This window comes from Bradyrhizobium tropiciagri (assembly GCF_018130545.1).
GTDB lineage: Bacteria > Pseudomonadota > Alphaproteobacteria > Rhizobiales > Xanthobacteraceae > Bradyrhizobium > Bradyrhizobium tropiciagri_A.
Genome location: NZ_JAFCKF010000005.1, coordinates 288,358 through 345,757, shown reverse-complemented (window position 1 = coordinate 345,757; position 57,400 = coordinate 288,358). Strand labels below are relative to the sequence as shown.

General features: G+C 65.2%; 52 protein-coding genes (2 of these 52 running past the window's edge). 21 read left to right on the top strand and 31 right to left on the bottom strand.

The window, feature by feature from the left end; genetic code table 11:
- From JQ616_RS23230 to JQ616_RS23215, 4 genes are all read left to right on the top strand, one after another.
- Positions 1–1,134: the 3' portion of an arabinose transporter gene (locus JQ616_RS23230; RefSeq protein WP_212018394.1), read on the top strand. It extends 75 nt beyond the left edge of the window; the window shows 1,134 of its 1,209 coding nt (coding positions 76–1,209); its start codon lies off the left edge, out of view; the stop codon is at positions 1,132–1,134.
- Positions 1,131–1,913 (top strand): carboxymuconolactone decarboxylase family protein, encoded by a 783-nt coding sequence (locus tag JQ616_RS23225; RefSeq protein WP_212018392.1) that lies wholly within the window; start codon positions 1,131–1,133, stop codon positions 1,911–1,913. The genes JQ616_RS23230 and JQ616_RS23225 overlap by 4 nt, the downstream gene beginning before the upstream one ends.
- 98 nt (positions 1,914–2,011) lie before the next feature.
- Positions 2,012–2,407, top strand: coding sequence for a (R)-mandelonitrile lyase (locus tag JQ616_RS23220; RefSeq protein WP_212019138.1), 396 nt, complete (start codon positions 2,012–2,014; stop codon positions 2,405–2,407).
- A gap of 5 nt (positions 2,408–2,412) precedes the next feature.
- Positions 2,413–2,757 (top strand): putative quinol monooxygenase, encoded by a 345-nt coding sequence (locus JQ616_RS23215; RefSeq protein WP_249137151.1) that lies wholly within the window; start codon positions 2,413–2,415, stop codon positions 2,755–2,757.
- On the opposite strand, the gene JQ616_RS23210 is transcribed toward JQ616_RS23215, so the two are convergent.
- Entirely contained in the window at positions 2,699–3,664 is a 966-nt protein-coding gene (locus JQ616_RS23210; RefSeq protein WP_212018389.1) for a LysR substrate-binding domain-containing protein, read from the bottom strand. The two genes, JQ616_RS23215 and JQ616_RS23210, sit on opposite strands and share 59 nt — an antisense overlap.
- Before the next feature lie 151 nt (positions 3,665–3,815).
- Between JQ616_RS23210 and JQ616_RS23205 the strand changes: the two genes are divergently transcribed.
- On the top strand, positions 3,816–4,601 hold the full coding sequence (locus JQ616_RS23205) for a 2-keto-4-pentenoate hydratase (protein ID WP_212018387.1): 786 nt from the start codon (positions 3,816–3,818) through the stop codon (positions 4,599–4,601).
- A 104-nt stretch (positions 4,602–4,705) separates the two neighbouring features.
- Here JQ616_RS23205 and JQ616_RS23200 read toward each other — a convergent pair whose 3' ends face one another.
- Positions 4,706–5,878, bottom strand: coding sequence for a fumarylacetoacetate hydrolase family protein (locus JQ616_RS23200; protein ID WP_212018385.1), 1,173 nt, complete (start codon positions 5,876–5,878; stop codon positions 4,706–4,708).
- Positions 5,879–6,025: 147 nt separating this feature from the next.
- Between JQ616_RS23200 and ppk2 the strand changes: the two genes are divergently transcribed.
- Together ppk2 and JQ616_RS23190 are read left to right on the top strand one after the other, a co-directional pair.
- Positions 6,026–6,973: a polyphosphate kinase 2 gene (gene ppk2 / locus JQ616_RS23195; protein WP_212018383.1), complete on the top strand. Its 948-nt coding sequence runs from the start codon at positions 6,026–6,028 to the stop codon at positions 6,971–6,973.
- Positions 6,974–7,345: 372 nt separating this feature from the next.
- Positions 7,346–8,224, top strand: coding sequence for a transporter substrate-binding domain-containing protein (locus tag JQ616_RS23190; RefSeq protein WP_212018381.1), 879 nt, complete (start codon positions 7,346–7,348; stop codon positions 8,222–8,224).
- A 57-nt stretch (positions 8,225–8,281) separates the two neighbouring features.
- Here the strand turns inward: JQ616_RS23190 and JQ616_RS23185 are convergent, their stop codons facing one another.
- From JQ616_RS23185 to JQ616_RS23150, 8 genes are all read right to left on the bottom strand, one after another.
- The gene (locus tag JQ616_RS23185) at positions 8,282–8,950 is read right to left on the bottom strand and encodes an amino acid ABC transporter permease (RefSeq protein WP_212018379.1); all 669 of its coding nucleotides are present in this window, start codon (positions 8,948–8,950) and stop codon (positions 8,282–8,284) included.
- Positions 8,951–9,014: 64 nt separating this feature from the next.
- Positions 9,015–10,274, bottom strand: coding sequence for an FAD-dependent oxidoreductase (locus JQ616_RS23180; protein WP_212018377.1), 1,260 nt, complete (start codon positions 10,272–10,274; stop codon positions 9,015–9,017).
- 4 nt (positions 10,275–10,278) lie between these two features.
- Complete coding sequence (locus tag JQ616_RS23175; protein WP_212018375.1) at positions 10,279–11,037, bottom strand: SDR family NAD(P)-dependent oxidoreductase; 759 nt, start codon at positions 11,035–11,037, stop codon at positions 10,279–10,281.
- Between the two features lie 173 nt (positions 11,038–11,210).
- On the bottom strand, positions 11,211–12,293 hold the full coding sequence (locus JQ616_RS23170) for a zinc-binding dehydrogenase (protein ID WP_212018373.1): 1,083 nt from the start codon (positions 12,291–12,293) through the stop codon (positions 11,211–11,213).
- A 117-nt stretch (positions 12,294–12,410) separates the two neighbouring features.
- On the bottom strand, positions 12,411–16,211 hold the full coding sequence (locus tag JQ616_RS23165) for an autotransporter domain-containing protein (protein WP_349630040.1): 3,801 nt from the start codon (positions 16,209–16,211) through the stop codon (positions 12,411–12,413).
- A 244-nt stretch (positions 16,212–16,455) separates the two neighbouring features.
- Positions 16,456–17,412 carry a DMT family transporter gene (locus tag JQ616_RS23160; RefSeq protein ID WP_212019132.1) on the bottom strand — a complete coding sequence of 319 codons (957 nt, stop codon included), beginning with the start codon at positions 17,410–17,412 and terminating at the stop codon, positions 16,456–16,458.
- Positions 17,413–17,694: 282 nt separating this feature from the next.
- On the bottom strand, positions 17,695–18,534 hold the full coding sequence (locus tag JQ616_RS23155) for an aldo/keto reductase (RefSeq protein WP_212019130.1): 840 nt from the start codon (positions 18,532–18,534) through the stop codon (positions 17,695–17,697).
- 131 nt (positions 18,535–18,665) lie between these two features.
- Positions 18,666–20,147 (bottom strand): aldehyde dehydrogenase family protein, encoded by a 1,482-nt coding sequence (locus tag JQ616_RS23150; RefSeq protein WP_212019128.1) that lies wholly within the window; start codon positions 20,145–20,147, stop codon positions 18,666–18,668.
- Positions 20,148–20,264: 117 nt separating this feature from the next.
- Between JQ616_RS23150 and JQ616_RS23145 the strand changes: the two genes are divergently transcribed.
- Both JQ616_RS23145 and JQ616_RS23140 read left to right on the top strand, forming a co-directional pair.
- On the top strand, positions 20,265–21,350 hold the full coding sequence (locus tag JQ616_RS23145; RefSeq protein ID WP_212018371.1) for a substrate-binding domain-containing protein: 1,086 nt from the start codon (positions 20,265–20,267) through the stop codon (positions 21,348–21,350).
- An 84-nt stretch (positions 21,351–21,434) separates the two neighbouring features.
- On the top strand, positions 21,435–22,172 hold the full coding sequence (locus tag JQ616_RS23140) for a glutamine amidotransferase (protein WP_212018369.1): 738 nt from the start codon (positions 21,435–21,437) through the stop codon (positions 22,170–22,172).
- A gap of 22 nt (positions 22,173–22,194) precedes the next feature.
- On the opposite strand, the gene JQ616_RS23135 is transcribed toward JQ616_RS23140, so the two are convergent.
- From JQ616_RS23135 to JQ616_RS23115, 5 genes are read right to left on the bottom strand one after another with little or no spacing between them, the layout of a single operon-like run.
- Positions 22,195–22,638, bottom strand: coding sequence for a DoxX family protein (locus JQ616_RS23135; protein WP_212018367.1), 444 nt, complete (start codon positions 22,636–22,638; stop codon positions 22,195–22,197).
- Entirely contained in the window at positions 22,638–23,495 is an 858-nt protein-coding gene (locus JQ616_RS23130; protein ID WP_212018365.1) for an intradiol ring-cleavage dioxygenase, read from the bottom strand. The genes JQ616_RS23135 and JQ616_RS23130 overlap by 1 nt, the downstream gene beginning before the upstream one ends.
- Complete coding sequence (locus JQ616_RS23125; protein WP_212018363.1) at positions 23,488–24,582, bottom strand: maleylacetate reductase; 1,095 nt, start codon at positions 24,580–24,582, stop codon at positions 23,488–23,490. The genes JQ616_RS23130 and JQ616_RS23125 overlap by 8 nt, the downstream gene beginning before the upstream one ends.
- Positions 24,582–25,940 carry an MFS transporter gene (locus JQ616_RS23120; RefSeq protein ID WP_212018361.1) on the bottom strand — a complete coding sequence of 453 codons (1,359 nt, stop codon included), beginning with the start codon at positions 25,938–25,940 and terminating at the stop codon, positions 24,582–24,584. Before JQ616_RS23120 ends, JQ616_RS23125 begins: the two co-directional genes overlap by 1 nt.
- Before the next feature lie 56 nt (positions 25,941–25,996).
- A complete protein-coding gene (locus JQ616_RS23115; RefSeq protein ID WP_212018359.1) occupies positions 25,997–26,971 on the bottom strand; it encodes an amidohydrolase family protein in 975 nt (324 codons plus the stop codon).
- A gap of 183 nt (positions 26,972–27,154) precedes the next feature.
- Between JQ616_RS23115 and JQ616_RS23110 the strand changes: the two genes are divergently transcribed.
- Positions 27,155–27,718: a MarR family winged helix-turn-helix transcriptional regulator gene (locus JQ616_RS23110; protein WP_212018357.1), complete on the top strand. Its 564-nt coding sequence runs from the start codon at positions 27,155–27,157 to the stop codon at positions 27,716–27,718.
- A gap of 22 nt (positions 27,719–27,740) precedes the next feature.
- Positions 27,741–28,940, top strand: coding sequence for a 3-hydroxybenzoate 6-monooxygenase (locus JQ616_RS23105; RefSeq protein ID WP_212018355.1), 1,200 nt, complete (start codon positions 27,741–27,743; stop codon positions 28,938–28,940).
- On the opposite strand, the gene JQ616_RS23100 is transcribed toward JQ616_RS23105, so the two are convergent.
- The 6 genes from JQ616_RS23100 to JQ616_RS23075 all read right to left on the bottom strand — a co-directional run bounded on the left by JQ616_RS23100 (position 28,937) and on the right by JQ616_RS23075 (position 34,911).
- Complete coding sequence (locus tag JQ616_RS23100; protein ID WP_212018353.1) at positions 28,937–29,836, bottom strand: SMP-30/gluconolactonase/LRE family protein; 900 nt, start codon at positions 29,834–29,836, stop codon at positions 28,937–28,939. The genes JQ616_RS23105 and JQ616_RS23100 overlap by 4 nt on opposite strands.
- Positions 29,837–29,980: 144 nt before the next feature.
- Positions 29,981–30,406 (bottom strand): globin family protein, encoded by a 426-nt coding sequence (locus JQ616_RS23095; protein WP_212018351.1) that lies wholly within the window; start codon positions 30,404–30,406, stop codon positions 29,981–29,983.
- Between the two features lie 161 nt (positions 30,407–30,567).
- Positions 30,568–31,362 carry an ABC transporter ATP-binding protein gene (locus JQ616_RS23090; RefSeq protein ID WP_212018349.1) on the bottom strand — a complete coding sequence of 265 codons (795 nt, stop codon included), beginning with the start codon at positions 31,360–31,362 and terminating at the stop codon, positions 30,568–30,570.
- A 10-nt stretch (positions 31,363–31,372) separates the two neighbouring features.
- The gene (ntrB, locus tag JQ616_RS23085) at positions 31,373–32,275 is read right to left on the bottom strand and encodes a nitrate ABC transporter permease (protein ID WP_212018347.1); all 903 of its coding nucleotides are present in this window, start codon (positions 32,273–32,275) and stop codon (positions 31,373–31,375) included.
- A gap of 67 nt (positions 32,276–32,342) precedes the next feature.
- Entirely contained in the window at positions 32,343–33,653 is a 1,311-nt protein-coding gene (locus JQ616_RS23080) for a CmpA/NrtA family ABC transporter substrate-binding protein (protein WP_212018345.1), read from the bottom strand.
- Positions 33,654–33,996: 343 nt separating this feature from the next.
- A complete protein-coding gene (locus JQ616_RS23075; protein ID WP_212018344.1) occupies positions 33,997–34,911 on the bottom strand; it encodes an intradiol ring-cleavage dioxygenase in 915 nt (304 codons plus the stop codon).
- Positions 34,912–35,057: 146 nt separating this feature from the next.
- On the opposite strand from JQ616_RS23075, the gene JQ616_RS23070 reads away from it, so the two are divergent.
- From JQ616_RS23070 to JQ616_RS23060, 3 genes are all read left to right on the top strand, one after another.
- On the top strand, positions 35,058–36,332 hold the full coding sequence (locus JQ616_RS23070; protein ID WP_212018342.1) for a serine hydrolase domain-containing protein: 1,275 nt from the start codon (positions 35,058–35,060) through the stop codon (positions 36,330–36,332).
- A gap of 156 nt (positions 36,333–36,488) precedes the next feature.
- Positions 36,489–37,997: a sensor histidine kinase gene (locus JQ616_RS23065; RefSeq protein WP_212018340.1), complete on the top strand. Its 1,509-nt coding sequence runs from the start codon at positions 36,489–36,491 to the stop codon at positions 37,995–37,997.
- 101 nt (positions 37,998–38,098) lie between these two features.
- Positions 38,099–39,418 carry a dicarboxylate/amino acid:cation symporter gene (locus JQ616_RS23060; RefSeq protein ID WP_212018338.1) on the top strand — a complete coding sequence of 440 codons (1,320 nt, stop codon included), beginning with the start codon at positions 38,099–38,101 and terminating at the stop codon, positions 39,416–39,418.
- Between the two features lie 50 nt (positions 39,419–39,468).
- Here the strand turns inward: JQ616_RS23060 and JQ616_RS23055 are convergent, their stop codons facing one another.
- Positions 39,469–39,780 carry a hypothetical protein gene (locus tag JQ616_RS23055; RefSeq protein ID WP_212018336.1) on the bottom strand — a complete coding sequence of 104 codons (312 nt, stop codon included), beginning with the start codon at positions 39,778–39,780 and terminating at the stop codon, positions 39,469–39,471.
- Positions 39,781–40,347: 567 nt separating this feature from the next.
- On the opposite strand from JQ616_RS23055, the gene JQ616_RS23050 reads away from it, so the two are divergent.
- Entirely contained in the window at positions 40,348–40,743 is a 396-nt protein-coding gene (locus JQ616_RS23050; protein ID WP_016844123.1) for a helix-turn-helix domain-containing protein, read from the top strand.
- Between the two features lie 543 nt (positions 40,744–41,286).
- Positions 41,287–41,616, top strand: a complete 330-nt coding sequence (locus tag JQ616_RS23045; protein ID WP_212018334.1) for a hypothetical protein — start codon at positions 41,287–41,289, stop codon at positions 41,614–41,616.
- A 121-nt stretch (positions 41,617–41,737) separates the two neighbouring features.
- On the opposite strand, the gene JQ616_RS23040 is transcribed toward JQ616_RS23045, so the two are convergent.
- Positions 41,738–43,504 (bottom strand): carbamoyltransferase family protein, encoded by a 1,767-nt coding sequence (locus JQ616_RS23040; protein WP_212018332.1) that lies wholly within the window; start codon positions 43,502–43,504, stop codon positions 41,738–41,740.
- A gap of 253 nt (positions 43,505–43,757) precedes the next feature.
- Between JQ616_RS23040 and JQ616_RS23035 the strand changes: the two genes are divergently transcribed.
- From JQ616_RS23035 to JQ616_RS23015, 5 genes are read left to right on the top strand one after another with little or no spacing between them, the layout of a single operon-like run.
- Positions 43,758–44,825, top strand: a complete 1,068-nt coding sequence (locus JQ616_RS23035) for an LLM class flavin-dependent oxidoreductase (RefSeq protein WP_212018330.1) — start codon at positions 43,758–43,760, stop codon at positions 44,823–44,825.
- 14 nt (positions 44,826–44,839) lie between these two features.
- Positions 44,840–46,441 (top strand): amino acid adenylation domain-containing protein, encoded by a 1,602-nt coding sequence (locus JQ616_RS23030; RefSeq protein ID WP_212018328.1) that lies wholly within the window; start codon positions 44,840–44,842, stop codon positions 46,439–46,441.
- Positions 46,438–46,719 (top strand): acyl carrier protein, encoded by a 282-nt coding sequence (locus JQ616_RS23025; RefSeq protein ID WP_212018326.1) that lies wholly within the window; start codon positions 46,438–46,440, stop codon positions 46,717–46,719. Before JQ616_RS23030 ends, JQ616_RS23025 begins: the two co-directional genes overlap by 4 nt.
- The gene (locus JQ616_RS23020; RefSeq protein WP_212018324.1) at positions 46,716–47,951 is read left to right on the top strand and encodes a hypothetical protein; all 1,236 of its coding nucleotides are present in this window, start codon (positions 46,716–46,718) and stop codon (positions 47,949–47,951) included. The genes JQ616_RS23025 and JQ616_RS23020 overlap by 4 nt, the downstream gene beginning before the upstream one ends.
- A 31-nt stretch (positions 47,952–47,982) precedes the next feature.
- Positions 47,983–48,954 carry a class I SAM-dependent methyltransferase gene (locus JQ616_RS23015; protein ID WP_212018322.1) on the top strand — a complete coding sequence of 324 codons (972 nt, stop codon included), beginning with the start codon at positions 47,983–47,985 and terminating at the stop codon, positions 48,952–48,954.
- Positions 48,955–48,972: 18 nt separating this feature from the next.
- Here JQ616_RS23015 and JQ616_RS23010 read toward each other — a convergent pair whose 3' ends face one another.
- The 8 genes from JQ616_RS23010 to JQ616_RS22975 all read right to left on the bottom strand — a co-directional run.
- Entirely contained in the window at positions 48,973–50,055 is a 1,083-nt protein-coding gene (locus tag JQ616_RS23010; RefSeq protein ID WP_212018320.1) for an isocitrate/isopropylmalate dehydrogenase family protein, read from the bottom strand.
- A gap of 132 nt (positions 50,056–50,187) precedes the next feature.
- A complete protein-coding gene (locus JQ616_RS23005; protein ID WP_212018318.1) occupies positions 50,188–51,258 on the bottom strand; it encodes an alcohol dehydrogenase in 1,071 nt (356 codons plus the stop codon).
- A 120-nt stretch (positions 51,259–51,378) separates the two neighbouring features.
- On the bottom strand, positions 51,379–52,347 hold the full coding sequence (locus JQ616_RS23000; protein ID WP_212018317.1) for an ABC transporter ATP-binding protein: 969 nt from the start codon (positions 52,345–52,347) through the stop codon (positions 51,379–51,381).
- Positions 52,344–53,330, bottom strand: coding sequence for an ABC transporter ATP-binding protein (locus tag JQ616_RS22995; protein WP_212018315.1), 987 nt, complete (start codon positions 53,328–53,330; stop codon positions 52,344–52,346). Before JQ616_RS22995 ends, JQ616_RS23000 begins: the two co-directional genes overlap by 4 nt.
- Complete coding sequence (locus tag JQ616_RS22990; protein ID WP_212018313.1) at positions 53,327–54,193, bottom strand: ABC transporter permease; 867 nt, start codon at positions 54,191–54,193, stop codon at positions 53,327–53,329. The genes JQ616_RS22995 and JQ616_RS22990 overlap by 4 nt, the downstream gene beginning before the upstream one ends.
- Entirely contained in the window at positions 54,180–55,130 is a 951-nt protein-coding gene (locus JQ616_RS22985) for an ABC transporter permease (protein WP_212018311.1), read from the bottom strand. Before JQ616_RS22985 ends, JQ616_RS22990 begins: the two co-directional genes overlap by 14 nt.
- A 6-nt stretch (positions 55,131–55,136) precedes the next feature.
- Positions 55,137–56,678, bottom strand: coding sequence for an ABC transporter substrate-binding protein (locus JQ616_RS22980; protein WP_212018309.1), 1,542 nt, complete (start codon positions 56,676–56,678; stop codon positions 55,137–55,139).
- Positions 56,679–56,796: 118 nt separating this feature from the next.
- Positions 56,797–57,400: the end of a CaiB/BaiF CoA transferase family protein gene (locus JQ616_RS22975; protein WP_212018307.1), read on the bottom strand. Its footprint extends 629 nt past the window's final position; only the last 604 of its 1,233 coding nucleotides appear in the window; its start codon lies off the right edge, out of view; it ends in the stop codon at positions 56,797–56,799.

Genomic DNA, 57,400 nt, shown 5'->3' with positions numbered 1-57,400 from the left:
ATCTTCTCCGGCTTTCTGGTGATCGGTCTCGCGATGCCGGCGCTGCCGCTGCATGTTCACCAAGGCCTCGGCTTCGATACCTTCGTGGTCGGCCTCGTCGCCGGCAGTCAGTTCGCGGCATCGCTGATCTCGCGCTTCACCGCGGGGCATCTTGCCGACACCAGAGGCGTCAAGCGCGTGGTGATTGCCGGCCTGATCGCGGCCTCGGTCGCGGGGCTGCTTTATGGCCTGTCGCTGGAATTCGTCGACATGCCTGCGTTCTCGCTGGCGATCCTGCTGCTCGGGCGGGCCATCCTCGGCGGCGCCGAGAGCTTCATGGTCGCGGGGGCGTTGAACTGGGGGCTGGCGCTGGCCGGCCCCGCCAACACCGGCCGCGTGATGTCGTGGGTCGGCACCGCGATCTATGTCGCCTACGCGGCCGGCGCGCCGGCGGGCAGCGCGCTCTATGCGCGTCACGGCTTCACGGCGATTGCGTTTGCGACCATGCTGATCCCGCTGCTGACGCTATTCGTTGTCGCACCGCTGCGCGGCATCGCGCCGTCACGCCATGCGCGCCCGGCCCTGACCAAGGTGCTCGGCGCAATCTGGCTGCCGGGTCTCGGCATGGCGCTCTCCAGCGTCGGCTTCGGCGCGATCACCACCTTCGTCGTGCTGCTGTTCGCGCGCAACGGCTGGAACGCGGCATGGCTGGCGCTCTCGCTGGTCAGCCTCGGCTTCGTCATCGGGCGGCTGATCTTCGGCCACCTGCCCGACCGCATCGGCGGGCCGCTGGTGGCGCTGGTCTGCATCCTGATCGAGGCGGCCGGACAGGCGCTGATCTGGCTTGCCACGATGCCGGTGCTGGTGTTCGCAGGCGCCGCGCTCGCCGGTCTCGGCTATTCGCTGGTCTATCCCGGCTTCGGCGTCGAGGCCGTGCGCCGCGCACCACCCGAGAGCCGCGGGCTGGCGATGGGGGCCTACACCGCCTGCCTCGATCTCACGCTCGGCGTCACCACGCCGCTGCTCGGTCTGATCGCGGGCGTCGCGGGCCTCAATGCGGTGTTCCTCGCGAGCACGCTGGTCGTGCTGAGCGGGGCGGTCATCGCGCTGTGGCTGATCCGGACAGCCGGCCTGTCGCACAGGAGCCTGCCATGAAATTGATGACAACAATCGCCGGCGCGATTTGCCTGGTCGCATCTGGACCGTCCGCGGCCGAGCTGACAACACAGGGAGCAAGACCAATGACCTCGATCGAAGACGTCCGTGCCGTCGCACCGGCGCTGGAAGATTATCGCAAGACCGTCGTGCTCGGCGATCTCTGGAAGCGTGAGGGCCTGTCGCCGCGCGACCGCAGCATCGTCACGCTCGCAGCGCTGATCGCGCGCAGCCAGACCGTCGAGCTCGCCGACTATCTGAACCTCGCGCTCGACAATGGCGTGACGCCCGCTGAGATCTCCGAGATCGTTACCCACCTCGCCTTCTATACCGGCTGGGCCAATGCAATGTCGGCGGTCGCCATCGCAAGCGGCGTCTTCAAGACCCGTAACATCGGCGTCGACCAGCTTCCCGCCGCGTCGGGCCCGCCGCTTGCGCTGGACGAGGCGGCCGAGGCGCAGCGCGCGACCCGCGTCGGCGAGCAATTCGGCAAATTGGCACCCGGCCTCGTGCAATACACCACCGACGTCCTGTTCCGCGATCTCTGGCTGCGGCCTGGGCTGGCGCCGCGCGACCGCAGCCTGGTCACGGTCAGCGCGCTGGTCGCGACCGGACAGGTGGCGCAGATCACCTATCACCTCAACCGCGCGATGGATAACGGCCTGACCCCAGCGGAAGCCGGCGAGACGATCACGCAGCTCGCCTTCTATGCCGGATGGCCCAACGCATTTTCGGCGCTGCCGGTCGTCAAGGACGTGATCGAGAAGCGGCCGCGATGACGACGATGTCGCGACGCGGCCTGCTCACGGGCGCCGCCGCCGGCTTCACCGCACTGACGAACATCGGTGCGACATCAGCAAAGGAAAGGATCGACACAATGCAGATCACCCGCAACGGCTCACGTCCCTCTGGCAAAGGTCCCGAGGCCTGGTTCACCGGCACGGTGCGCGTCGACCCGCTGTTCCAGGTCGGCGACCCGGCACGCCTCAGCGGCGGCCAGGTGACCTTCGAGCCCGGCGCCCGCACCAGATGGCACACCCATCCGCTCGGCCAGACGCTCGTCGTCACCTCCGGCCTCGGCCGGGTACAATGCGAGGGCGGTCCGGTCGAGGAAATCCGTCCCGGTGACATCGTCTGGTTTCCGCCCGGCGAGAAGCACTGGCACGGCGCGTCCGCAACGACCGCGATGACGCATATCGCGATCACGGAATCCCGCGACGGCAGCAACGTCGACTGGCTGGAAGAGGTCAGCGAGGCGCAGTACCGGGCATGATTCCGATGCCCCAGGCACCGGCGATGCCGCATGCGCCCGGCATTCCCTGCGTCCACATTGCCGAGATCGAGATCGACCCGACGTACCGCCAGGCCTACATGGCCGCGCTCAACGACGAGATCGCGACCGCATTGCGTGTCGAACCCCGCGTCCTCGTCCTGCACGCGGTACCGGACCAGGTTAATCCGGCCCGTTTCATCGTCTTCGAGATGTACGCCGATGTCGCTGCGTACCAGGCGCATCTCACGACGCCGCACTTCATGCGCTACAAGTCGGCGACGGCGCACATGGTCAAGTCGCTGAAGCTGACCGAGGCCTTCCCCGGCGCACCGGAGCCGAAGGCGTTGTGAACCGGCGGCCGGGATGGCCACCCGGGGCGATGCCGGGTGCCAATCGTCCGACGATCCAGTCGCGGAATGCCGACAGCGCGGGCTCGTCGGCGAGCCGTGCCTCGTATTGCAGCACGAAGTGACGGCGGGTCTGGCGCACCCTGGAATGCGCGAACACGACCTTGCGGCGTGCGAGGTCGGGCGCCAGCAGCGCCTCGATCGCCATCGCAACGCCCATGCCGGCCGCGGCCGCCTCGATCGCAAGGCCGACGCTTTCAAAGCTGCTGCCGCCCTGCGCGGACACGCCGCCGAGCCCGGCGTGATCGAGCCAGCGGCGCCAGTCGTCGGGCCGCGGCCGCGCATGCAGCAGCGGCACGGCGGCGAAATCGAGCGGACCGCGCTTCAGCCAGCGCGGCGCACAGACCGGCACGGTCGCGATCGGGACCAGCGGATGTGTCACCAGACCGGGCCGCGGTGCGCCGTCGGACACCGCGATGACGGCATCATAGCGGCCAGGCAACAGATCGAGCGGATTGGGCGAGGTGTGCAAATCGATCGCGAGATCGGGATGCGTCGCTCGGAGCTCCGGCCAGATCGGCAACAGCAGCCGCGAGGCGACGAAGCCGTAGACGCCGATCGAGAGCGGCCGCAGCCGCGTCAGCTTCACGCCGCTGACACCGTCGGCGATGCGATCGAGACCCTCGCGCGTCGCCTGCGCCAGCGCCTCGCCGGCGCTGGTCAGGATGAGGCCGCCCGGCTGCCGCAGGAACAGCGGCTTCTGCAACTGTTCCTCCAGCGCGCGGATGTGCCGGCTCACCGCGCCAGGCGTAACGCCGAGCTCTTCGGCGGCCCGGGTCATCGACAGATGCCGCGCCACGGCTTCGAAGGCACGGATCGCATGCAGCGGGGGTAGGCGGCGCCAGGACATCGATCGACGACGGCTCCTTGTTGATTGCGGCTCCGATTGAGTATGACTCAATCCATGCTGCAGATAAATCGTTTGCTGTGCGCCAAACACAATCCTATCCGCTGCGCATCGCCGGCAACGCCATGCCTGCCAACGCGTCTCGAGGCCCTCGATGGATATCGCCCGCCAGCACGAACTTGCGCGCCTGCTCGCTGCCCTTCGCCGTGACGGACGCCAGCAGAGCGGGCTCGATCCGGATCTCGTGCCGCCGGACAAGGCGACCGCCTACCGCGTCGCGCAGATGGTCGCCGACGCGCTCGACCGGCCGGTTGGAGGCTGGAAGATCGCCGCGATGAAAGCCGGCCTGCAAGCGCAGCTCCGCACGGACTCGCCGATCTACGGCCGCGTGTTCGCAGCTGACATCCGCGAGGCGCCGCTCAGTGTCGCGCACGCCGCGCAATGCAGTCCGATCCCGGAGGTCGAGTATCAGGCGCGGCTCGGCGCCGATCTGCCGCCCCGCGACAGGCCGTACACGATCGACGAGGTGACCGACGCGGTGGCCTCGCTGCATCCCGGCATCGAGCTCGCCGAATGCCGCTTCATTCACGATGCGGCATTCCCTGCCCTGCCCGCGATCCTCGCCGACGGCGCCGGCGCCGGCAGCATCGCCTATGGCCCTGCGATCGCGGACTGGCGGACGCGCGACATCGCCGGACAGGAGGTGACGCTGTCCTGCAACGGCGCGCTGCGGCGCAAGGGCTCCGCGGCCGACGCGCTCGATCATCCGATGGTGCCGCTCACGTGGCTCGCCAACGAATTGTCGCGCACCGGGATCGGGCTGCAAGCCGGCCAGATGATCTCGACCGGCACGCTGACCGGCATGCTGCGGCCAAAGCCGGGCGACACTTATGTCGCCGATTTCGGCCCGTTCGGCCGCGTGACGGCGAGCTATGTGTGAGCCACCAACTTCGTAGGGTGGATTAGCCGAAGGCGTAATCCACCATCTTTTCCGCGGCACGAAGTCGGTGGGTTACGCTTCGCTAACCCACCCTACGGTTCTCCTCACAGCACCTTGCGCTGCGCGAGGTTCTTCATCAGCGCGCCAACGCCGAAGGTCCAGGGCTCGCACTCGTCGCTGCTGCGCATGCGGTTGACAAGCTTGCCGAGCTGCGGGGCTGCGATGGTGACGATATCGTCGCGCTTGTGGGTGAAGCCTTCGCCCTTGGCATCGCGGTCCTTGACCGGCGCGAACATCGTGCCGAGGAACAGCGCGAAGCCGTCGGGATATTGATGCACCGGGCCGATGGTCTGCGCGACCAGATCGGTCGGGTCGCGGCTGATCTTGGAGATCGAGGAATGGCCCTCGAGCACGAAGCCGTCGGCGCCCTTCACGGTGAGGCCGACATCCATCTTCCTGACGTCGTCGAGCGAGAACGTCGCGTCGAACAGCCGGAGCAGCGGGCCGATCGCACAGGAGGCGTTGTTGTCCTTGGCCTTCGACAGCAGCAGCGCCGAGCGGCCCTCGAAGTCGCGCAGATTGACGTCGTTGCCGAGCGCGGCGCCAACGATCTTGCCGGCGCCGGAGACGACAAGCACGACCTCCGGCTCCGGATTGTTCCAGGTCGATTTCGGATGCAGCCCGGCATCCATGCCTGACCCGACCGACGACAGCGTCGGCGCCTTGGTGAAGACTTCGGCGTCGGGGCCGATGCCGACCTCCAGATACTGGCTCCAGGCATTCTGCTCGATCAGCACCTGCTTCAGCCGCATTGCCTGCTCGGAGCCGGGCTTGAGCTTGGAGAGATCGTCGCCGACCAGCCGCACCACTTCCTTGCGGATTGCCTCCGCCGAGGACGGGTTGCCGCGCGCCCGCTCCTCGATCACGCGCTCCAGCATCGAGATTGCGAAGGTGACGCCGGCGGCCTTCAGCACCTGCAAATCCACCGGCGCCAGCAGATGCGGCTTCGCCTTGTCACGACCGTCGGGCGGCGTATTAGCCAGGATCGCCGCGAAATCGCCGATCCGCTCGCCTTTCGTCGCACGCAGCGCACCTGCCGGATCGCTCTCCTCGCACAGCGCGCTCACCGTGGGGAAGCGCGCGGTGACGTCGAACACGCCGTCCGCCCGCACCGCGACCACGACCGGCCCGCCGGCCTGCGGCAGCCAGACCCGTCCGACCAGCGTGCCGGCGGTGCCGTCCTCCGGCAGGACGTCTTTTGGCGTGAGCGAAATCATCGGCGTCTCCTTTTTTGATCTTGTGATCGCTTGTTAGCACAGTCCCGCTGGCGGCGTGAAACAGCGGTCATGCCATTGTCATAGAGGGGTAACATCGCCCGTCAATGCTCCCGGCGATCCATCTAACACACTGAAAGACGGACCTTCATGACCGCCTCCGACCTCACCGACGAAGCCGCCCGGGACGAAGCCTTGCGCGACGAAGCTTTGCGCGCCCGCATCCACCAGGAGATGGCCGACAGCCTCGACGAGGAACTCGAACTCGAGCTCGACGACATGAGGCTCGACGAGCTCGACCACGACGGGGCCGCCGGACAGCCGTCGATCGACCGCAAGTTCTACTTCCGCGAATTGCTGCGGCTACAGGGCGAGCTGGTCAAGCTGCAGGACTGGGTGCAGCACGAGAAGAAGAAGGTCGTCGTGCTGTTCGAGGGCCGCGATTCCGCCGGCAAGGGCGGCGTCATCAAGCGCATCACGCAGCGGCTCAACCCGCGGGTCTGCCGGATCGCGGCGCTGCCTGCGCCGAACGAGCGCGAGCGCACGCAATGGTACTTCCAGCGCTACGTCTCGCATCTGCCGGCCGGCGGCGAGATCGTGCTGTTCGACCGCAGCTGGTACAACCGCGCCGGCGTCGAGAAGGTGATGGGGTTCTGCAGCGACGAGCAGTATGAGGAATTCTTCAACTCGGTGCCGGACTTCGAGCGCATGCTGATCCGCTCCGGCACCATCCTCTTGAAATACTGGTTCTCGATCACCGACGAGGAACAGGCGTTCCGCTTCTCGATGCGGATCCACGATCCGCTGAAGCAGTGGAAACTGAGCCCGATGGACGTCGAGGCGCGGACCCGCTGGGAACTCTACACCAAGGCCAAGGAGACCATGCTGGAGCGCACGCATCTGCCGGACTCGCCGTGGTGGATCGTCGATGCCGTCGACAAGAAGCGCGCCCGCCTCAACTGCATCTCGCACCTGCTGAGCCAGATCCCCTATCAGCAGGTCACGCACCAACCGGTGGTGCTGCCGCCGCGGGTGCGCAACCCCGACTATCACCGCGGCCCAATCCCGCCGGAGATGTACGTGCCGGGACAGTATTGAGCTGGGCAGTCTCAATTTCCCCTCTCCCCGTTCTTACGGGGAGAGGGTCAGGGTGAGGGGCTGCCTCCGCGCCAACGGCTAATGTTGCGCTCACCGGGTGAGGCACACCTGCAAATTTTCTGAATAATAGAATAATACCCCTGATTTGCCCGACATGTCAAGTGGCCGTGTCGAATGCCGGCACGCCGCCGGCTACTGTGCATGGGGTTGTTTTCGATGTTTTGGCAATGTGCCCCGGCCATAGCGCAAGCGGGACGAGGTGAAGAGATAGGCATCTCCGCTTCGCCACGCCTACCAATGGTGCAGGCGCGCGCCCTTGCTGGCGCCGGAACCCGACGCTAGGCTTCGGCGATCTGGTGCAGGGAGGCCCGCTTGACTCAATCCGACGACATCAAAATTTCCGAAGATCGCCGCGACGCGCTGCGCTATGCGCTCGGGATCGGCAGCGGCGCGGCGCTCGCGGCCGCGATGGCAACGCCGGCCTCGGCGCAGACCCCGGCCGACAACACGCTGGATCGCATCCGCGCCAACAAGGTGCTCCGCATCGCGGTGCTGCCGGGCGAGCTGCCCTATTTCAACAAGGACCTCGCCACCGGCACCTGGTCCGGCTTCTCGATCGAGATGGCCAACGACCTCGCCAAGCTGCTCGACGTCAAGCTGGAATATGTCGAGTCGACCTACGGCAATTCGATCCTCGATCTGCAGGCCAACAAGATCGATCTCGGCTTCGCGCTCAACCCGACGCCGCAGCGCGCGCTGGTGGTGGATTTCACCAATCTGGTGTTCCCGCATCCGTTCGGCGCGATGCTGAAGAAGGGACTGGAGGCCAAGACCTGGGCCGACATCAACAAGCCCGAGGTCAAGATCGCGGTCGACGTCGGCTCGGCCAACGAGGCGGTGGCGCGGCGCTTTGCGCCGAATGCCAGCATCAAGTCGTTGAAATCGCGCGACGAGGTGATGCTGGAAATGTCGTCGGGCCGCGTCGATTGCGTGGTCAACGCGCTGGTGCTCGGGCTGACCGCGATCGCCAAGAACCCGAACCTCGGCACCTACAAGATCCTGACTTCACCCTCGGTGACGATCGCGAGCGGCACCGCGGTGCGGCGCGAACAGGACAAGCGCTGGCGCGATTTCCTGTCGGTGTGGATCGACTACAACCGCGGCATCGGCCAGATGCGCGAATGGTTCGTCAAGGGCCTCGGGCTTGCCGGCGTCAAGCCGGAGGACGTGCCGGTGGAGTTGAATATCTAGCGAGCAAATCTCTCCCTCCCCCCCCCCCCGCAAGAGCGGGGCGAGGGAGATCAGAGATCACACCTTGTCGTAGGTCAGCCCGCGCTCCAGCCGGCGGGCCACCAGCGTCGACGGGAACAGGATCGCGAAATAGATCAGCGCCACGATGGTGTAGACCTCGAGCGGCCGATAGGTGTCGGCGTTGATCAGGGTCGCGTTGTAGACGAGGTCGGGCACCGCGATGATCGAGACCAGTGAGGTGTTCTTGAGCTGCGTCACCGACTGGTTGACATAGGGCGCCATCATCGGCTTCAGCGCCTGCGGCAGGATCACGAGCCGCATCAGATGCCAGCCTCGGAGCCCGAGCGCCTTCGCCGCATCCCACTGCCCGAGCGGCACGCTCTCGATCGAGCCGCGCACGATCTCGGCATAGAACGCGCCGCCATAGAGCGACAGCACGCTGACGGCCGCGACATGCGCCGGGATATTGACGCCGATCACAACCGGAAAGGCGTAGTAGAACCAGATGATCTGCACCAGGAGCGGCGTGCAGCGGAAGGTTTCGATATAGGCGATCAGGAGCCAGTCGATCACCGGAATGCGCTTGAGCCGCAGCATGCCGACGATCAGGCCGATCAGCGTCCCCAGGATGATGGTGCCGATCGTGTAGGCCATGGTCCAGCCGAGCCCGAGCCAGAACAGATGGCTGTACTTGGCGAGGATCCCGAAATCCCAGACGTAGTTCATCCTGCCCCTCGGTTGCCGCGCCCGTTCTCTTGACGCCCCAGCATCGCAGGCAGCCTTGCGCGTGTCACGCGATATACCGGCCGGGCGAAAACGCCTTCACCTCGAATGGCGGCACGGCGCCCGCGATCATCGCCGCAACCGCGGCACCTGTTCCCGGACCGGTGGTGAAGCCGATATGCTGGTTGCCGAAAGCAAGCCAGAGCCCGCGATGCCGTGGCGCCTGCCCGATCATCGGCAGGCTGTCGGGCAGCGTCGGCCGCGCGCCGCGCCAGCGCTCGCCGACCGCATCGCCGAATTCGGCGACGCTCCGCGCCATCGGCACCACGGCCTCGAGCTGTGCATAGTTCGACGGTGCGTCGCGTGCGGTGAGCTCGACGCCGCTGGTGACGCGAATGCCCTGCTCCATCGGCGTCATCAGGAAGCTGCCCTCCGCATCATGGATCGGGCGTAGCAATTTGCGTGCCGGGTTCGGTACGAAATGCAGGTGATAGCCGCGCTCGAAGGCCAGCGGAACGCGGTAGCCGAGCGGCCGCAGCAGCTCGGCCGACCACGGCCCGAGCGCGACCACGACATGGCGCGCTGATATCTCGCCGTCGGCAAGCTGCACGCGCCAGCCGTCGCCTTGCGATTCGATCCGCCGGATCTCGGATTGCCGCACCGTGCCGCCATTGACTGCGAGCATCTGCGCATAGGCCTTGACCACTGCGCCGGGTGAATCGACCGATGCCGTCTGGCTGTGCAGCAGGCCGACGCTATAGACGGGAATGATGTTGGGCTCGAGCGCGGAGATCGCCTGGCGATCGAGCACCTCGCTTTTGATGCCGAACTCGGCAAGCGCCGCCTGCTCGGCCTTGGCGGCTGCGAGCCCGTCGCCACGCCAGGCCTTGAGCCAGCCGGTCTCGCGGATGCGATGGCCGGCGCCGGCCTGCACGATCCAGTCGCGATGCAATGTCAGCGAGGTCCCGATCAAGCCGTGCAGCGCTGCGGCGCGCGGCCTGGTTTGCGACGGCGTTGCCGTGGCGAGGAAGCGGACCACCCAGTTCGCATTAGCGATGGCCCATGGCAGGTTCCAGCGCAGCGCCGGGTGCCTGTTGGTGAGATATTTCGGCAGGTTTTTTAAGAGCGACGGCGTGTTCAGCGGCAGGATCGAGCCGGACGAGATGATGCCGGCATTGCCGTAGGAGGTCTCGCTGCCGGGCTCGCGGCGGTCGACGATGATGACGGACAGCCCACGCTGCCGCGCGGCGAGCCCCGCGGAGACGCCGACCATGCCGGCGCCGAGCACGACGACATCAACCCGCTGTGTGGACGCGCCCTCATTCATGACGTCACATCAAGGTCAGGCCGCCATCGACCGGCAGCGTGGCGCCGGTGACGTGGCCCGCTTCCGGCGACAGCAGGAAGGCGACGACGGCGGCGACCTCGTCGGGCTCGGCCAGCCGCTGCATCGGGTTGGCCTTTGCGACGCGATCCCAGGTCGCGGTATCAAGCGCACCGAACAGGCCGGGATCCTTGCGGGTGTAACCGGGCATCACGGCATTGGCGGTGGCGCCCGAGGCGGCGAGCTCGATCGCGAGCGACTTGACCAGCACTTCAAGCGCCGCCTTCGCGGCAGCCGATCCCGGATAGGTCGCGCCGGGCACGAAACGATGCGGTCCGAAACTGGAGACCGCGACGACGCGGCCTTGCGCACTGCGCATGAGGTCAGGCAGCGCGGCCGCTGCGATTTCATGAAATGCCGCCGCCATCACCGCGAAGGCGCGCTCCAGCGCCGCGCGCGGCAGGCTGGCGAAGTCGCGCCGGTCGGCAAAGCCCGCGGCATGCACGATCGCATCGATCGGCCCGAACGCGGCGCGCGCGGCCTCGACCAGCGCGGTCCCCGCGCCGGCGGTGGCAAGATCGCCGGTCGCGACCGCGACCTTCGCGCCCTTGCTGCGGCATTCCTCCGCAACCGAATTCAGCCGCGCGAGGCCTGTGGCCTCGGCACCCTGCCCGTGCAGCATCAGGGATTGATCGGGGCCGGCGAGCCGGCGCGCAACTGCCGCGCCGATGCCGGAGCCGCCTCCCGTGATGATTGAAACGCGCATGAGGTGGGTGCTTTCAAGGACAGCGAACTATAGGTTCGGTGTCACGAAATGCAAACCGCGCGCCTGAACGCTGGTCCGTAGGGTGGGTTAGCGAAGCGTAACCCACCGACTTTGCTCATCACGAAGAGAATGGTGGGTTACGCCTTCGGCTAACCTACCCTACGAAATCAAACTCACCGCCACGGCTCGACCAGGATCTTGGTGTGCGCTTCGGGATTGGCGAGATCGGCAAAGGCCTGCGCGACACCGTCGATGCCGACGCGGCCGGTGACCAGCGAAGCCGCGTCGACCTGGCCTTCCGCGATCAGGCGCAGCGAATAGGCGAACTCCTCCGGCGTGTAGCCGAGCACATACTGGACGTTGAGCTCCTTGATGATGCCGAGCATCGGTTCGGACTTGTCGGTCTCCATGCAGACCCCGACCACGACGACACGGGCGCTGCGTGGCGCGCCCTCGAACACCTGCTGCAAGACGCCGGGCACCCCGACGCATTCGAAGATCAGCGCGGGCTTCAGCGGCGGCAGCAGCGCCTGCAGCGGCGGCCGCGCCGCCTTCTCGGCTTCGGTCATCTGGGCGTGCTCGGCCCAGCTCGCATAGGGCTGCGTCCTGGCGGGATCGACCACGACATCCGCGCCCATCTTCTCGGCAAGAGCGCGTCGTGCCGGCGAGTAATCGGCGGCAACGATCGGGCCGAGCCCCCTGATCTTCAGTGCAGCGATCACCGCGAGCCCGACCGGCCCGCAACCGATCACCAACGGCACCTCGCCGCCCTGGATGTTGGCCATCGCCACCGCATGCACCCCGACCGCAAGCGGCTCGGTGAGCGCGGCGTGCTCGGCGGCAAGGCCGTTCGGCACTTCGAGCAGCAGTGGCTCGCTGAGCAGCATCTGCTCGGCATAGGCGCCAGCGTAATCGTTGGAATAGCCGATGCCCTTGGGGCCCTCCGGCGTCAGCAGCGCCGGCAACGAGCACACGCGCGAGCCGGGCTTCAGCTTGCGTGTGGTGCCCGGGCCGTAATCGAGGATCTCGCAGCAGAACTCATGGCCGAACACGACGTCGCGCGACAAATCCATCGGCGTGCGGCCGGGTAGGAACTTGCTCAACTCCACCATGCGGTGGGCGTGCTTGCGCGCGTGCAGGTCGGAGCCGCAGATGCCGCAGGCGAGCGATTTGACCAGCACCTGCCCGGCGCCCGGCTTCGGCTCCGGCATCTGGTCGACGACAATCTCGCCATTCCTGAAGATCGCTGCGCGCATGTTCCCTCCGCGTGGGTTTTGTCCCACTCATTTTGATGCGTATTTCGTCTCGCGAAATACACCGCCGCGGATCAAGTCCGGGCCGGCTTTCGCATCAAGACGCTATAGCACGGAGGGTCACCACGCATAGCGTATAACGCCCTTGCCGGCGTAGGACCGGGTGACGTCAGAGAATTCGCCTTCGAAGGTCGCAGCCGCCGACCAGCCGCTGCGCCACTTCATCTCGAGCGAGGCCGTGGTCAGTGCGGAGTCGCTGGCCTGTGCAGCGCCGTTGACCACGAAGGCGGCGCCGGGCAGCGCCTGGAACACGGCGCCGATGCTGCGGTCGGGGTTGAAGTCGTGCGCCCATGCAAGACGGCCGCGCAGCGTCAGGATGCCGCCATCGACCGCGAACGACTTGTCGCTGCGCAGGCCAAGCTCACTCCTGACGTCGGTGACGCTCTTCGCGGCGTAGTTCAACGCGAACGCGCCGCCACCGGCGACCACGCTCTCCGCATAGGCCGGCAGCTCGAAACTGGTGAACTGGGCCGCCGCGTAGGGCGTCAGCCCGATCCACGGCGTGGCAGTGCGATAGCCGCCCTCGAGCCGGCCCGACCACGCATTGGCATTGAAGTTGGCGCGCAGATGGTCGGCGCCCGCGGCGGTGACGATGCGATCGGTGGTGACGTCCTGCCAGCCATAGGCCAGCGCCGCGCTCAGATAGGCCGCGCCGACGGTGTGGCGGACGAACGCACCGGCCTGGAACAGATCCGAGCGGCCCCAACCGAGGCCGTTGACGCTGAAGCTGGTGCCGCCGCCGGCGAGCGCAAAGCCGGCGATGGTGTTCGGCGAGAAACGGTAATCTGCGCCGACCGCAGTGCCATAGATGCTGCTGCTGGTGTTGTTCGAGCCCAACACCGCATTGCCGCTGGTGGTCTGCGAGCCGCCATAGCCTGCCGCCCACACGCTCCAGCGCTGATCGAAGTTCAGCTGCTGCGGCGGCGCCTTGCTGTAGATCGCGGCCAGCGCATCGCGCGGCTCGGTCTTGCGCGCCGCATAGGACAGCGTTGCGCTCTCCTCCGCAAACGGCGTCGCTCCTGCGCCACCACCGACGCCGCCGTCGCGCCCGGCGACGAACGGATCGGTCAACAGACCGAGGAACTGGTTCATCGCATTGAACGTCGCCTGCTGCGAGCCGGTCGCGCCCTCACCCGAGGCCTGCGTCAGGCCATTCGGCGAGAGCCCGGCAAACACTGCGTTGATGCCGCCATTGGCGTTGAAGAAGTTCTGCAGCGTGGTGGCGACATTGCTCTGGTTGATATTGAGCTTCGACTTCGCGGCATAGTCGAGCGTGAGGTTCAGATAGGCGTTGTTCGCATCATAGCCGAGCGTCGCAACCAGCCCCGCCGGCAACCCGGTTGAATCGACGCCCACGAACGTGCCGCTGCGGCCGCCGGCCGCCGACAGGATGGTGTACTGCTTGGCGATCGTGCTGCCGGCCGCGACGCTGACACCGACCGACCCGGCCAGCGTTGCGGTGCCGGTCACCTTGGCCGATGTCGCGGCGCTCGCATTGAGGCCGACGAGATACAGCGCACCGGACTGGAAAGCGAGATTGCCGGCCACGTTCAGGAAGCTGCCAGGCGTCGCATTGCCGGGCAGCAGGATGCCGCCGCTGGCAATCGTCGTGTCGCCGACGGTGCCGATACCGGAGAGCGCGCCACCTGAATTCACCGTGACCGAACTGGACGAGACGATCGAGCCGTCAACCTGCAGGATGCCGCCATTGACGACAGTGGTGCCGGTGTAGGTGTTGACGCCCGAGAGAGAGAGCGTGCCACTGCCGGTCTTTTCCAGATTTCCCGCGCCGGTCGGGCCGCAACCGCAGGGATCGAAATCGGCGATCACGCCGCTGACATTGGTCGAGAGATTGTTGCCGCCGACGGCGAGCGTATTGCCACCACCGATATAGTAGATGCCTGAACCGGCGATCGAGCCGGCCGTGATGCGGCCGTCACCGTTCGGCCCCAGGCTGCGGCCGAAATCCACGAAGCCGGTGCCGTTGGTGATGAACTGCGCAGTGCCGCCGGTCGAATGGTTGAGGAACATGACGCCGGCTCCGCTCTCGGTGGTGATCGTGGCGTTGCCGGCCGTTGCGTAGGCGTCAAAGATCAGTGTGCCGCCGGAGCGATTGGTGATCGTCGCATTGCCCGCGGTCGGCGCCTCCGTCGGGCTCAGGCCGGAGCTGCCGAAATAGGTCAGGCCGCTGTTGTCGATCGTTGCGTTCGCCGCGGTGCTGTTCTGGTAGAAATTGGTGAAGCCGGTGGCGGTCGTCGTGATGGTCGCGGACGCGGCCGACGAGAACTCGAAGAACAGCGTCCCGCCACCATTGTCGCCGTTGGTGATATTGGCCTGGCCCGCATTGGTGTGGCCCAGGAACACGGTGCCGGCATTATCATGATTGTGGATCACGGCCTTGCCGGCCGTGCTGGTGTCCGAGCCACCGGGCGGGCCAAGCGCATCACCGAACACCAAGGTGCCGTTGTTGCTGTTGCTGAACGTGGCGCTGCCGGCCGAACTGCCGTCGCGGAAGATCGTCAGAGCGCCATTGGTCGTGCTGACGTTCGCGCTGCCCGCGGTGCTCGAGTCGCGAAACTCGGTGATGCCGAAGTTCCGGTTGATAATCGTCGCCGTCGACGCCGACGTCGAATTGTGGAACGTCGTGGTGGCAATCCCGCTGAAACCGTCATTGACGATTTTGGTAATTCCAGACGTGTTGGCGTTCACGATATCAAACTTGCCGTCGACGGTGACCTCGCCGACAATCGAGGCGGTGTGGGTGGCATCGCCGAGCTGCAAGGTCGCGCAATCGCAGATCGTGGTGCCGCCGGTATAGGTGTTGGTGCCTGTGAGCACCACGCGGCCGAGGCCGCCCGAATTGTCGAGCACCGTCAGCTTGCCGGGGCCGTTGCCGTCAGCGATGTTGCCGGCGATCGTCAGCGTCGTGCCATTGGCGTCGATCGAGCTGCCGATCGCCGAACTGTTGATCTTGAAATTGTTGCCGAAGGTCAGATTGCTCAGACCATCGGCCTGGAACGAGGCATTGTCGAGCGTCACCGCGCCCGATCCGACCGACTTGGTGTTGGTGACGACGACGGTCGTATCCACCACCAGCGTGCCGCCGCTGTAGGTGTTGGCACCGGAGAGCTGAACGTTCGAGCCGAACGATGCAGACGAATCGATCAGGCGTAGCACCCCGGCGCCGGCGCCGTCGGCAATCACACCTTGCAGATTGACCTGGGCGCCGTTCGCATCGACCGTGCCGCCGGCGGCGTTGACCGCGATGTTGTTGGCGAAGGCGACGCTCGCCACCGTCGGCGACTGCATCTGGAAGGTGCCGCCGTTGAGCGTGATGGTGCCGGTGCCGACCGAATTCGCGTTGGTCACCTGCACGGTGCCGGCCGAGATCAACGTGCCGCCGGTGTAGCCGTTGGTGCCAGCAAGCACCAACGTGCTGTTGCCGAGCTGCTGCACCATCACGCCAGGCGTGAAGGCGTCGTTGATGTTGGCGTTGATGGTGATGGTCTGGCCGCTGTTGGCCTGGTTGATCAGGCCACCGCTCGGCCCCGTCAGAGCGAAGTTAACCGGTTGACCGCCGATGGTGTAGGACTGCGAATTGGCCGTGAATGTCCAGGAGTCCGGAAACATCGGTCCGGCACCGACGGTAACCGTCGCCGATCCCGTTGAACCGAAAATAGCCGACTGCGTGGGAAGGATCGGCGGCGCGCCGGGCGACGTCGTCGACCAGTTGGTCGAGAGCTGGTAGTCGACCGTGCTGGTCGAACTGCCTGTGCCGCCCCAAGTGAAGCTTTGCGCCTGTGCTGAATCGACCGGCAACGCGATCGCAGCGGTTAGGGCGCAGAGCGAGAGCGCGATCACGCCTCCCCGCGGCCAACATCCCAATGAAAAAAACGACAAACCAAAATGCACTTGCACTGCCCCCAAAACGCTCTGCGGCGTTCTTGGGAACAAGTTAGCACGCGGCGAACGCGGGATTGCCGATTGTTTCAGAATTCCCCTGATTCAGCGCCAGGGAAGCAAAGTTTTCGGCCGATCTGTTGTACCCGCGCAACGATCAGAGCGCGCATCTTCGCAACCAGCGCACGATTTGTCGCCGCCCCGGTCAGGCGTTCGGCGACGGCTCGCTGGCCACGGTCAGCAACTGCGACCGTCTGACGCGCTCGCGATGCGCGGTGTAGAGCCCGGAGGCGACGATGAATCCGGCGCCGAGGATGGTCCAGCGATCGGGCACCTCGCCGAAGATCAGGAAGCCGAGAATGCTGACCCACAGCAGCTGCGTGTAGGAAAACGGCGCCAGCACCGAGGCGTCGCCATAACGGAACGCCAGCACCACGATCCATTGTCCGACAGTGGAGGCAACGCCGATCAGAATGCCGAACATGATGTCATGCCAGGTCGGCGTGACCCAGACGAACGGCACCAGCGCGCTGACGATGGCGACGCCGACGATCGACGAATAGGTCATGACCGTAATCGGGCGCTCGCTGCCGCTCATCATGCGCGTCAGGATCAGTGTGCCGGCCCAGGCGAACGCCGAGACGATCGGAAAGATCGCGGCGGGATGGAAGGCACTGGTGCCCGGCCGCAGGATGATGAACACGCCGGCAAGACCGACCGCGGTCGCGATCCAGCGGCGCATACCGACTTTCTCGCCGAGGAACGCGATCGACAGCGCGGTGACGAACAGCGGCGAGACGAAGCTGGTGGCGGAGGCCTCGGCGATCGGCAGGAAGCCCAGCCCCGTGATGAAGATCAGGGAGGAGCCGAGCAGCGCGGCGCCGCGCAGCACGTGCAGTCCGGGACGGCTGCTGCGCAGCGCGAACAGCGGCGTGCCCGGCAGCATCGCCGGCGTCATGATCAGCGCGAACACCAGGAAGCGGATCCAGGCGATCTCGATCGAAGGCAGCGTGGACGAGAGATATTTTGCGGTGACATCCGATGTGCCCAGGAACACCGTCGACAGCAGGATCAGCGCGATGCCCTTGAATGGCCGGTCGGTGCGCGCAGGTGCCTTGTTGCGTACGACGCTTTTCGTTGAGGGCGCCGTCTTGGCGGGCAATGAAAGGGGAACGCTGTCCAGCCTGGCGGCTACGGCGGCGGGGGGCGGTGTCACGGCAATCTCGATGAGCAAAATAAGGGGAATCTGCTGTCGTAGAGAACGCCAATTCCGCTGCGAGAACAATGCCCGAAAACGGGACTCCGATATGCGCCAGCGCGCGTGACCGCCTGCCGCAGGCCGCGCGCGGCCGCAACTGAAACCGTTTGTTAAGCACTGTGTGGAGCGAAACGGTGTGAATCCCACGAATTGGCGGGACTCTGGATCGTTGTGTGACGTGTTGCTTCAGAGCATCGGCAGCGAGCGCGGCTTCGGACCGCGCGGGAACGCAGCGTCAAGCGCGGCCAGTTCATCGCCGCTGAGCGTGAGCGTGCCGGCTGCCGCATTCTCCGCCGCGTGCTCCGCATTCGACGCCTTCGGAATCGCAAGCACCGGCGGCAACCGCGTCAGGAAGCTCAGCGCGACCTGGCGCGGCGTCGCCTTGTGCTTCTCCGCGATCGATTGCAGCACCGTGCCAGCCTTGGTCGACGCCAGCGGAAAATCATTGTGGCCGAACGGCGAGTAGGCGACGACGGCAACGCCGTGTCGTTCGCACCACGGAATCACGGCGTGCTCGATGGCACGCTCCTGCAGATGGTAGAGCACCTGATTGCAGGCGATGTTGCCCTCGCCCGCGACATCGCGCAGTTCGTCGAGATCGTCTGCGTCGAAATTGCTGACGCCCCAGGAGCGGATCTTGCCGGCAGCGATCAATTCGTCGAATGCTGCGACCGTCTCGGCGAGCGGGTAGGTTCCGCGCCAATGCAGCAGATAGCAATCGAGCCGATCGGTCTTCAGCCGCTTCAGCGAGCGCTCGCAGGCGGTGATGGTGCCGCGGCGCGAGGCGTTGCTCGGCAACACCTTCGAGACCAGGAACAATTCGTCGCGTCGGCCGGCAATGGCGTCGGCGATCACCAGCTCGGCGTCGCCATACATCTCGGCGGTGTCGATATGCGTCATGCCGGCATCGATGCCCCGCTTCAGCGCAGCGACGGCCGCCTTGCGGTCGCCGCGATCGAGATACCAGGTGCCCTGCCCGATCACCGAGACCTGCGGGCCGTTGTTGCCGAATTTTTTTGTCTGCACGATCGCCTCGTTCTGCGTGGGTTCGTTCATGAACGATAATGCAAGCAGGCGACAATGTCTCCACAGCGTCGTCCCGGCCTTCGCCGGGACGACAGCTATTTTGTGGCGCGATCTTGCGCCTCTCAACAATCTCACACGTTGAGATTCATCCACACCGCCTTCGGTTCCGTAAAATTATCGAGCGCGGCGGTGCCGTGCTCGCGGCCGAGGCCGGAGTCGCGCTCGCCGCCCCATGGCAACCGCACGTCGGTGTAGCCATAGGTGTTGATCCACACCGTGCCGGCGCGGGCCTTCCTGGCAAAGCGCTGCACGCGGCCCATGTCGGCGCTCCAGACGCCGGCGGCGAGGCTATAGGCGGTGCCGTTGGCGATGCGCAACGCATCGGCTTCGTCCTTGAACTTGATCACGCTGACGACGGGACCGAAGATCTCCTCCTGCGAAATGCGCATCTCATGCGCGACATTGGCGAACACCGCCGGGCTGATGAAATAGCCGCGGTCGCCAACGCGTTCGCCGCCGGTGGCGAGCTGCGCGCCTTCGTTCCTGCCGATTGCGACATAATCGAGGATCGAACGCATCTGCTTTTCGGAGATGACAGGCCCGAGCACGGTGCCGCGATCCGCGGGATCGCCGATCCGGAGCGCCTCGGCACGCGCGACCAGGCGCTCGACCACCTCGTCATAGGCCTTCTCCTGCACCAGCACGCGGGAGCCTGCCGAGCAGACCTGCCCGGCGTTGAAGAAGATGCCGGCCGCGGCGGCCTTGGCGGCGGCTTCGAGATTGGCGTCGTCGAAGATCACATTGGCGGATTTGCCGCCGAGCTCGAGCGAGACGCGTTTGAAGTTGCCGGCAGCGCCCTTCATGATGCCGCGGCCGACGCCGGGCGAGCCGGTGAAGGTCACCTTGTCGACATCGGGATGATTGACCAGCGCATCGCCGACGACGCGGCCCGGTCCGGTCACGATGTTGAATACGCCCTTCGGCAGTCCGGCTTCGAGCGCGAGCTCGCCGATCCGCAGCGCCGACAGCGAGGTCAGCTCGGCCGGCTTCATCACGACGGTGCAGCCGCAGGCCAGCGCCGGTGCCAGCTTCCACATGCCGATCATCAGCGGGAAATTCCACGGCACGATCGCCGCGACCACGCCGACCGGCTCGCGCACCGTGTAGGTCAGCGCGTCGTCGCGCGCCGAGACCACCTCGCCGCTGATCTTGTCGGCCCAGCCGGCGTAGTAGGTCAGCGTATCGATGGCGGCCGGAAAATCCTGGCGCAGCACGGCCGAGATCGGCTTGCCGGCATCGAGGCTTTCCAGGGCAACAATCTCGTCGGCATGCTTCTTGAGCAGCTCAGCCCATCTCAAGAGGATGTGGCCGCGCTCAGCGGCGCGCATGGTGCGCCACGGGCCCTCGAAGGCGCGGCGGGCAGCCGCGACCGCGCGGTCGACATCCGCCTCATTACCCTCGGCAATCGTGGCGATCACCTGCTCGGTGGCGGGATTGAACGACTTGAAGCTGTTTCCGGACAGCGAGCGGACGCGGGCACCGTCGATCAGCAACAATTCGTCCCTGATGGTCCGGGCGCGGCGGTCGCGTTCATAGTCATATGCAACGGACATCATATTTCCTCCTGGTCTTGTCCCTCAACGTAGGAGGCTTTGTTCAGCAGTAAATATGATATCTTGTACCTATTGGTATACCAGGATATGAAGTCTTCTTCATAAGTGGTGACCGCGATGCTGCAGATCGAGATCGAGACCGTCTGGCGCTTCCGGAAGGAAAACTCGCCGCAGACCGTGGTGGTGATGCTCGGCATCCTCAACGAGATCAGGAAGACCGGGAAGATCACCAGCGCCGCCACCGACGCGCAGCTGTCCTATCGCCATGTCTGGAACCTGATCGAGCAATGGTCCGAGTTCTTCGGCGTGCCCCTGGTGGAGACCCAGCGCGGCAAGGGCTCGAAGCTGACGCCATTCGGCGAGAAGCTGGTGTGGGCCGGCCAGCGCATGCAGGCGCGGCTCAGCCTGCAACTGCAAAACCTCGCGCAGGAACTGGTCACTGAGATCAAGCCGTTCCTCGAGCAGCGGCCGCAGGTCATCCGAGTCCATGCCAGCCACGGCTTTGCGGTGTCGAAGCTGCGCGAGTTCCTCGACCGCGCTGGTGGCGTCGGCATCGACCTGCGTTACGTCAGCAACCAGAACTCGCTGGTCTCGCTGGCGCAGGGCGCCTGCGATCTCTCCGGCGTGCATTTGCCGCGCGGCGAGTTGCGCGCGCAGGGCATTAAGGCCTGTCGGGAGTGGCTCGATCCGCGCGAGGACCGCGTGATCAACTTCGTGACCCGCGAGATGGGCCTGATGGTCAAGCGCGGCAACCCGCTGAAGATCACCTCGTTGAAGGACCTGGTCGAGCGCAAGGCGCGCTTCGTCAACCGCGACCATGATTCCGGCACGCGGCTGCTGTTCGATCAGTTGCTGGCGCTGCACAAGATCCCGGAAAGCCGGATCAACGGCGCCCAGCACATGGAGTTCACCCACGCCGCGGTCGCCGCCTATGTCGCGAGCGGCATGGCTGATGCGAGCTTTGGCGTCGAGGCCGCCGCGCGGCAATTCGGGCTCGATTTCATCCGCCTGCTCACGGAAGATTATTTCTTCGTCTGCAAGCGTGCGTTTCTCGAGACCGAGCCGATGCAGCGCGTGCTCGAGATCATGAGGAGCGGCGAGTTTCACAAAGCCGTGGGCGCCCTTCCCGGCTATGTCGCCTCGCAGACCGGTGCCGTCAGCGGCGTGAAGGAGTTTCTCGAAAAGCTGCATTCCGACCGCTGACCCGCGAGGTGGACGACGGCTGGACTCGTCGCGACCTGACGCGCTATATTTGAGATTATATATCGAAAAGACTGGACGTCACCAATGCGACCACCGCGCTCCGCCATTGCCATCCGCCATGTGGCGTTCGAGGATCTGGGGCTGCTTGCCCCAATCATGGAGCGCGCCGGCTGGAGCGTGTCGTTCTGCGACGCGCCGGTCGACGACCTCTCCGATCGTGCGATTCGCGATGCGGACCTCTTGATCGTGCTCGGCGGCCCGATCGGGGTCTACGAGACCGAGACCTATCCGTTCCTCGCGACCGAGATCGCGCTCTTGGAACAGCGGCTGCGGCGCGGCTTGCCGACGCTCGGCATCTGCCTCGGCGCGCAGCTGATGGCGCAGGCGCTCGGCGGCCGGGTGTTCCCGGGCAAGGTCAAGGAGATCGGCTGGGGGCCGGTCGAGCTGACGGCGGACGGCAAATCATCGTGCCTGCGTAACCTGCAAACCAAGGTGCTGCACTGGCACGGCGACACCTTCGATCTGCCTGATGATGCGGTGCGGCTGGCCTCAAACGCCAATTACGAGAATCAAGCCTTTGCCTGGGGCCATAACGCACTGGCGCTGCAATTCCATCTCGAAGCCGATCCGCGACAGCTCGAGGAATGGTATGTCGGCCACGCCGTCGAACTGTCGGCGGCGAAGATCCCGGTGCCCGAATTGCGCGCGGCGACGCAGGCGCTGGCGAGGCCGGTCGCCGCCCAAGCCGAGCAGGTGTTCGGCGACTGGCTGCTCTCCATCGCGCCAAACCACAGCGGGCTTCGTTCCAGCGCCGGCGCGTGAGCCGGCGCCGGAGCAACAGGACTCACGGCCTACGGCCCGCGCTCACGGCGTAGCTTCCCGGCCCGTAGGCCGCGATCAGCGCGAGCGCGCCGAGCAGGCCGAGATTCTTCAGGAAGTTGATGGTCTGGGTCACGACCTGTGCCTCGGGTGCGGCCCAGAAATTGTGAAACATCAGCGTCGCGGCGATCGTGAACAGGAACAGCACCGCGGCCGCCTGGCGTGCGAACAGGCCGAGCACCAGGGCGATGCCACCGCCGAGCTCGACCGCCGTTGCCCCGCCCGCAAGGAGCGCACCGATGCCGTCGGCGCCGCCGAGGCGGCCGGCGGTCGCGGAGAAGGCCATCAGCTTGCCGATACCGCTGTAGAGAAACAGCGGCGCGATCGCGAGCCGGGCGAACAACAGAACCCAGGAATCGGACAGACGGCCGATTTTCTCAGTTGCGGCAATGTGAGTGGAACTGGACATCAGCTGTCTCCTTTGGTGTTGGGAAGCGGTTTGAGGCCAAACCGGTAGGTGAGGCCGCGCTGGATTTCTCCGGACTGGTGATCGCGGGAGAACGGCGCGATCAGCGAGTTCTTGACGCCGAACACCGCATCCGAATCGAGGTACGGGCTTTCCGCATCGAAGATGTGAGTGATCAGGGTCTCAAAGCCCTCGGCGGCGATCATGAAGTGGACATGCGCAGGGCGGTACGGATGGCGCCCAAGCGCCTCCAGCATCGCGCCGACCGGCCCGTCATGCGGGATCGGATAGAACGCGGGCATGATCGACGTGAAGGAGAACCGTCCCTCGCGGTCGGTCCTGAACCGCGCGCGCATCGCGAGTGATTCCAAATCGGGCTGCTGGACATCGTAATAGCCATCATCGTCGGCGTGCCACACATCGACCGTGGCACCGGCAAGCGGGCGGCCATCGGACGATTGGACGACGCCGTTGACGCTGAGCTTCTCGCCTGCGATGCCGCCGGAGATGTCGGCGCCGAGCGGCAGCTCGGGTGCGGCAGCGACGAAGAACGGCCCCAGCACCGTCGTCTCGGTCGCGCCTTCGGGCATCCGGTGGTTGATCGCATCGACCAGCATCGAGACACCGAGCGTGTCGGACAGCAGGATGAACTCCTGCCGCTTGTCGCTGCACATCTGTCCGGCGCGAGTGAGGAAATCGATCGCCGCGTTCCATTCGTCGAAGCTCGGCTCGACGTCGCGCACGAAATCATGCAGATGGCGCACGAGGCTGGTCATCACGGTCTTGAGGCGCGCGTCGCCGGTTTGCGCCAGGCTATCAATCACGGCCGCGGTGATGTTGTGCTCGTCGAAATCACGCATGCGAGGTCTCCCAGACGCTCGGCGTCAGAGTTGGCCGCACGCCGCAAAGCGCGTCGTCGAGCAGCGCGCGTAGCGCCGGCTGCGAGAGCGGCCGTGGATTTGGATAGGGCGTTTCGGCAGCCGCTGCCGCGGCGCGATCGATGTCCGACGGCTTCAATCCCAGTGCCGCAAGCGAGGTCGGCGCGCCGAGCCGGTTCGCCAGGTCGAACAAGCCCGCGCTGGCATCGGTGGCACCGAGCGCCAGCGCGATACGCTGTATGGCATCGGCGGCAGCCGGGCCGTTGTAGGCAACCGCATGCGGCAGGATCACCGCATGGGTCTCCGCATGCGGCAGGTCGAACATGCCGCCGAGCGTGTGGCAGAGCTTGTGATGCAGGCCCATGCTGACGGCATTGAGGCAGCAGCCGCACAGCCACGCCGCGTAGAGCGCATCCGACCTCGCGCTGCGGTCGTCGGATGCGGCGATGAGCCTCGGCAGTGCCTGCGCGAAGCGGCGGATGCCTTCCTCGGCGAGCAGCGAGGTGACCGGATTGCGATCATGCGCGTACAGCGCCTCGACCGCGTGGGCGATGGCGTTGAGGCCGGAGACAGCGCTTTGCTGCGGCGGCAATGTCAGCGTCAGATCGACATCGTAGACGATCACCTCCGGCTGCACCTTTGGACTGCGCAGCGTCGTCTTCCGGCCGCCCTCGGTCTGGCCGAGGATCGATGTCGCCTCGGAGCCGGCATAGGTGGTCGGCAGCACGATCTGCGGAAGATCGGTATGAAGCGCGATGGCCTTGCCGAGCCCGGTCGCCGAGCCGCCGCCGATCGCCACCACGCAATCCGCATCGAGCATCCTCACCTGCGCCACGGCTTTTGCGGTGACGTCGACCGGCGTATGCATCGTGGCTTCCGCGAATACGCCGGCCGCCAGCGGGCCGAGATCGGCGGCGAGCGTATCGGCCTCGCCACGTTGTGGCGCGGTCGAGAGCAGCAGCGCGCGGTGACACGAAAGCCGCCGGACTTCATCGGCGAGGCTCGCCCGGGTGCCCGATCCGAAAATCACCCGCGTTGCAGGCGCGCTATAGGCGAAGCTCTCCATCATCACTCCGCGGGAGCCGTGTCGATGGCAACGGGACGGGGCACTGTGGCAAGACCGAGCGAGCCGATCGCGAAGGCCCCGACGATCGCGGCCCCGCCGATCACCCAGAACACGATGTCGGGCCCACCGGTCATCTGCTGCAGCAGTCCGATCAGATAGGGCCCAAGGATTGCGCCGACCCGGCCGACGCCCAATTCCATGCCGACGCCGCTGGCCCGCAGCAGGGTCTCGTACGAGCCGGCGGTGAAATTGTTGAGTACGTGCTGCGCGCCGATGATGCAGAAGCCGGCGATGGCAACGATCGCGAGATTGACGCCGTGACCGCTGACGAACACCAGCGCCAGCACGGCAATGCCGCCGGTCAGCCACCATGTGGCGAGGTAGCGGGGCGTCAGCGACATCTTGCGGTCGGCCAGCATCGCAAGCGTCAGCCCGCCGACGAACGACATCGCCTGCATCAGCGCGCCGAAGCCAAACGATGCAGCAAACGTCTCGCCGCGCTTCTGCATCACGGTCGGGATCCAGCCGGTCAGGCCGAAGATCGCAAACAGGCTGAGGAACGCGGTGATCCAGATCGTCAGCGAGACGCGGCGATAGCGCGGGCTGAGCAGCGCTGCGATCGGATTGGGCACGCTCCCCGTATCGGCGGAAACGAAGCTCGCGTTGCGATAGACCGTGGCGCGCTCCGGGCGAAGCCGCGCAAGCAGCACGCGCAGCTCCTCGGTACGGCGCCGCGCCGCCAGGAATTGAGGGCTTTCCGGCAGCACCGCGTGCGCGACGAAGGTCAGCGGGATCGACAACGCGCCGAGGTAATAGAGGATCTGCCAGCCGTAATGCGGCGTCAGATAGACACCGACAAGCCCGGCGCAGACGCCGCCGAGCGACCAGCCCAGCGTCACGCCCCACAGCGAGAAGGCGTTGCTGACGCGTCGCGGCGCCAGCTCGTTGACGAAGGTGGTACCCAGCGGCAGCAGCACGCCGAGACCAAGACCGGTGGCGAAGCGCAGCGCGCAGAAACTCCAGAAGTCGTTGCCCACAGTTGCGGTCAGCAGAGTGAAGATGTTGACGATCCAGAGACCGACCAGCAACGTGCCGCGCCGGCCAAGCCGGTCGGCGACCGTGCCGTGCCCGACTGCCCCGAACAGAAATCCGACCAGCCCCGAGCTCACGAGGAAGCCCGCCTGGCTCGGCGACAGCCCCCAGGGTTTTGCCACGTAGTGGATGACATAGGCAGGATTGAACGTGTCATAACCATCGAACAGCGTGATGAGCGTGATCAGGATGCCGAGGAGTATGTGCAGCCGGCCGACGGCCGCGCTCGACAACTCCTCATGCACGTCGATTTCCGGCGAAGTGCTCACGGTTTCCTCCATTGCAACAATGATGCGCCCTGCTCTGCGGCAGGTTGGACGGGCGCTTAGAGTCTGAAGAGCTTGCGGGCGTTGTCGCGGCCGATCTTGATGCGGTCGCCCTCGGCGATGGTCGCGGTGTCGAACCATTCGGCGGCGTGATCGATGTTTTCGAACGGCCAATCGGCCGAGAACAGGATGCGGTCGGCGCCGATCTCGAGCATCGCGTCGATCAGCGTTTGCGTCCGGAAATTGCCCGATGTCGTGATGTAGAAATTCTCCCGGAAATAGTCGGCGATCTTGCGCTTGGCGGGATAGACGTTCTGCGCACGCATCCACTTGTTGTGGTTGTCGACGCGCCACATCGAATACGGCAGGCCCTCGCCCATATGGCCGAGGACGATCTGCAGCCGCGGATAGGCGTCGAACAGGCCCGAGCCCATCAGGCGCAGCGCGTGCACGGCGGTCTCCTGGCCGAACGCCCAGGTCGGCCCCATCAACCAGCGATGGCCCTCATAGATCGCGGCATCCTTCGCCAGCGGATTGCGCGGATGCAGGTAGAACGGGACGTCGAGCCGCTCGACCTCGGACCAGAACGGCCAGAACTCCTTGCGGTCGTAATAGACCGCGCCGTCCTGACCTTCGACCTCGCTGAAGCCGTTGACCAGCGCACCGCGGAATTTCAGTGCGCTGACGCAGCGATCGAGCTCGCGCGCGGCGGCTTCCGGATCCTGCATCGGTAGCGCGGCGAGGCCCTGGAAGCGCTGCGGCCGCCGCGCGACCTGCTCGGCCAGAAAATCATTGGCGCGGCGCGACAGCTCCAGCGCGCGGCTGCGATCGGGGATGGCCTGGATCGCCGGCGCGTTGAGCGACAGCAGCATCAGCTCGATGCCGTGCGCGTCCATCTCGGCAAGGCGGCGGTCCTGAATATCGAGCAGCCGGGCCTTCAGCTCAACCCAGTCATCGGTCGGCGAGAAGCCCGCGCTGTCGCGAACCGTCTCCTCGATGGCGAAGTGCTCCTCCAGTGCGATCTTTCCCTGCATGGCGTCGTCCTTTCCCGCTCGCGGCTCGTTTCCGTGTTGACAGAGCAAAACATCCGGTCCAAATATTTGTCAATGAGAAAGTTGCAAATGCAAATTATTGAGATGCAACTGTTGTCGATGCGAAGACCGGCGGCTATTCCGGGCGGATGTCTCCCGCCAGGAATGAAGCCCGGATCTAAGCCCATGTACCGATTTTCGAATTCGCTCCCCTATCTGCTCGCGCGGCTCGGCGTGCGGATGGGCGATTTGTTCGCCCGCGTCATCCGTCACGAGAAGTTGACGCTGCCGATGTACCGCGTGCTCGCCGCGCTTTCCGAGCAGGGACACCCGCTGCGGCTCGGCGAAATCGCCGAACTGACGTCGGCCGACGTCTCGACGCTGTCGCGCATCGTTGCCGAAATGAGCCGCGCCGGGCTCCTGACGCGCGACCGTCCGGAAAACGACCAGCGCAGCCTTCAGGTCGTGCTGACGCCAAAGGGCGCCGAGCTCGCGGCACGGCTGATGCCGATCGCGCAATACTATGAAGAGGTCGCAACCGGTGCGATGTCGGCGAAGGAAGCGGCCGAGCTGAAACGGGTGCTGGTCGAGCTCTACAAGAATCTCGATCGGCTCGAGCACGAGGTCGAGGCCGGCCTGATCGAGGTGCCCGCCGCAGCGGCGGCGAAAGAGATGCGCGAGCCGAAAGTCGACGCCAAGGCCAGTGCCAAGAGCAGCGGCGGCCGGCGACGCAAGATACCGAGGAAATAGAACCACAATTCAGGGAGAGGACATGCGCAGGGATCCGATCATCATTGCAGGCGGCGGTATCGGCGGATTGGCCGCGGCGGTCGCGCTGGCCCGCAAGGGATTGCAGGTCACCGTGCTGGAGCGCGCGCCGCGCTATCAGGAGATCGGCGCCGGCATCCAGCTCGGCCCGAACGCCTTCCATGCCTTCGACCATCTCGATCTCGGCGATGCCGCCCGCTCGATCGCGGTATTCATCGACCAGTTGCGGTTGATGGATGCCATTTCGGCCGAGGAGATCACCAGCATCGATCTGACCAGCTATTTCCGCCAGCGTTTCGGCAATCCCTACGCGGTGGTCCATCGCGGCGATCTGCACGGCATCTTCCTGCGCGCCTGCGAGGCGGATCCCCGCATCACGCTGCGCAGCGATTGCGATGTGGCCGGATATGACCAGGACGGCGAGACCGTCACCGTGCGGCTGAAATCCGGCGAGCACATCAAGGGCTGCCTCTTGATCGGCGCCGACGGGCTGCGGTCGCGGATCCGCCAACAGATGGTCGATGACGGCCCGCCGCGGATCGCAGGCCACACCACCTATCGATCGGTAATCCCCACCGAGCAGATGCCGGAGGATCTGCGCTGGAACGCCGCGACCCTGTGGGCCGGCGCCAAATGCCATCTGGTGCACTACCCGCTCTCGGGCTGGAAGGTCTTCAACCTTGCCATCACCTGCCACAACGATCCGGCGGAGGCCTTTGCCGCAAGGCCGGTGACCCATGAGGAGGTGCTAGAGGGCTTTACCGACGTCCATCCGCGCGCCAAGGCGATCATTCACCACGGCAGGGATTGGAAGGCATGGGTGACCTGCGACCGCGATCCCATCGAACGCTGGGTCGATGGCCGCGTGGTCCTGCTCGGCGACGCCGCGCATCCGATGCTGCAATACTTTGCGCAGGGCGCCTGCATGGCGCTGGAGGACGCGGTCTGGCTCGCTGAGCTACTGGGTGAGATGCCGGATCGCTTCGAGCAGGCGCTGGAAAAATACCGGCAGGCCCGACTGATGCGCACGGCGCGGGTCCAGCTCCAGGCCCGCGAACTCGGCACCCACGTCTATCATCCCGCCGGCGTACACGCGCTGCTGCGCAACCAGTTGATCCGCGAAACCAGCCTCGAACAGTTCTGCGACAAGCTCGCGTGGTTGTACGACTCGCCGTTCCCTGAACAGCCGCGCGTCGCCGCCTAGCCCAACCCGCTGATGTCGGCGACCAACACCGTACCTGTCACCGATTCCGTGATGTAGAGCCGGTCGCGGTTGGCGCCGCCGATCGCGACATTGGTGCAACTCTGTCCGGCGCAGGACTTGATCCGCGCGATACACTCGCCGTTCGGCGCGAACACGAAGACATGGCCGAGCGAGGCGTGCGCGACGAACAGCCGCCCCGCGCTGTCCATCGTCATGCCGTCGGGTCCGCTGGGGCCGAACAGCGAGCAGAAGCGCCCGACTTTCGAGACGCCGCCGTCCTTCATCAATGGCGCGCGCCAGACCGCATTGTCGCGCGTCATCGCAACGAATAAGACTGCCTCACGCGGATCGAGCACCAGGCCGTTCGGGCTGATGCCGGTGTCGATCAGGCAGTCGAGCGCGCCGTTCACCCGCAACCGATAGACGCGGCCGGTCGGATCGTGCAGCCCGGTCTGGCCCTGATCCGTGAAATAGATGTCGCCGTTGGAGGCGATGTGCAGGTCGTTACAGCCGCGGAACGATTCCGAATTCCGCGAGCGCAGCACCGGCGTGACCGCGCCGGACCTGGCATCGAGCTCCATCAGCCCGTGCCGGTAATCGGCGATCAGGATGCGGCCCATCGGGTCGATCTTCAGCCCGTTCGGCCAGCCGTCATATTCGGCGACCTGCGACCACGATTTGTCGGGCGCAATCCTGAAGATGCGGCCGAACGGAATGTCAACGATGTAGAGATTGCCGTCGGCATCGAACGACGGCCCTTCGATGAAGCAGTCGGTCACCGCGCCCGGCCGGTTGGCGTCGGCCCATTCGCTCGCCACTTTGCGACGGAATTCGGCGGGAACGGCGGAGAAGATTTCGGTCGGGATCAGTTTCGGCGGCGTTTCCAGGTACATCATCGTTGGTTCACCCGTTGGCGGAACGGGCGAACCTTAGTTGCTTGCCTGCGTCATTGCGAGCGCAACGAAGCAATCCACCTATCCGCCTGGGTGATGGCCGGATCGAACGGACCCCCGCAACGACGTAGCGTCTTCAGCTCGCCCCTACTCCGCAGCCTGCGCGCTGCCATAGGCTTCCGAGATCATGTAGCCGGACAGTGTGCCGTAGGCGGCGGTCCATGCGGCGGCGACGTCAGGCGTCCAGGCGTCGCCGAGGCCCTTCTCCAGCGTCCACAACAGCGCGCCGCCGACCACGGGGTAATGCTCCGGCTTGGCACCATAGCCGACATGACGCTTGGCCAGTGCGCTCGCGGCGGGAAGCACCGACGGCAAATTGCTCAACCCATTGACGACGACTGCAAGCGTTCCCATCAATTTCTTGCGTTGCTCGGTCATGTCGGAGGGAAACATCGCTTTCACCGCCGGTGCGACCTCGAACAGGCGGTCATAGAAGATGACCGCCGCCTGCTCCGAAATCGGCGCGACCTTGGCGAAGGTTTCCTGGACAAGCTTGACCTGGTCTTCCGTCATGTGTGCCTCCGTGCACGATTTCTCGCCGCGCCATTGCGGCGAGACAGAAAAAGCACTTCACATGAGCGACGGGTCGCTCATTGATTCATCTGAGCATGATCTCAGCGCGAACGCTTCGCGTTTGTCGCGGGAAAACCGGCTTCCACTTTTCCGGATCATGCTCATGCCGCCTCGACGAAGCTGTGGCGCTCGTAGAGGAATTCGAGCACGCGCTGCCGGCATTTCAGGTAGCCGGGATTGGTGGCGAGTTCGAGCCGCTTGCGCGGACGCGCCAGCGGCACTTCGAGCACCTCGCCGATCCGCGCGCTCGGGCCGTTGGTCATCATCACGATGCGGTCCGACAGCAGCACGGCCTCGTCGACGTCGTGGGTGATCATCAGGATGGTGTTGCCGAGCTTCTGGTGCAGCGCCATCACCGAATCCTGCAGATGGGCCCGGGTCAGCGCGTCGAGCGCGCCGAACGGCTCGTCGAGCAGCAGCACCTTCGGTTCCATGGCGAGCGCACGCGCGATGCCGACGCGCTGCTTCATGCCGCCGGAGATCTCGCTCGGCCGCTTGTCCTTGGCATGCGCCATCTGCACCAGGCTCAGATTGTGCATCACCCAGGCGTCGCGCCCGGCCTTGCTCTTGGTCCTGGCAAACACCTTGTCGACGCCGAGCTTGACGTTCTCGTAGACCGTCAGCCAAGGCAGCAGGCTGTGGTTCTGGAACACGACGGCGCGATCCGGCCCCGGCGAATTGACCTCGCGGTTCTCCAAGAGCACGCCGCCATTGGTGGCGCCGGTGAGGCCGGCGACGATGTTGAGCAGGGTCGACTTCCCGCAACCGGAATGGCCTATGATCGAGACGTATTCGCCCTTCTCGATCGTCAGGTTGATGTCCTTCAACACCTCCGTGGAGGCATTGCCGCGGGTGAAGATCTTGTCGATGTGATCGAGCTTCAGATAAGCCTGCATGACTTGTCCCTCAGTTCGCAGCGGTGCCGCGGGTCACGATCCTGCCCAGCCCCGCAATCAGGCGGTCGAGCACGAAGCCGATGATGCCGACATAGAACAGCGCCAGGATGATTTCGCTGATGTGCGAGGAATTCCAGGCATCCCAGATGAAGAAGCCGATGCCGACGCCGCCGATCAGCATCTCAGCCGCGACGATCGCGAGCCAGGACAGGCCAATGCCGATCCGCAGGCCGGTGAACATGTAGGGCGCAGCCGCCGGGATCATGATCTTGGTGAAGAACTCCAGCGGATTGAGCTGCACCACGGCGGCGACGTTGCGGTAGTCCTGCGGGATGTTGCGGATGCCGACCGCGGTGTTGATGATGATCGGCCACACCGAGGTGATGAAGATGACGAAGATCGCCGAGGGCTGACCGTCGCGGAATGCGGCGAGCGACAGCGGCAGCCAGGCCAGCGGCGGAATCGTCCGCAAAATCTGGAACAGCGGATCCAGCCCGCGCATCGCCCAGACTGATTGTCCGACCAGCGTGCCGAGCGCGATGCCGGCGATCGCCGCCAGCGAATAGCCGTAGGCAACGCGCTGCAGGCTGGCGGAGAGGTGCCAGAACAGGCCCTTGTCGATGCCTCCATTGTCGAAGAACGGATCCAGGATCAGCTCCCTGGTGTCCTTGAACACCTTTGACGGCGGCGGCAGGCTGGAGCCGGCGCGCCGGCAGATCAGCTCCCACACCACGAGCAGCAGCGCAACCACGATCAGCGGCGGCACCACGCGCGCCGCGCTCTCCTTCGCCATCCTGGCGTATCGCTCGGCGCGCGGCGCGCGCTTCGGCGTCATGGTCACGACCGGCGCCGCAGCAACGGCTGGCGAGATCGCAACCTCCAACATCTCGGTCTTCATGGCAGGCATCGACATTGACAAAGTATCTCCGTGGTCGGGCGACGGGCCGCGCAGGAAAGCGCGGCCCTAACGGGGGCTCGGCTCAGACGTCGACGCGCTTGATGGACAGCGACTTCAGATAGGCGGCGGGATTCTCCGGATCGAACACCTTGCCGTCGAAGAAGGTCTCCTTGCCGCGCGAGGTGGAAGCCGGAATGTCGGACACGCCGAGCTCCTTTGCGGCCTCCTTCCAGAGATCCTCGCGGTTCACCTTGGCGATCAGCGCCTTGGTGTCGAAACCCGCCTCATACTTGCCCCAGCGGATGTCTTCGGTGAGGAACCAGAGGTCGTGGCTCTGATAGGGATAGGACGCGTTGTCCTTCCAGAACCGCATCTGCTGCGGCGAGTTCTCGACCACGCGGCCGGTGCCGTAGTCGAACTTGCCCTTCATGCGGTCGGTGATGTCCTCGACCGGGCAGTTGATCCACTGCCGCTTGGCGCAGATCGCCGCGGTCTCCTCGCGGTTCTCCATCTTCTCGCACCACTGCTGGGCTTCCATGACCGCCATCAGCAGCGCCTTTGCTGCCTTCGGGTTCTTGTCGACCCAGGCCGCGCGCAGGCCGAACGACTTCTCCGGATGCTTGTCCCAGAGCTCGCCGGTCGTGATCGCGGTGTAACCGATGTCCTGGTGGATCAGCTGCAGATTCCACGGCTCGCAGACGCAGAAGCAGTCCATCGTGCCGACCTTCATGTTGGCCACCATCTGCGGCGGCGGCACCACGATGGTCTCGATGTCCTTGTCGGGGTCGATGCCGCCGGCGGCGAGCCAGTAGCGGATCCAGAGATCATGCGTGCCGCCGGGGAAGGTCATCGCGGCCTTCACCGCCTTGCCGGAGGCCTTCTTCTTCTCCAGCGCCGCCTTGAACGGCGTGGTGTCGATGCCGACCTTGAGATCGGCATATTCCTTGGCGACCGAGATGCACTGGCCGTTCAGGTTGAGCCGCGCCATGATGTACATCGGCGTCGGCTGATTGTTCTGCGTCACCTTGCCGGCCGAGATCAAATACGGCATCGGGGTCAGGATATGCGCGCCGTCGATGCCGTTGCCCTCGGAGCCAAGCACCAGGTTGTCGCGCGTAGTGCCCCACGAGGCCTGCTTCTGCACCTCGACGTCGGGCATGCCGTATTTGGCGAAGATGCCCTTCTCCTTGGCGACGAACAACGGCGAGGCATCGGTCAGCGCGATGAAGCCGAGCTTGGCGCCCTTCACCTCGGGGCCCGTACCTTGCGCGAATGCACCAGCGGGAAAGTTGAGCTTGGCAGCGGCGAGCAACGCGGCGGCGCCACTGGTTGCCTTCAGCAGGCGGCGACGGCTGATCGCACGGCTCGGGGGCGTGTTGCTGGGCTTGGTCATCGGTGTCCTTTGCGTCGTTGCGTTGCAGTGTTGCGTCTGTGCGTCGAGCACCTCCCGTCGGGTGGCGACGCGCGCAGGGCGCAAAAGGGCATGCACCGGGGAGGCCCGGACTGGCGGCGTCAGAAATCCGATGGGGTGGCCTCGAGGGACGGCTTCATTGGCGTCGGCATTTGACTATTCAAGCCTTATGCCAAGCTACCGCAGTGCAAAAATCGGCTTTATTGCAATGTTTTGCGCAATTTGTCGCAGCGCGCGCGGGTCTTTCGCGCGCACCCAAAATTTGCGATTCGCTCAATTGTTGCGCGACGCACAAAAATTGAGCAGACGGTTTGGAGGATGCCGATCAGGCGTCTTCGGTGACCTTGGTGCCGAGTGGCGCAGGCGCCATTCCGCCACCGGGCTTCACGTGGAATTCGTAGGTCATCAGGCTCCACGGCGCATCCGATCGCTGGCCGTCGGGCATCACGGGATCGGTGCGCCGCTCGACCTTGGCGATCAGTTCGTCCTTCACGCCGAACACGACATCGGAGTCGATGTACTTGTCGCCTTCGACGAACACATGCGTGATCAACGGCTCGTAGCCCTTGGCATTGACCAGGAAGTGCACATGCGCCGGCCGCATCGGGTGACGGTTGGTCTGCGTGATCATCTGCCCGACCGGGCCGTCGGTCGGGATCGGATAGCTGCACGGCACGATGGTGCGGAAGAAGAAGCGGCCGTCGGCATCGGTGATGAAGCGCGCCCGCGACGACGGACCTTCGGTGGCATAGCTCGGCTTTTGCGAGTCATAGAATCCGTCGTCGTCCGCGTGCCAGATATCGACCGGCACATTGGCGAGCGGCTTGCCGCCGAGATCGGTGACGCGGCTTTGCACGAACATGCGCTCGCCGGGCAGGCTCGCAGAGATGTCGGTGCCGTGCGGCGTCACCTTGTGCTCGCCGACATAGAACGGGCCGAGCACGGTGGTCTCGGTGGCGCCGTCGCGATCCCGGTGGTTGACCGCATCGACCAGCATCGACACGCCGAGCACGTCGGACAGCAGGATGAATTCCTGGCGGATGTCGGTGCACTTCTGCCCGGTGCGGGTCAGGAAGCCGATCGCGTGGTCCCACTCCTCGAAAGTCAGATCGGTCCTGCGCACATAATCGTGCAGCGACTTCACCAGTTCCTGCAGCAGGAACTTGGCCCTGGGATCGGGCGTCTGGTCGAAGCTGCGGATGACGGCGGCGGTGAGCTCGGTTTCGTTGAACTGGGTCATCTCGGCGTTTCCCTTGAAGCCCTTTTTGGGGCGCGATTGCGGGCGCGAGCCTACACCACCGGCCCTGCGCCGGTAAGCAGCAGCCGGTTGGTGAAACAGACACTTTTCGGCTATCAAGGCTGCCTTGCCAGCCGGAGAAACGCCCGATGTTAGCCCCCACGCCTGCCTCGCCCGAATCCGCGGGAATGTCGACCACTGCGCTGAACCGCCTCGAAGCGCATCTGAAGAGCCGCTATATCGATGCCGGCCGCTTTCCCGGCACCCAGGTCCTGATCTACCGCCGCGGCAAGATCGTGCATTCCACGGTCCAGGGCTTTGCCGATCTCGAACGCAAGGTGCCGGTCAAGGACGACACCATCTTCCGCATCTATTCGATGACCAAGCCGATCACGTCGGTCGCCTTCATGATGCTGGTCGAGGAAGGCAAGGTCGCGCTCGACGAGCCGGTCGCGAAATACATTCCGGAATGGAAGAACCTCGGCGTGTTCGTCGCCGGCAACGCGCCCGCCTTCCTGACCCGTCCGCCGACCCGGCCGATGCAGATCGTCGACCTGTTGCGCCACACCTCGGGCCTCACCTACGGCTTCCAGCAGCGCTCCAATGTCGACGCCGCCTATCGCGAGAAGAAGATCGGCGAGGTCATCAAGGCCGGCACGCTCGACGGCATGATCGAGGACCTGGCCAAGATCCCGCTGGAGTTCTCGCCGGGCGAGGCCTGGAATTACTCGGTCTCGACCGACGTGCTCGGCTATCTCGTCGGCAAGATCTCAGGCCAGCCGTTCGAGCAATTCCTGAAGGAGCGCATCTTCCAGCCGCTCGGCATGAACGACACCGACTTCTTCGTGCCCTCAGACAAGGCGCATCGCTTTGCCGCCTGCTATTCCGCCGATCCGCAGGGCGGCTTCAACCCGCTCGCCGCCGAGCGCAAGGGCACGCTGACCTTGCAGGACGATCCGACCACCAGTTCATTCCTGTCGCCGCCTTCGCTGATCTCGGGCGGCGGCGGACTGTGCTCGACGGCGGCCGACTATTTGACCTTCTGCCGGGCGCTGCTCAATGGCGGCGAACTCGGCGGCGTCCGGCTGCTCGGCCCGAAGACGCTGAAGCTGATGGCCTCGAACCACCTGCCCGGTGGCGTCGACCTGCCGGCGATGTCGCGCTCGATGTTCGCCGAAGCCGCCTATAACGGCATCGGCTTCGGCCTCGGCTTCGCGGTCACCATGCATCCGTCGCAAACGCTGATCGCCGGCAGCCCAGGCGAATTCAACTGGGGCGGCGCCGCAACGACATCGTTCTTCATCGACCCGGCGGAGGAGCTGATCACCATCTTCATGACCCAGGTGCTGCCGTCGAGCGCCTATCCGCTGCGGCGCGAGCTGCGCACCATGGTCTACGCCGCGATCACCGAGAGCAACCTCTGATCCCGAGGCCTCTCAGGGCAAAAGCTATTCCGCGGCGCACACCTCGTTTCAGCATCATGGCGCCGCGGAACCTTTCTGATATCAAGCTGTTTCCTTTGGCGGATTTTTCCCGCCTCCCCTCAGCTCACAGCCAATGGGCACCGACCCGGGGACTTCGTGCCGAAATTGACATTGCCAGTGCGTCTCGCGCTTCTGGTCGCGGGAACGATGTTGCCGCTGATCATTTTCGCGGTCGGCATCGTCTTCCATAACTATCAGCAGGAGCGCCAGGCCGCGACGCAGCGCGTGCTGGAGACCGCGCGCAATGTTCGCCTGCTGCTCGATGCGGAAATGCAGCGCATGACCGGCGGGCTCGAGGTGCTCGCGCTGACCAATTCGCTGCGCAACGGCGACTTCGGCAATTTCCGCCGTGTCGCGGCCGGCTTCCTCGACCAGTACGGCAAGGACGGCGTGATCCTGGTTGCCGACCGCACCGGACGCCAGGCGTTCTCCTCGCTGACGACGGATACCGCGAGCCTGCCGCCGCGCAACAATCTCGATCTCGTCGAGAAGGTGTTCACGACCCGGCAGCCGCAATACTCCAACCTGTTCTTCGGCGCGGTGAAGCGGCGGCTGATCATCACCGTCGAGGTGCCGGTGATCCGCGACGGCGAGGTGCTCTATGACATCTCGTTCAGCCCACCGATCGAGGTCTTCCAGGCCATCATCGAGAAGCAGCGCCTCAACCAGGACTGGACCATCTCGATCTTCGACAGCGACGGCATCAACCTGGCGCGGGTGCCGAATCCGCAGGCGACTATCGGCCAGCGCGCGGCGCCATCGCTGTTTGCCGAGATGTTCCGCCGCAGCGAGGCGACGCTGCCGACCGTCTCGCTCGAAGGCGTTGCCCTGATCACCGGCTTCACCCGGTCACGCGTCACCGACTGGACCGTCGCAGCCGGGATCGCCGAGAATTCGCTGGTGGGGCCGCTGTTGCGCACCCTTTCGATCACCAGCGTGATCGGCGGCGTCCTGCTTATGGTCGGCCTCGGCTTTGCCTTGCGGATGGCGACTACGATCGCGCGCGGCGAGATGCTGCACGACCTGCTGATCGAGGAGCTCAACCACCGCGTCAAGAACACGCTGGCGATCCTGCAATCGATCGCCACCCAGACCTTCCGCAGCGCGAGCCGTGCCGAGCGCGAAAAATTCGAGGGACGTCTCGGCGCGCTGGCCGAGGCGCACAATCTGCTCTCGACCGACAAATGGCAGGGCTCGGACCTGCAGGACGTGGTCAGCCGCGTGCTACGGCCCTATCTCCTGAACGCCTCCGAGCGGGTCAGGATGTTCGGACCGCGCGTGCCGTTGTCGCCCCGGCTTGCCCTGGTGCTGTCGATGCTCCTGCACGAGATGGCGACCAACGCCGCCAAATATGGCGCGCTGTCCAACGACACCGGCACGGTGACACTGGACTGGGAAATCCTGCAGGAAAGCGCTGGACCGAAGCTCCGGATGATCTGGACCGAGGCCGGCGGCCCGCCCGTGACGGCGCCGGTGCAGCGCGGCTTTGGCTCCCGGTTGATCGAGCGCAGCGCCCGCGACCAGCTCGGCGGTGAGGCCACGGTCGATTTCCTGCCCGGTGGCGTCGTCTATACGGTGACCAGCACCCTCGAAACCGGCGAATGACCGGGTCCATGGCACCCAATCCTGCGACATCTTGGCACGCAAGTTGCTAAGATGTGACGGGTTCGGCCGGCAAGGACACCGGTCAGAAACAGGGGGAATTCATGTCGACCATCGCAGCGGAAGCCACCGTGGCACGAAAGCCGCTATACACATCGCTGTTCGTGCAGGTGCTTGTCGCGCTGCTGCTCGGCATCATCATCGGCATGGCCGCGCCGGACTTCGCGATCGGGCTGAAGATATTTAGCGATGCCTTCCTGAAGCTGATCTCGATGATCGTGGCGCCGATCGTGTTCTGCGTCGTGGTGCACGGCATCGCGGGCGCCGGCGACCTCAAGAAGGTCGGACGGGTCGGCGTCAAGGCGCTGGTCTATTTCGAGACGATGACCACGGTCGCGCTCATCGTCGGCCTGCTGCTCGCCTATCTGTTCGGGCCCGGTCACGGCATGAATATCGACACCTCGACGCTGGACGCCAAGGCGCTCGGCAATTACGCCAGCAATGCGCAGAAGCTGAAGGGCGAAGGCGTCGGCAGCTTCCTGCTCAACATCATCCCGACCACCTCGTTCGACGCGCTGTCGCGCAACGACGTGCTGCAGGTGCTGTTCTTCGCCATCATCTTCGGCGTCAGCCTGGCACTGGTCGGCGGCGAGAAGGGCGAGAGGATCGCCTCCTTCATCGACGCGATCTCGACCGTGCTGTTCCGCGCCATGGGCCTGATCGTGCGCTTCGCGCCGATCGGCGTGCTCGGCGCGGTCGCCTACACCGTCGGCAAATACGGCGTCGGCTCGCTGAAGCAGCTGCTGTCGCTGGTCGCGCTGTTCTATATTTCGGTCGCGATCTTCGTGCTCGGCGTGCTTGGCGGCGTGATGGCGCTTGCCGGCATCAACCTCCTCAAATTCCTCGGCTACCTGCGTGAGGAGCTGATGATCGTGCTCGCCACCGCGTCCTCCGACGCGGTGCTGCCGCAGATCATGCGCAAGCTCGAACGGCTCGGCGTCAAGGATTCGGTGGTCGGCCTCGTGATCCCGACCGGCTACTCCTTCAACCTCGATGCGTTCTCGATCTACCTGACGCTCGCCGTCGTGTTCATCGCACAGGCAACCAACACGCCGCTGTCGTTCGGCGACCTGCTGCTGGTGCTCGGCGTGTCGCTGATTACCTCGAAGGGCGCGCATGGCGTGCCGGGCTCGGCGATCGTTATCCTGGCAGCGACGCTCAATGCGGTGCCGAGCATCCCGGCGATCGGCCTCGTGCTGGTGCTCTCGGTCGACTGGTTCATCGGCATGGCGCGCGCCGTCGGCAATCTGATCGGCAACTGCGTCGCCACCGTCGTGGTCGCGGCATGGGAAGGTGACCTGGACCGTGACAAGGCCCGTCGCGTGCTCGAGGGCGCCGAGGCGGTCGATGTGACCGCGGGCTGAGGGCGCCGCTCAAAACCGGTAGCGTCCCGCGTCTGGCGCGGGGCGCTCGGTTACTTGATCAGCCTCAGATAGGGCGGCAATGACCTGGCCGTGGGTTCCTGCACCGGCTCGTCCGACGCGATCATGTCACACAGCGCCTTCAGTTCGGAATCCGTCACCTTGTGGAGCTCCATCCGGAGCTCGAGGATGGCAAGGGACAGCAGCCGCGCCGTCTCCGTATTCGCCCGGTCAGTCAGAAACGCCTGACATTCTTCCAGAGTTGCAAGCAGTGCCAGCAACCGTTCTTCCGTATTTGCGACCGGCATTTCTTCCACTCCCGAAGCCGCGAGGTAGAGTCGGGGCGTACCCCTCTTTCGCTTCATTGGCCTCTCCCGCCAGAGTTCGCCGGCTTGTCGTAGGCGCACGATTGTTCCAGATGATCGGGAACTTTTGGGCAATTGTCCAGCAACATTCCGAAAGCCTGACTTGGACTTACGTCAAACTTTTCGCATTGATGGCGATTCAGTCAAGCAACCTTGGACCATCGCCGCGACCTCAGGATGCACTAGCTGGGGTTGCATCCATGCAAGGACGCCCGTACAATATTGTTGCCCGTAGAACTACGGGCGCAGTGCATTGCCGCCCAGTAAGCATGCGCGCAAAATCTGTGACGATCAAACTCGCGCTAGTTGTGATTTGGTCAATATTTTGCCAAATGTTGAGGGCGGGGTGTCGAGAGACACCTTGGTGCGATCGACTTCAGGTAGTTGGTCGTGTCGGTAAAAGGGTGCTTCCAACGCGCCAATGCGTTTGGATACCATCCCGCGATCTTCTTGGAATTCGTCGTTCGGACGAACTGACGATCCACTCGAGCTTAACGCGGTACATCATCAACGTGTCCCTGACCCGACCGGGCCAGGGATTCTCGATTTGAAGGACGGGTCACAAGAATGAACAGATCAGCAGCAAAGAAGATGAAGCAGCGCAGTGCCGGCAAGCCGGACATTGAGTTGGGCAAGCGGATTCGCCTGCGCCGTGTCGAGCAGAAGATCTCGCAGGCCGAACTCGGCGACAAGCTTGGCGTCAGCTTCCAGCAGGTCCAGAAGTACGAGAAGGGCGTCAACCGCGTCGGCGCCGCCCGCCTGCAGCAGATCGCGACCGCGCTCGATGTGCCGGTCACCTTCTTCTACGACGGCGACAACAAGGCTCGCGAAGTCGAGAGCCTGCTGTTCCTCGACAGCGCGTTCAGCCTCCGGTTGCTGCGCGCCTACAGCAAGATCAAGGATCAGACCGTGCAGCGCCAGCTGGTGTCGCTGATGGAATCGATCGCCGCCAACGAAGACTGAGCCGCGGATCGGGTCGCGAGGCCGCGAACGCGATCCACCACACCGCAGGGATCGGCCACTGGCCGGTCGCCTCGACCGCAGCATGCCGGTCGGCCGGAGCTTGTCGAAGCGCTGCCATCTGCGATGGCAGCGCTTTCTCTTTGGCGCCGGCAATCCTCAAGAATTTGTGATCCAAGGTTTGTGATCCGAGGCGAGGCTCTCTGGTCCCGCTCCGGATGCACGGTCGCGGAGCGACACCGGCAACGCGTCATCATCCTGCATCGACTTGAGATGGTCTTCGCGCACGTCTGCGCATCAGCCAGACGTTCACCTCACCCACTGTGCATCCCATGGACTGCACATCTCATGCAGCGCATGCGCGCGCCAATGCGTCGCTACTCTGTCGCGCGGCCAATTGTCGCCCGCAGCTGCAGCGACCTCACAACTCCCGCATTTCCTGCGTTGAACCATCGTCGCCAGAACCAAGCGCACCGGCTCGTCTTTTTGTCGCAGCAACGAAGTGGCCGCATGGACGTTTTTCAGGCTTCAACCAAGGAGATCTCAATGAATATCAAGTTTGCCGTTATTGGACTGGCCGCGCTCGGAAGCGCAGCGTTGATGTCCGGTGCGGCATCGGCGATGCCGAACGGGCTGCCGCAGGCCGGCCACATCGCAGGCGAAACGTCCAATGTCGACAAGGTGCGCCAGGTTTGCGATCGCTGGGGCCGCTGCTACTGGCAGCCGGGTTATGGCTACCACGGACCGCGGCATCACGGATGGCATCATCGTCCGCACGTCCACCCGCGCCACCATCATCACGGGCACCGGTATCATGGCGGTCATCGCGGTGGCGGACATCATGGCGGCGGGCATCACGGCGGACACCGACGCTGATCATCAGCGAGGGGGCTTCAGCCCCCTCGCCTTTTCGCGCCAAGCATGAAAAGCGCGACGCGGTTTTCCCGCGCGACAATCACGAAGTGGTCGCGTGCTCCTTCGCCGGGTTAGCGCCCTGCTATCTCTGTCCCAGGCGGCGGACCAGCGCGTTCTCAAGGAAGAGATATTCGATGCCGGTGCCGAGGAAGGTGTCGATGGCCTCCCGCGGGGTGTTGACGATCGGCTGCCCCTTCACGTTGAAGCTCGTGTTAAGCACCATTTCGCGGCCGGTCGCCCGGCCGACGGCCCGCAGCAGCGCGTGGAATTCCGGATTGTCCCTGGCATCGACCGTTTGCACCCGGGCCGAGCCGTTGACATGCGTGATCGCCGGCAGCGCGGCGCGATGTGCGGGCCGCACGTCGGCGGTCATGATCATGTAGGGAAGCGCGAGACCCTGCGGCACCTCGAACCAATGATGCACCTGCTCGAGGCTGACAGCCGGTGCGAACGGGCGGAAGGCTTCGCGCATCTTGACCATCGCGTTGATGCGGTCGCGCATCTCCGGATGATGCGGGTCGGCCAGGATGCTGCGGTGTCCGAGCGCGCGGGGGCCGAACTCCATGCGCCCGCGGTACCAGCCGAGCACGCGTCCGGCCGCGATCAGCCTCGCCGCCACCGCGCAGGTCTCCTCGATATCCGCAAAGCGCGTGACCTCGATACGACCGGTGGTCTCGGCGATCGCCCTGTCGATCTCGCTCTGCGAATGTGCGGGTCCGAGGAAAGGCACCGGCATCCGGACGTTCTCCACACCGCGGTCGCGCGATGCCGACCAGAGCGCGGCGCCGAGCGCCGAGCCGTCGTCGCCGGCGGCCGGCTGAACGTAGATCTCGTCGAACAGGCCGGACTGCAGCAGACGACCGTTGGCGGTGCAGTTGAGCGCGACGCCGCCCGCCATCGCGAGCCGGCGCAGGCCGGTGCTGCGGCCGAAATGACCACAGATGTGCAGCATGACCCTGTCGAGGCATTCCTGCAGCGCCGCGGCAACGTCGCGATGGTCGTCGCCAACGTCGGCGTCGGGGGAGCGCGCCGCGATCAGATGCTCCGCGAGATGGCGTCGGGTCGCGCCGTAGGTTTCGCGATCGCAGCGCTCGGTATTGAGGCGGAGCAGAGGAATCCTGATCAGGCCGTCGTCGCGCAGCTCCACGGTCCGCTCGAAGAAAGCGTGGTGGCGAGCGGGGTCGCCGTACGGTGCAAGACCCATGATCTTGTATTCGTCGGAGTTGAAATCGAAGCCGAGATGCAGCGTCAAGGTGGAATAAAGGATGCCGATCGAATCCTGCGCGGTGATCTCCGCGAGCTTGTCGATCCTGTTGTCGTGCGCGTGATAGACGGTGACGGCGTGGACCTCGCCCATGCCGTCGAGCACCACCACCAGGCATTCGTCCCATCCGGACGTGTAGTAGGCGCTCGCGGCGTGAGACAGATGATGGTTGACGTGATGGACCTTGCCGGCCGGAAATCCGGGCAGGTGCTTGTCCACTTGCGAGAGCAGCTTTTCACGCGAGAACACCTCCCGGTACTGCCGGGCGGAGGTAGGATCCAGCATGAAGGCGGCCTTGTAAGGCGCATAGTCGAAGCCGTGGGAGATCGCGTCGATGTCGGCCGGCGTCAGGCCGGCGCTCTCCAGGCAATAGCCGATCGCGCCGATCGGGAAATCGCCGGTGTGCTTCTTGCGGCTGAAGCGCTCTTCGGCGGCACCGGCGACGATCCTGCCGTCGACCAGCAGCACCGCAGCCGAGTCGTGGCCTTGGGAAATCCGGTATTCGCGTTCCTCGAGGCCCGGCCAGAGCGCTTTCTTGAACGGGATCGCGTTCTCGAAGCCGCTGATGCCGATGACATTCGCCATATTCAACACCCCCTGGACGGATCGCGCTCAAGGGACTTCGAGCAGGTTCCGCAGCATCGTTGCAGAGCAGCCGAGGAAATCAAGGACCGCAAAAGCGCTGGGGCGCCGCCCCGGAATAGTCGGCAGGGCATTCGTTCCCATCGCTTGTCGGAGTACCACCTTTGCGTCGGGGAGCTGCCGAACGCCTATGCTACCGTCGTGAGGTTTTCCGCCAAATCACGGCGTTCGGACGCCTTTCGCATGGAGGTGGACGATGGATGCGCTGTCCGATATTCGGTTCGAAGTCTTCAGCACGTGCCCGCAATCCAGCGCGTTCCCGGCGGCGGACTATGTCGAGCAAGTGCAGGCCGTCGCCCGCTGGAGCGAAGAGGCGGGGTGCAAGGGGATTCTCGTCTACACGGAAAATTCCCTGGTCGATCCCTGGCTGGTCTCGCAGGTCATCCTGCAGAGTACCAAAGAGCTTTGTCCGCTGGTGGCGGTGCAGCCGATCTACATGCATCCCTACAGCGTCGCCAAGATGGTGAGTTCGTTGGCGCATATGTACGGGCGCCGGCTCTATCTGAACATGGTCGCGGGCGGCTACACGACCGAGCTGGCGGCGCTCGGCGATACGACCGCGCACGACAAGCGATATACCAGGCTCGTCGAGTATACCGGCATCATCAAGCTGTTGCTGGAGAACACCGAGCCGGTGACCCTCGAAGGGGAATTCCAGGTCATCCGTAACCTCAGGATGGTCCCGCCGCTGGCGCCGGAGCTGCTGCCCGGCGTGTTCGTGTCGGGCTCCTCGGAAGCCGGGCTCGCGGCCGCCAAGGCGCTGGGCGCGACGCCGGTGAAGTATCCCAAGCCGAGCGCAGAATACGGGCAGGCGGACGCCGACTGCATGGGCTCGGGCATCCGGGTCGGCATCATCACCCGCGCCAGTGCTGAAGAGGCCTGGCAGGTCGCGCATACGCGCTTCCCGACCGACAAGAAGGGACAACTGGCGCACAAGCTCGCCATGAAGGTCTCGGACTCGGCATGGCACAAGCAGATGTCCGATCTCGCGGCCGAGACCGCCGCCCAGGGCACGCCCTACTGGCTGGTGCCGTTCGAGAACTACAAGACCTTCTGCCCATATCTGGTCGGCGACTACGAGGTCGTCTCGGACGAACTCGCGCGCTACGCCGCGGCCGGCTACGGGACGTTCATTCTGGACATCCCGCCCACCCGCGAGGAGCTGGTCCACACCGGGAAGGTCTTCGCACTGGCGCTGACGAAGGCCCGTCGTCTGAAGTCGTTTGCGCTTCGCGATCCGGCGCGTCAGGGCCTCGCAGGCTAGGCGAGGATCGTTCGATGGAATTGCGCACGGGATCGCGTGGGTTGTGGACAGGCTTCCTGCGCTCGGCGCAGCTGTTTCCCGACCGTGCTGCCGTCGTCGCGCAGGGCACGTCGCTGTCCTATCGGCAGCTTCGCGAGCTCGCCATCCGCATCGCGGCCTGCATCCAGGCGCATCGCGAAGGGGCGTCGACGCCCCTGACCGCCGTGTTCGCGTATCGCAGCACAACGGCGTTCGCCGGCGTGCTCGGATCGCTGCTGGCCGGCCACGGCTACGTGCCGCTCAACCGCACCTTCCCGATCGAGCGGACCAGATCGATGTTGGTCCGTTCGGAGTGCCGCTCGATCATCGTCGACACCGACTCCCTGCCGCAGATGGACGCGCTGATGGAGGGCGCGGACGAACCGCTGCTCGTGATCGCGCCCGGTCTCGACGACCCACGCCCCTATCGCGCGCGATGGCCCCGGCACACTGTCGTCGGGACAGCCGATCTCGAGGCATACGCCGACTGGCGCGCCCCGGAAGCACACGAGGACGCGATAGCCTATCTATTGTTCACGTCCGGCAGCACCGGGGTCCCGAAAGGGGTGATGGTCGCGCATCGCAATGTCACAGCATATGTCGATCATACCGTAGAGCGCTTCGCCATCACCGAGCACGACGCCGTCTCGCAAACCTTCGACATGACGTTCGATCTGTCGGCATCCGACATGTTCGTGGCGTGGGAGCGCGGCGCATGCGTGTGCTGTCCCTCGCAGAAGACGCTGATCAATCCGGGACGGTTCATCCGCGACCAGGGGCTGACGGTCTGGTTCTCGGTGCCCTCGATGGTCGCGCTGATGAAGCAGACGGGCTTGCTGAAGCGGGGAGCATTTCCCTTGCTCCGGCTGAGCCTGTTCTGCGGCGAACCGCTGCCCGTAAGCAGCGCCGAGGCCTGGGCGATGGCCGCACCGAACAGTGTCGTGGAGAACATCTACGGTCCCACCGAGCTCACCATCGCGTGCACCGGCTACCGGTGGGATCCAAAACAGACGCCGGCCGAATCCGAGATGGGCATCGTGCCGATCGGCGCGCCGTTCCCGGGAATGGACGTGCTCGTCGTCGACGAGCAGCTGAACGAGGTCGCGCCGGGCGCCGACGGCGAGCTGCTGATGCGCGGTCCGCAGATGTCGCTCGGCTACTGGAAGGATCCTGCGAAGACCGCTGCGGCCTACGTCGTCCCGCCCGGACATAAGGACATGTTCTACCGCACCGGCGACCGCGTGCGCCGGCCCGCCGGCGATGGTCCCCTCACCCATCTCGGCCGCATGGATTCGCAGGTGAAGATCCTCGGCCACCGGGTGGAGCTCGGCGAGGTCGAGGCCGTGGTGCGCGAAGCCGCGGGCGTCGACGGCGTCGTGGCGATCGGCTGGCCGATCACGGCAAGCGGCTATGGCGGCATCGAAGTGCTGATCGAAGGCGGGCCGGTCGATCTCGACACACTTCGCGCGGCGGTCGCCGCCCGGCTGCCGGACTACATGGTGCCCCGACGCTGGCACGTCCGCGAGCAGTTACCCCGCAACGCCAACGGCAAATACGACCGCAAGGCCATGCCGGCCGTCTTGGGAGACAATCAATGAACGGTCCGACACCGAACGACGTCCGCATGTTCTTCGGAGCTTTCCTCAATCAGAAGCTGGAGGACCGCGGACAGCGTCCGCTGCGCGATCTCCCCGACGACTACGACCTGCTGCTGTCGGGCGCGCTGGATTCGCTGGCCTTCGTCGAGATGATGATGGCGGCGGGCGATCATTTCGACAGGGAGATCGATTTCGAGAACCTTGACCCCGAACAGATGACGCTGATCGGGCCGCTGTGCCGGTTCGTCTCGGAGCAGTTGAGGCCGCATCCGTCATGACCTATGCCAAGACCTTCGCTGCCGACGTCCTGCTGCCGCTGCTGAAGGCACGGCCGGAGCCGGTGGCTGGTCGCGTCGATCCGGACACGCTTGCCAGGCCGCCATCTCCGGCGAAGCAGCGCGAGGTGCGGTTCTCGGACTTCGAGGCCGTCGCGGCTCTGAAGGAACGCTACGGCCTGCCGAAGGACAACCCGGAGAACTGGCACCGGCTGTGGCGGCAGAACCCAGTGTTGGCGGCGACCAGGTCGCAGCCCGGCATGGGCTGGGTGCTTGAGACCGAAACGGGCATCGTCGGCTACCAGGGCAGCTTGCCGCTGCTCTACCGGCTCGGCGACCGCACGCTGGTTGGCGCGGTCGGCACGGGCCTCGCGATCGATCCGGCCTACCGCGCGCGCAGCATCGGACTTCTGACCGCGTTCTTCCGGCAGCCCGGCGTCGATCTCACCTTCGTGACGTTCGCGATCGAGTCCGCGCTCAGGCTGTGCAAAGCGCTGCACGCACGGCCGCTGGCGCAGCCCGACTTCGCCAAGGTGCTGTTCTGGGTGCTGGACCCGCCCCGGTTCGCTCAGACGCTGGCGTCCAAGTTCCGCCTGTCGGGCGGGACGGCCGCGATCGCGAGCGCGCTCGGCGCGACAGTGCTGCGGGCCGACATGGGGTTGCGCCGCGGCCCCAGACGATCTCCCGGGGGACGGCGCGGCGACGGGTTCGACGTCGCAGCAATCGACGTCAACGACATCGGCGACGAGTTCGAGGAGCTGTGGCGAGCCAAGCTCGCCGAGGCGCCGCGGCTGATGGCGGACCGCGGTGCCGCATCGCTGCGCTGGCACTTCACCATCCCCGGCGGCTCGTCGCGCGCCGCCGTGCTGTGCTGCCGCCGCGCCGGGCGTCTGGCGGGCTACGCCATCGTCGAGCATTCGACCGACCGCACGACCGGCCTGCGCCGCGCGATGCTGGCCGACATCCTGTCGGAAGAGGACGACCCGGCGGTGACCGAGGCGCTGCTCGAGGCGGCCTACGCGAATGCCGTCGCCGCCGGCGATGACTTCTTCGAGGTAGTGGGGCTGCCCGCGCACGTACGGCGAATCCTGATGCGCTGGAGGCCGTATGTCAGGACCTATCCGACCGATCCGCTGATCTACCGGACGGCGGACGAATCCCTCGGCCGGTTCCTCGCCGACGGCAACGGCTGGTACGCCGGTCCAATGGACGGCGATACGACGCTGTTGCCATAGCCGGTGATCGCCGAGTGAAAGGGAGATCTACGTGACGCACGTCGACATGCTCAAGAGCCAGTACGAGGCATTTCCTTACCCGACCAATACGTCAAGCAATGGCGGATACCGGGAGCTGGTCAATCTCGTGAAGCTGCTTCGTCTGGATTGCGGGTACCACCTGAAGGGCAAGCGAATTCTCGATGCGGGCACCGGCACCGGCCTGCGATTGCTGGAGCTTGCCGCGGCGTTTCCGGACAATGAGTATGTCGGGATCGACTATTCGGAGAACTCGATTGCCTGCGCGGAACGCGCCAGGGAAGCCTTCCCCGGTGCGCCGGTGTCATTCCGGGTCGGAGACATCATGGCTGCGGACCTGCAAGGCGGACCATTCGACGTGATCCTGTGCATGGGCGTGCTGCATCATCTGCAACGGCCTGCCGAAGCGATCGATCGGCTGTCCCGCCTTCTCACCACAACTGGCGTGCTGATCTTCTACGTGTACGGAGAATATGGTTCAGGGGAGCGGATGCGCAGGAAGCGGCTGCTCAGTCACCTGCACGGGGACGAATTGGGACAAAAGATCGAGTCGGCAAAGCACCTCGGATTCACTGACTTCCCGTATGGATGGGCGATCCAGGATCCGACCGACGTCGATCCGATGATCGTCGACGCCTATGTCAACCACTACGAGGTCCTGTACACGCTGGAGACCATCGGGAAACTGGTTTCGAACAGTCTTGCGGCATGCGTCCCTTATGGCTTCACATTGGAGCGAAATGGACTGCTGGTGGAATCGAGGCTGAATGCCCGCTTCGCCATGCCGGTCGCGCGCACCGATCCGAAGAGCAAGCTCAATTCACCTGCGCTCGAAGAGGCCTACGCCAAACTGCCCAAGCGCCAGCAACTGCTCGTGCTCGAGGACATGTATGCGCCGGCGGGGTACACGATGCTGGCCCACAATGGCGGATTCCTCGGGGAGATCAGCCGGCCCGAGCGACTGACGTCGAACGCCTGGCAATAACCACTTTCACCTCTTGCACTAAAGCGCCGCCAGCACGGCCTTCGCGACATCGGCGGTGCCGTTGCTGCCGCCGAACTCGAATGGTTTGATGCCGCCGGCATAGACCTTGTCGACCGCGCGCTCGATCCGTTCGCCGGCTTCGGCTGCGCCTTCGAGACCGTGCTTGTCGGCGAGCCAGTCCAGCATCATCGCGGCAGACAGGATCATCGCAGTCGGGTTCGCCTTGCCCTGCCCCATGATGTCGGGCGCCGTGCCATGGCACGGTTGAAACACCGCATAGCGATCGCCGATATCGGCCGATGGCGCCATGCCCATGCCGCCGATCAGGCCGGCGGTGAGATCGGACAGGATGTCGCCGAACATGTTCTCGGTCACCATGACATCGAAGTCCCACGGACGCTTCACCAACGCCGCCGCGGTCGCGTCGATGTAGAGGTGATCGGCCCTGACGTCGGGATGACGCTTCGCGGTCTCGTCGAAGATGCTGCGGAAGAATGCGAACGCCTTGAACACGTTCGCCTTGTCGACGCAGGTCAGCCCGCCACCAACCTTGCCGCGTGCCTTGCGGCGCTCGGCGAGCCGGAACGAGAACTCGAACAGCCGCTCGGACGTGTGGCGCGTGATCACCATGGTCTCGCGCGCCTCGCTGTCGGTGACGACGCCCTTGCCCATCGAGGCGAACAGGCCTTCGGTCGATTCCCGGATCACGACGAGGTCGATGCCTTTCTGATCGGCGCCGACGATCGTGCTCTTTACGCCCGGGATCAATCGCGCGGGCCGCACCCCGGCATAGAGATCGAAGATCATGCGCAATTCGATCTGCGGCGCGATCTCGGTATTGTCGGGGTAGCGCACCGACGGCAGGCCGCAGGCGCCGAGCAGGATCGCATCGGCCTCCTCGCACAGCTTGATCGTGCTGTCCGGCATCGACTTGCCGGTTTCCTTGTAATGGCCGGCGCCAGCCGACGCCTCGGTGAAGCGGAATTTGAGGCCTGCCGATCCCTCGATCTTGCGCAAGACTTCGAGCGCCGGCGCCATCACCTCGGGGCCGATGCCGTCGCCACCGAGAACTGCGATGTGGAGTGCGTCGTTGGCAGACATGGGGATTCCTCTGGAGATCGAAGCGACGTGGCAGTCAGTCGTCAATGCGAGCGAAGCGAAGCAATCCATGCCGCCACTTGTGCAGATATGGATTGCCGCGTCGCTTCGCTCCTCGCAATGACAGCAGAGAAATTACGGCGTCAGCACGGCGCGGCCGACGAGCTGGCCCTTCTGCAGATTGGTCAACGCCTCGTTCGCCTTGGCCAGCGGCATCGGCGTCACCGGGATCGCCGGGATTTTCTTGGCCCGCACCAGGTCGAGCAGCTCCTGGGTCTCTCTGAGATTGCCGACATAGCTGCCCTGGATGGTGACCGCCTTGATCGGAATCAGCGGCAACGCCCACGGCGCGCCGCCGCCGAACAGGCCGACGATCACGAGCTTGCCGCCCTTGGTCAGGCAGTCGAAGCCGAGCTGAGAGGTCTGGGCATTGCCGACCAGGTCGATCGCGGCACGGATCGGCTGGCCGGCCTTCTTGATCAGCTGTTCCAGCGCGTCGGGCGCCTTGCCGTCGACGGTCGCGAGCGCGCCGGCAGCTTCAGCCGCCTCGCGCTTCCTGGCGTCGATATCGACCACGATCGCGCCCTTGCCACCCATCGCCTTCAACAGCGACAGCGCCATCAGGCCGAGACCGCCGGCGCCGAAGATCACGATCGGTGTGTCGAAATCCTTCTCGACCTTCTTCAGCGCGCTGTAGGTCGTGACTCCCGAGCAGGCGTACGGCGCGGCGGTGACCGGATCGAGCCCCCTGAGGTTGAGCAGATATTTCGGATGCGGCACCGTCATGTGATCGGCATAACCGCCGTCGCAATAGACGCCGAGCGCGTTCGGCTTGATCGCGCACATATTCTCGTCGCCGCCGAGGCAGGTCGGGCATTTGCCGCAGCCGAGCCAGGGGTACGCCAGCGCGACATCGCCGACCGTGAGACCGCCCTTGTCGGCATCCCTGACATCAGGCCCGAACGCCACGATCTCGCCGACCGTCTCATGGCCCATCGTGCGCGGCAGCGAGACGCCGCGGTCCTTCAGCGAGAGCGGCTTGCGGCCATGGCCGAGATCATAGCCGCCCTCCCAGATGTGCAGGTCGCTGTGGCAGACGCCGGCAGCCTTGACCTTGATCAGCACCTGCGTGCCGGACGGCTGCGGCGTCGGCTGATCGACCTCTTTCAAGGGGGCGTTGAAATCGACGACCTGGAAACTCTTCATCGCTGTTCTCCCGAAGCTTGTTCTTGCGGCGGACCTTGCCACGGCTGCCCGCGCGGGACAAACGCTCATGACCCCATTTTCGAGCAAGCCGCCATGCGGCCCGCTTGAAGGGACGCTTATTCAGACCAGCGGATGATGGCAAGCCGCGTATTGGCCCGGTGCGACCACGCGCAGTTCCGGCACCTCGCTGGCACAGCGCGCATCGGCCCGCGGGCAGCGGGTGCGGAAGCGGCAGCCGGACGGCGGCGCAATCGGCGACGGCGGCTCGCCGACCGGCACGCTCTGGGTCGGGCGGACATCCGGATCCGGCACCGGAATCGCTTCGATGAGCAGCGCGGTATAGGGATGCGCCGGCCGCGCGAACAGCTGCTCAGACGGAGCGACCTCGCAGAGCCGGCCGAGATACATCACCGCGACGCGATCCGAGACCGCCTTGACCACCGCAAGGTCGTGGGCGATGAACAGCAGGGTCAGGCCGTAGCGCGCCTTCATCTCCTCCAGCAGGTTGAGGATCTGGGCACGAATCGAAACGTCGAGCGCGGACACCGGCTCGTCGCAGATCACGAATTCCGGATTGAGCACCAGCGAGCGCGCGATGCAGATGCGCTGGCACTGGCCGCCGGAGAATTCATGCGGCAGCCGCCCGCTCACCAGCACCGGATCAAGGCCGACGGCGGACAGCACTTCACTTACGCGCCGCTTGCGTTCCTCGGGATCCTTGACGCCGGCGATCACCAGCGGCTCAGCGACGATATCGCCGATCCGCCGCCGCGGATTGAGCGAGGCAATCGGGTCCTGGAAGATCAGCTGCACACGGCGGCGCATCTGGCGCAGCGCTTCACCTTTCAAGGTGGTGAGATCGTGACCGTCGAACAGCACCTTGCCGGAGACCGCCTGGCGCAATTGCAGCACTGCGCGGCCGAGCGTCGACTTGCCGCAGCCGGATTCGCCGACCAGCCCCAGTGTCTCGCCGCGGGCGATCTCGAGGCTGACATCGGAGACGGCATGGATGGTCTTGCCGCCCACCGAATATTCGACGACGAGGTTTTCCACTTTCATCAGCGGATCGGATGCGACTTGCAGCATCATGCACCGGCCCCCGCCGCGATCGGATGGAAGCAGGCGTAGACATGTTCCTGCGTCTCCGCCGGGCTGAGCTGCGGTTTCTCCGTGGTGCAGCGCCCGGCGGAATAGCGGCAGCGCGGCGAGAACGAGCAGCCCTTGAGCGGCCGGGTCGGATCCGGAGGCCGTCCTGATATCGCCGGCAGCGGCGTGTGCGGCGCGACGTCGAGCTTCGGCAGCGCGGCCAGCAGCGCCTCGGTGTAGGGCATCCGCATCCGCTTGAACAAGGCCGGTGTCGGCGCACGCTCGACGACGCGCCCTGCATACATCACCGCGACCTCGTCGGTGCGCCCGGCGACCACACCGAGATCATGCGTGATGATGATCATCGCCATGTGACGGCGCTGCTGCTCGCGCGCCAGCAGATCGAGGATCTGTGCCTGGATCGTGACGTCGAGCGCGGTGGTCGGCTCGTCGGCGATCAGCAGCTGCGGCTCGCAGGACAGCGCCACCGCGATCGCGACGCGCTGGCGCATGCCGCCGGAGAGCTGGTGCGGATACTGCGCCAGCCGCTGCTCGGGCGCGGGAATCCCGACTGCCGCCAAAAGTTCGATGCTGCGCTGCCTGGCCTGGGCCAGATCGAGCTCGAGATGCTCCTGGATGGTCTCGATCAGCTGGGTGCCAATGGTCAGCACCGGATTGAGCGAGGTCATGGGATCCTGGAACACGACCGCGAGCGAGCGGCCGCGCAGCTTGCGCAATTTCTCCGCCGACAATCCCGTCAGATCCTGGCCGTCGAACATCACGCGGCCGGACAGTTTCGCTTTCTTGGGCAGCAGTTGCAGGATCGCGCGCGACAACATGGTCTTGCCGCAGCCGGACTCACCGACAATGCCGAGTGTCCTGCCGGCACCGACGGCGAGATCGACATGATCCACCGCCCGCAGATTGCCGCGCGGCGTCGGCAGGTCGACCATCACGTTCTCGACCGAGAGCAACGCACCGCTCATAGCGCACCCTGCCTGGGATCGGTCAGCGCCCGCATCGTGTCGCCGATCAGATTGAACGCGAGCACGGTCAGGAACATCGCGATTGCCGGAATGAAGGCGAGCATTGGCGCCACATCGAGGCTTTCGCGTCCCTCCCCGATCATGCTGCCCCAACTCGAGATCGGCGGCGGCACGCCGAGGCCGAGGAACGACAGCGAGCCTTCGACCACGATGGTGACGGCGACGCCGAGCAGGAAGAAGGCGAGCAGCGGCAGCATCACGTTGGGCAACAGCTCGCGCAGCAGGATGCGCGCATGGGTGGCGCCGAGCGCCTGCGCCGCGATGACGAATTCGCGCCGCGCCAACGACAGGGTCGCGGCACGCGACACCCGCATGAAGGCAGGAATGCCGAGCACGCCGAGGATGCAGGTCAGGTTGAAGATCGATTGGCCGAGATAGGCGGTGACCGCGAGCGCCAGGATCAGCGGCGGGAATGCCAGCAGCACATCCATGCTGCCGACCACGAAGGATTCGAAACGGCCGCGGAAATAACCGGCGAGCATGCCGAGCGCGCCACCGATGGTGACACCGATCATCGGCGCGCAGAGCCCGACGATCAGCGAGATTCGCGCGCCATAGATCAGCCGCGACAGCTCGTCACGGCCGAGGCCGTCGGTGCCGAGCCAGTGCTCGGCCGAGATCGGCGCGCGCCGCTCCAGCATGTCCATGTCGGTCGGGCTCGGCAGCGGCAGCAGGTCGGCAAAGATCGCGACCGCGAACACCAGCACCATCCAGCCGGCCGCGATCCAGAACAGCATGCCGAGCTGACGGCGGCGAACCGGGGTCGTGCCCTCCTCCTCGAGGCTCAGCTCAAGCGTGGCCATGACGGATCCTCGGGTCGAGCAGAGCGTAGAGCATGTCGACGATGAAGTTCATGATCACGAAGCCCGCGGCGACCAGCAGCACCACGCCCTGCAGAATGATGAGGTCGCGGGTATAGATCGCGCCGACCAGGAGACGGCCGATCCCCGGCAGCGCGAAGATCGATTCGACAATGACGGCGCCGCCGATCAGGCGGCCGATATTGATGCCGGTGATGGTGACGAGCGTCAGCGACGAGGGCTTCAGCGCGTGCACGAACAGGATGCGCGACGGCTTCAGGCCCTTCGCTTTGGCAAGGGCGATATAGTCCTCCTGCAGTGCCGCGATCATGTCGGAGCGCAGTACGCGCATGATGCCCGGCCATTCAGCAAGCCCGAGCGTCAGCGCCGGCAGCACCATGAAGCGCAGATTGGCGACGGGATCCTCGGTGAACGGCACATAGCCGGTCGCCGGTAGCAGCCGCAGCTCGACCGCGAACAGATAGATCAGCAGGATCGCGGACAGGAAGGTCGGCACCGACAGCATGCCGAAGGCCGAGCCGGTCATGAAGCGGTCGAACGCGGAGCCCGCCTTGGCCGCGCAGGCGATCGCGAGCGGCACGCCGATCGCAAGCCCGATCAGCTCGGCGAGGATCATCAGCTCGAACGAGACCGGGATGCGTTCACTGACCGCCTGCAGCACGGTCTGCCCGGTGCGGAACGATCGTCCGAAGTCGCCCTGCAGGATGTGCCACAGCCAGCCGAGATAGCGTAGCCAGATCGGCTGATCGAGCCCCATGTCGTGGCGCAGCGCCGCGATGTTCTCCGGCGTCGCCTGGTCGCCGAGGATCACGTAGGCCAGATCGCCAGGCAGCAGCGAGGCGATCACGAAGGTCAGCACCGAGACCGCGATCAGCACCGGCACCAGATAGAGGAGCCTGCGCGCGACGAAGAACAGCATGAAAGGCTATTCCTTCCAGGCGTAGGAGACGTCGAGCACCCCGTTGAACATCTTCGGCATGCCTTTCACCTTCGCGCTGGAGATCGCGTAATAGGTGTTCTGGAAGGTCCAGAACCAGATCGCCTCCTTGTTGATCAGACGGCTGATCGCGCAGTAATCGTCGGTGCGCTTGGCGACGTCGGCGGTGGTTCGGGCATGCTCCAGCAGGCGATCGAGCTCCGGATCGGAGAAATTCGCCAGCGCCACCGGGCTACCGGTGTGGAAATTGGCGTACATCTGCGGATCGGGATCGGCGAGATCGACGATACGCCACGGCGTCAGCTGGAACTGGCGCATGAAGGCGCGCGGCACGATCGTGGCCTGATCGACCTGCTCGATCTCCATGTTGGCGCCGACCCGCTTCCAGATCTGCTGCAGCACCTGGCCGACGGTGCGGCCGCGCGGCGTCGCCGATACGATCATCTTGAAATCGACCGGCTTGCCGTAATCCTTGAGCAGCGCCTTGGCCTTGTTGACGTCCTCCGGCAGCGCGCCGTCGTCCTTGCACTTGACCCAAGAGCCGTCGCCATAGGGATTGCTGGCCGGCCGCGCCAGGCCGTTGGTGATCGCCTGCGAGATCTTCTTGCGATCGAGCGCCATCACCAGAGCCTGGCGCACGCGGACGTCGTCGAACGGCGCCGCCTTGGTGTTGAACGCGTAGACCTGCGCGCCGGAGCCGGCATAGGAATGCACGGTCAGGCTGGAATCCTTCTGCGCCTTGACGATATTGTCGGCGTCGTACTCATCGTCCCAGATGACGTCGGCCTCGCCCGATTGCAGCGAGGCAAAGCGCGACTGCGCATCCGGCAGCGGCTTCAAGATGATGCGGTCGAGATAGGGCTTGCCCTTGTCCCAATAGTCCGGGTTCTTCTCCAGCACCATGCGGTCGCCGGCGGTCCAGGATTTCAGGATATAGGGGCCGGTGCCGACCGGATTGCGATTGTAGTCGTCGCCCTTGGTCTTCCAGGCGGTCGGCGACTGCATCACGTTGTTGGAACTCTGGATCGACTGCGTCGCCGGAAAGTTCACCGCCGGATCGCTGAAATTGTAGCGCACCGTGAGGTCATCAATGACGTCCACACTCTTGATGCTCGTAATGTAGAAGGCGCAGCGGCACTTGTTGGCCGGATCCTTCTGGCGGTCGAAGTTCTCCTTCACCGCCTGCGCATTGAACGGCGTGCCGTCGTGGAATTTGACGCCGGGCCGCAGCTTGATGGTCCAGGTCTTGAAGTCTTCGGAATGCTCCCAGGACAGCGCGAGCTTCGGCTTCGGCTCGCCCTTCTCGTCGAGCGTCATCAGTGTGTCGAAGATCGCGGCCGCCGCAGTGTTGGCCGATGTATCGTAGACGCCGACCTTGAGCGGGTCGAAGCCCGGAATGTCGAGTTCCTGGCCGACGGTGAGCGTGCCGCCTTGCTTCTGCGCATGGGCGGGTACAGCGAATGCAGTCGCACCTAATCCCGCCACAAGAAATATGCGCGCAACCGCGTGCGCGCGCCCGACCAGCTTCATCGATGCTCCCTCCCAGGTGGGCGACGTCCGGTGTTCCGGATCGTCGTGTGTTGGGCAGCAGCTTGTCCGGAATCGCCGCGCGCGACAAGACCGTAAAACGGATGAAAAAGCCGCAGGCTTAACTGCGCGCGGTTTTCGCCGGTTGCGCTGCGAAGCCTGCGATCTGATCGTCGGAAAGGCCGATCTCCTTCAGATAGGACCGCGTGTGCTCGCCGAGCGTCGCCATCCGCTTGCGCGCGCCGACGGTCGCACCGGACATGCGGAACGGCAGATTGAGCACCTTGAAGCCGCCGCCGCCGTCCTCGACCTCGGCCAGTGCGCCGCGATGGGCGATCTGCGGATCGGCGAGCGCCTCGCGCACGGTGCGATAGGCCGACGACGGCACGCCATATTCATTGAGCGCGGCAAGGCAGGCTTGCGTGCTGATCGCACGCGACCATGCCTCGACGCCCTCCATCAGGCCGGCCCAATTGTCCCGCCGATCGGAATATTTGGCGAAGCGCGGATCGGACACCCATTCGGGCCGGCCGATCACCTGCATCAGGTTCTGGAACGTCTTCTCGCTGGCGATCGCCACCATCACGTAGCCGTCGGTGGTTTCAATCGGGCCGAACATCGGCCGCTGCGTTGCCTTGACCTCGAATTGCGACCACTGCAACTCGTTCAGGGTCAGGCTCAGCATCGATTCCAGCATCGAGACGTCGATATGCTGGCCGTTGCCG

Coding starts and splice junctions, on each gene's coding strand:
- JQ616_RS23225 (WP_212018392.1), top strand. CDS start 1,131: ATGAAATTGATGACAACAATCGCCGGCGCGATTTGCCTGGTCGCATCT.
- JQ616_RS23220 (WP_212019138.1), top strand. CDS start 2,012: ATGCAGATCACCCGCAACGGCTCACGTCCCTCTGGCAAAGGTCCCGAG.
- JQ616_RS23215 (WP_249137151.1), top strand. CDS start 2,413: ATGCCCCAGGCACCGGCGATGCCGCATGCGCCCGGCATTCCCTGCGTC.
- JQ616_RS23210 (WP_212018389.1), bottom strand. CDS start 3,664: ATGTCCTGGCGCCGCCTACCCCCGCTGCATGCGATCCGTGCCTTCGAA.
- JQ616_RS23205 (WP_212018387.1), top strand. CDS start 3,816: ATGGATATCGCCCGCCAGCACGAACTTGCGCGCCTGCTCGCTGCCCTT.
- JQ616_RS23200 (WP_212018385.1), bottom strand. CDS start 5,878: ATGATTTCGCTCACGCCAAAAGACGTCCTGCCGGAGGACGGCACCGCC.
- ppk2 (WP_212018383.1), top strand. CDS start 6,026: ATGACCGCCTCCGACCTCACCGACGAAGCCGCCCGGGACGAAGCCTTG.
- JQ616_RS23185 (WP_212018379.1), bottom strand. CDS start 8,950: ATGAACTACGTCTGGGATTTCGGGATCCTCGCCAAGTACAGCCATCTG.
- JQ616_RS23180 (WP_212018377.1), bottom strand. CDS start 10,274: ATGAATGAGGGCGCGTCCACACAGCGGGTTGATGTCGTCGTGCTCGGC.
- JQ616_RS23175 (WP_212018375.1), bottom strand. CDS start 11,037: ATGCGCGTTTCAATCATCACGGGAGGCGGCTCCGGCATCGGCGCGGCA.
- JQ616_RS23170 (WP_212018373.1), bottom strand. CDS start 12,293: ATGCGCGCAGCGATCTTCAGGAATGGCGAGATTGTCGTCGACCAGATG.
- JQ616_RS23150 (WP_212019128.1), bottom strand. CDS start 20,147: ATGTCCGTTGCATATGACTATGAACGCGACCGCCGCGCCCGGACCATC.
- JQ616_RS23145 (WP_212018371.1), top strand. CDS start 20,265: ATGCTGCAGATCGAGATCGAGACCGTCTGGCGCTTCCGGAAGGAAAAC.
- JQ616_RS23140 (WP_212018369.1), top strand. CDS start 21,435: ATGCGACCACCGCGCTCCGCCATTGCCATCCGCCATGTGGCGTTCGAG.
- JQ616_RS23135 (WP_212018367.1), bottom strand. CDS start 22,638: ATGTCCAGTTCCACTCACATTGCCGCAACTGAGAAAATCGGCCGTCTG.
- JQ616_RS23130 (WP_212018365.1), bottom strand. CDS start 23,495: ATGCGTGATTTCGACGAGCACAACATCACCGCGGCCGTGATTGATAGC.
- JQ616_RS23125 (WP_212018363.1), bottom strand. CDS start 24,582: ATGATGGAGAGCTTCGCCTATAGCGCGCCTGCAACGCGGGTGATTTTC.
- JQ616_RS23115 (WP_212018359.1), bottom strand. CDS start 26,971: ATGCAGGGAAAGATCGCACTGGAGGAGCACTTCGCCATCGAGGAGACG.
- JQ616_RS23110 (WP_212018357.1), top strand. CDS start 27,155: ATGTACCGATTTTCGAATTCGCTCCCCTATCTGCTCGCGCGGCTCGGC.
- JQ616_RS23105 (WP_212018355.1), top strand. CDS start 27,741: ATGCGCAGGGATCCGATCATCATTGCAGGCGGCGGTATCGGCGGATTG.
- JQ616_RS23100 (WP_212018353.1), bottom strand. CDS start 29,836: ATGATGTACCTGGAAACGCCGCCGAAACTGATCCCGACCGAAATCTTC.
- JQ616_RS23095 (WP_212018351.1), bottom strand. CDS start 30,406: ATGACGGAAGACCAGGTCAAGCTTGTCCAGGAAACCTTCGCCAAGGTC.
- JQ616_RS23090 (WP_212018349.1), bottom strand. CDS start 31,362: ATGCAGGCTTATCTGAAGCTCGATCACATCGACAAGATCTTCACCCGC.
- ntrB (WP_212018347.1), bottom strand. CDS start 32,275: ATGTCGATGCCTGCCATGAAGACCGAGATGTTGGAGGTTGCGATCTCG.
- JQ616_RS23080 (WP_212018345.1), bottom strand. CDS start 33,653: ATGACCAAGCCCAGCAACACGCCCCCGAGCCGTGCGATCAGCCGTCGC.
- JQ616_RS23075 (WP_212018344.1), bottom strand. CDS start 34,911: ATGACCCAGTTCAACGAAACCGAGCTCACCGCCGCCGTCATCCGCAGC.
- JQ616_RS23070 (WP_212018342.1), top strand. CDS start 35,058: ATGTTAGCCCCCACGCCTGCCTCGCCCGAATCCGCGGGAATGTCGACC.
- JQ616_RS23060 (WP_212018338.1), top strand. CDS start 38,099: ATGTCGACCATCGCAGCGGAAGCCACCGTGGCACGAAAGCCGCTATAC.
- JQ616_RS23055 (WP_212018336.1), bottom strand. CDS start 39,780: ATGAAGCGAAAGAGGGGTACGCCCCGACTCTACCTCGCGGCTTCGGGA.
- JQ616_RS23050 (WP_016844123.1), top strand. CDS start 40,348: ATGAACAGATCAGCAGCAAAGAAGATGAAGCAGCGCAGTGCCGGCAAG.
- JQ616_RS23045 (WP_212018334.1), top strand. CDS start 41,287: ATGAATATCAAGTTTGCCGTTATTGGACTGGCCGCGCTCGGAAGCGCA.
- JQ616_RS23040 (WP_212018332.1), bottom strand. CDS start 43,504: ATGGCGAATGTCATCGGCATCAGCGGCTTCGAGAACGCGATCCCGTTC.
- JQ616_RS23035 (WP_212018330.1), top strand. CDS start 43,758: ATGGATGCGCTGTCCGATATTCGGTTCGAAGTCTTCAGCACGTGCCCG.
- JQ616_RS23030 (WP_212018328.1), top strand. CDS start 44,840: ATGGAATTGCGCACGGGATCGCGTGGGTTGTGGACAGGCTTCCTGCGC.
- JQ616_RS23025 (WP_212018326.1), top strand. CDS start 46,438: ATGAACGGTCCGACACCGAACGACGTCCGCATGTTCTTCGGAGCTTTC.
- JQ616_RS23020 (WP_212018324.1), top strand. CDS start 46,716: ATGACCTATGCCAAGACCTTCGCTGCCGACGTCCTGCTGCCGCTGCTG.
- JQ616_RS23010 (WP_212018320.1), bottom strand. CDS start 50,055: ATGTCTGCCAACGACGCACTCCACATCGCAGTTCTCGGTGGCGACGGC.
- JQ616_RS23005 (WP_212018318.1), bottom strand. CDS start 51,258: ATGAAGAGTTTCCAGGTCGTCGATTTCAACGCCCCCTTGAAAGAGGTC.
- JQ616_RS23000 (WP_212018317.1), bottom strand. CDS start 52,347: ATGATGCTGCAAGTCGCATCCGATCCGCTGATGAAAGTGGAAAACCTC.
- JQ616_RS22995 (WP_212018315.1), bottom strand. CDS start 53,330: ATGAGCGGTGCGTTGCTCTCGGTCGAGAACGTGATGGTCGACCTGCCG.
- JQ616_RS22990 (WP_212018313.1), bottom strand. CDS start 54,193: ATGGCCACGCTTGAGCTGAGCCTCGAGGAGGAGGGCACGACCCCGGTT.
- JQ616_RS22985 (WP_212018311.1), bottom strand. CDS start 55,130: ATGCTGTTCTTCGTCGCGCGCAGGCTCCTCTATCTGGTGCCGGTGCTG.
- JQ616_RS22980 (WP_212018309.1), bottom strand. CDS start 56,678: ATGAAGCTGGTCGGGCGCGCGCACGCGGTTGCGCGCATATTTCTTGTG.